This is a genomic window from Gordonia effusa NBRC 100432 (assembly GCF_000241305.1).
In the GTDB taxonomy this organism is placed as follows: domain Bacteria; phylum Actinomycetota; class Actinomycetes; order Mycobacteriales; family Mycobacteriaceae; genus Gordonia; species Gordonia effusa.
In genome coordinates this window covers 1-57671 of the sequence record NZ_BAEH01000096.1, presented here as the reverse complement: position 1 = coordinate 57671, position 57671 = coordinate 1, and the positions used below count along the sequence as shown (strand labels likewise).

The following is a 57671-nucleotide window of genomic DNA, read 5'->3' as shown; positions in this document are numbered from 1 at the left end:
CGGGTTCGCATCGGCCACCAGATCGTCGAACCGGTAGTTGGCGATCTTCGCGATCTCGATCAGCGCGAAGGCCCGTTCGCTCGACGTCGAGTTGTCGATTCGGCTCCAGCCATTGCGTAGCACGCGCTCATACCGTTCGGCTTCGCGAGCACATACGACCAGCGGGAAGCCGAACTTCTCCCGATACGCGGTCGCCAACTCCACCACTCGCTGCAACTCCTCGTCGTCGAGATGTTGCAGACTCTTGTGATCGACGGCAGTCATATCGCCGATCTCGTCCTCGGCGCCAAGATCCGGGAAAGCCGTGATCAGCTCCAGCTGTTCGGCATCGCTACCAGTGAGCATCGCCTCCTGAAAGGCGCTGCGCAGGTCGTGTGCATCGGCGAATGGGCGTTGCTCATAGGCACGGTCGGCGACCCAGGTTACCGACTGCACGACATCCCCGAAGGTTGTCCGAAACTGTTGCAGCGTCATCTTATTCACCTCATCGAGGCGGATATCACCGCCACCGGCAACCGCAACACCTCGTCCGCCGAGATGAAAGAACAAGATATTCAACAGAATCGCGGTGATGGCAGCCATCGTGATTCCGGTACTGAATGGGATCTGCAAGATACCCGGCACAGCCTGATCCACCCCCGGCTGCCCAGGTACCGAAACCCGTTGCCCGTTCTCCAAAACCGTTGTCGGAGCGGAGGATTGCTCATGCTCGACATACAGCCCCATCGCCAGCGACGTGCTGGCGATGATGAGATTGCGATGATCGGTGAAGTCGACCTTGGTGAGCGTCTGGATACCGACGATGGCTACGGTCGCGAAGAGGGTAAGTGCCGCTCCTCCGAGCACCGGTGCCGGAATGGATTCGACGATCTTCGCTGTCTTGGGCATGATGCCGAGAACCATCATGATCACTCCGGCCGCCGCGACCACCCACCTGCTCTTCACGCCGGTAAGGCGGACCAGGCCGACATTCTCCGAAAAGGCAGTGTAGGGAAAGGAATTGAACATGCCGCCGATGGCAGTGGCCAGTCCGTCGGCGCGGACCGTCGCGGCGATGTCACTCGCTTTGATCCGCTTGCCGACAATCTCGCCGGTCGCGAAGACCGATCCGGTGGATTCGACTGCGGTTACGAGGAATACGACGATCAGCGAGACGATCGCGACTATGTCGAATCGCGGCATACCAAAGGCGAAGGGGACGGTGAAGCCGAACCAGCTGGCCTCGCCGACGCTGCCGAAGGAGGCATCGCCGGCGATCCAGGCGATCGCGGTACCCGCGATGAGACCGAGTAGCACCGCGATCGTGGCCCAGAAACCTCGGAAGAAGCGTTGCATCAACACGATTGCTAAGAGCGTGCCGACCGCGTACAGCAACCACCGTGGGTTCCCCGGATCATGAAGTCCCTCATGGGGATTAGTCACAGCATCGCCCGCGCCGATTGGCAATAGTGCGACACCGATGATGGTGATCACCGAACCGGTAACCACGGCCGGGAAGAAGCGGATCAGCTTGGCGAAGAAGGGGGCGATGAGAAAGCCGAAAACGCCGGCCGCGATAACCGCGCCGTACACGGTGAGCAAGCCGACCCGACCGCCGCCATGTTCGTTGGCGATCTTGATAACCGGCGCCAGCGTCGCGAACGTGACACCCTGCAATAGGGGCAGGCGTACACCGATTTTCCAGATACCAACTGCCTGCAGCATCGATGCGATACCGCAGGTGAACAGATCTGCGGTGATCAGCATCGTCAACGCCTCGGAATCGAGGTCGATGGCTCGTGCGATCAACAGGGGCACCAACACGGCACCGGCATAGAACGCGATCACGTGTTGGGCACCCAGGGTGATCAGCTGCCCCGGCGGCGGCACCTGATCGACCGGATGCACCCGTTTGCGCTTAGTGGTCGCGGCGATAGGTCTCGCGTCTGCGGTCATGGCAGTTTCCTTCCTCACCGGGGCCGGAATCTCACAGCGGTAGATGCGGCCGTGTGAGAACACCCGTGGGAAGAATTTAGATTGCTGCTATTTCGGGCAAGTTTCGCGTGTGTCAACCACGTTTCAGTCTCGGCGAAGGCACGTCACAGTCGACTCCAGTCGCGAAGTGTGCGCATTCCACGTGGTCGATATCGTCGCGCTCCGCCAAGTAGGAGGCAGCGCCGACATCGCCGGAGAGCCGCTCTAGCATGGCATCGAAATGCGCCGCCCCCAGATAGACCGGGTGTCCCGGGCGGCCGTCGAATGTCGCCCGCGCCAAGATGTCCCGACCCGCCTGTGCGACATCGAGAACCCGTGCCACGACGCGATGATCGACGTCGGGCAGGTCGACGAGATGGACCAGGACACCGTCGACGTCGGGGCCGCGCACCGCGCTGAGCACAGCGCGCAACGTGGCGCCGATGCCTTCCGACCAGTCCTCGACGAAGTGTGCGGTAGCCGGCTCGGGAACATCCACTACTGCCGCACCGAGCGCGACGACCACATCGTCACAGCCGCCGGCGTCGAGGGCGGCTACCGCATTTGAGAGCCATTGGCCTTGTTCCGCAAGCACTTTCGGCATTCCGTATCGGCGGCCGGCACCCGCGGCGAGGAGGATGCCGACGACAGTCATCGGGCAATTGTCGCAGGCACGGACTGAAATCGCCCTTCGGACAGCAAAATGCCCCGACCCATAACGGGTCGGGGCATTTCATCTCAGCTTGTCAGCCGGTTAGATCACCAGCTCGACTTCTGCACACCCGGCAGCTCGCCTGCGTGTGCCATCTCGCGCAGGCACACACGGCATAGGCCGAACTTGCGGTAGACCGAGTGCGGACGTCCGCACTTGTTGCAGCGCGTGTACGCACGCACGGCGAACTTCGGCTTCTTGTTGGCCTTATTGACCAGAGCCTTCTTTGCCATATCAGTTGTCCTTCGCGTTCGCGTCTTTGAACGGGAAGCCCAGTGCGCGAAGCAGCGCACGGCCTTCGTCGTCGGTGGAGGCCGACGTGACAACGGTGATGTCCATACCGCGCGGTCGGTCGATGTTGTCGATGTTGATCTCGTGGAACATCGACTGCTCGTTGAGACCGAAGGTGTAGTTACCGTTGCCGTCGAACTGACGGTCGCTCAGGCCGCGGAAGTCGCGGATACGCGGGAGGGCGATCGACACGAGACGGTCGAGGAACTCCCACATGCGGTCGCCGCGCAGCGTGACGCGCGCACCGATCGGCATGCCCTCGCGCAGCTTGAACTGCGCGATGGACTTGCGGGCCCGACGGATCTCGGGCTTCTGGCCGGTGATCAGGGCGAGGTCGGCGACCGCACCGTTGATCAGCTTGGCGTCACGGGCGGCGTCGCCGACACCCATGTTCACTACGACCTTGACGACGCCCGGGATCTGCATGACGTTGTCGTAGTTGAACTCCTTGTTGAGGGAGTCTTTGATCTCCGCGCGGTAGCGCTGCTTCAGCCGGGGCTGAACCTTTTCAGTGGTGCTCATGTCAGATGTCCTTCCCGTTCTTGCGGGAAATGCGCACGCGCTTGCCGGTTTCCTCGTCGGTCCGGTAGCCCACGCGGGTGGGGTTGCCATCGGAGTCGACGACCATCACGTTGGACACGTGGATCGAGGCTTCCTGCGTGACAATGCCGCCCGACGCCGCGCCGCGCTCGTTGGCTGAGTTCGGGGTGTGCTTCTTGATGCGGTTGACGCCCTCGACGAGGACACGCTCGGTCTTCGGGAAGGCCTGGATGACCTTGCCCTTAGCGCCTTTGTCCTTGCCCGAGACGACGATAACCGTGTCGCCCTTGTGCACCTTCATGTCAGAGCACCTCCGGAGCCAGCGAGACGATCTTCATGAAGCGCTTCTCGCGAAGCTCACGACCGACGGGTCCGAAGATACGGGTTCCGCGCGGGTCGCTCTCGTTCTTGAGGAGGACCGCTGCGTTCTCGTCGAAGCGGATGTACGAGCCATCGGGACGACGACGCTCTTTAGAAGTGCGCACGATGACCGCCTTGACGACCTCGCCCTTCTTGACGTTGCCGCCGGGGATGGCGTCCTTGATGGTGGCGACGATGACGTCGCCGATGCCTGCATAGCGCCGTGCGGAGCCTCCGAGCACGCGGATGCACAAGATTTCCTTGGCACCGGTGTTGTCGGCAACTCGCAGGCGGGATTCCTGCTGAATCACTGATTCTCCTTGAACCGATGTGTATATGCCCGCCGGATTTCCGACCCGACGTGCACGGTCTGCTGCCACCGAAACACGCGCCTGCCTGGGGTTTTGCTTCCCAGTGGGTTCGCGAGCCGATTCGCGACGCAAGCTACGTCGCAGGCAACCGCTCTAGTGTAGGCGAAACCGCAGGTCGGAACCAAATCCGCGCCCCCGGCCTATGCCTCCCCGCCCCCGGACTCCCCTCCTTCCCAAAATTCTGGATAGTGCCCGGACGCCAAGGGCAATCTGCCCCCGACGACGTCGTAGTGTCCAGAATTTTCGAGGCCAATGCGCGCGCACCGTCCACAAGCGCGCCTCCGCGATCGCAGTTATCCCCAACTCCGAAAGTCGCGGGATCCAAATCGCCCTGACGTGCGTCAAAGATCCATGGACGAGCTGGCCCCCGGCGTGTTTCGCGCGAAAGAGTTCAAGAGAAGATTCCACGCAACCTACGAGGAAATCTTCGACGCCGCCGTGTCCGGCTCGATCGACCGCCTGCGTCACGGTTGGTACGCGACACCCAATTCCGATGCCGCCGTGGTCTCGGCTGTCCGCGCCGGAGGCGTTCTGAGTTGCGTCTCGGCACTCAAACATCACGGAGTTTGGGTCGCCCCCGGATACGACGACGTGCATGTCCGAAAGAGCAGATATGCCGAAGAGGTCGGCATCCGATGCTGTCATGCCTTCGGCCGGGTTCCGCCCACACCACACGCCGTCGATTCACTTGCCGTCGCATTCGCCTGCGCTGCACGCTGCATGACCGAAGAACATTGGATCGCCGCCGTCGACAGCGCGCTCAATCTGGGCATGACCTCCGTCAGTCGACTCGAGGCGGCATGGCAGAACACTCCCGTGTGGGTTTCGACAATGCTGGCAAAGTGCGATGGCCGGTCTCAGTCCGGGACCGAGTCCATCGCGCGACTTCGCTTGCGTGCCTTGAATTTTCGCGTCCAGACGCAAGTGTCGATCCCGACGGTCGGGAAGGTGGATCTACTCGTCGGACGCCTCATTATCGAGTGCGATTCGGAGGGCCACCACGGCCCTCGAGACCAACGGCGCAATGACTATCGACGCGACCGCAAAGCGCTGATCGGACGTTGGCTCTGCATCCGCGTCGACTACCAGGACATCCTCTACAACTGGCCGACAATCCTCGCCGACATCCGAATGATCACGAGTACAGACTTGCACCGACGACGGCGAGTCTGAGCATCACAAAATTCGGGACATTGCCCGACGTCCGAGGGCAACTTGCCCTTGGTCGCCGACGATTGTCCAGAATTTTGGGAAGTGCCGGGAGCCGGCCTCGGGCTGCGCCGGGCAGACCGACCCTGGCCGACCTTTCCAAAATTCTGGACATAACCCGGGCGCCAGGGGCAAACTGCCCTTCCCTACGCAGCTATATCCAGAATTTTGGGACCGGCGCTACTTCTGCGCGGGCAGCACGTGCTCGCCGGTCTTGTCACACGACAATGCCAGCGATGAGATGTACTGCTTCTCCCCGTTCGGACCCGGCACGGCCGACGCGATCATGTCCGGCCGCTCAAACTCGATGCCGGTCACGCAGCACATCAGCTTGGCGTCGCTCGGGTTGCCGTACTCGTCGTACATCGGCAGGTCGATGCCGTCGTCGACGCGCCGCAGGTAGTACTTACCCTTGGTCGCGATCGCGATAATCGGCGGGAGCAACACCCCGAGCGCCGCCGCGACCAGCGGCGAATACGGCTTGATCGCCTCCCCGAATACACCGAAGAACACGCCGATCGACGCCCCGGCCGCGACGATCACCGACACAAAACCAACCGGATTGACGTTATACAGCATGCCTCGACGGAATTCCGGAGCCAACGGCGAAAGCTTCAGCAGATACTTGTTGACGACGATGTCGGTCGCCACTACAACAATCCACGCGATACCGCAGTTCGCATAGAAATTGAGCAGACTGTTAAGGAAGCTAAACATATTGGCTTCCATCAGGATCACCGCGATAGCAACATTGACGATCACGAACACCAGGCGGCCCGGGTAAGTCTTCGTCACGCGAGTAAACGAATTGGTCCACGCCAATGAACCAGAGTAGGCGTTGGTGACATTGATCTTGATCTGCGAGATAACAACGAGAATCACCGCCAAGGTGAGCGCCAGCCAATGCGGCATTATGTCTTCGTAGATGGCCAAGAATTGATGAACCGGCTGATTGGCGGTACCGAATCCGTCGGTGACATTTGCGATCAAATAGACCGCGAGAAATAGTCCGACGACCTGTTTAATCGCACCGAATAGCACCCACCCGGGACCAGCGAGCAAGACCGCGGTCCACCACCGGCGCTTATTCTCCGGCGTCTTCGGCGGCATGAACCGCAAATAGTCGATTTGCTCGGCGATCTGCGCGATCAGCGACAGACACACACCGGCCGCCAGCATCACACCAGCGAAGCTCACGCCTTTGCCCAACGGGTTGCCGTCGGCGTCGACACCACTGAACGACAGGAAGGTCTCGACCGAATCCGGGTGTGCGATAAGGAGATAGAGGAATGGGCCGACCATCATGATCAGCCACAGCGGCGTCGTCCACACCTGCAGTTTGGCGAGCGCCTTCATGCCGAAGATGACCAGAGGGATGACCAGCACCGACGACACCAAGTAGCCGACTGGCAGCGGAATCCCCAGACCAAGTTCGAGGCCCTGCGCCATGATCGCTCCCTCAAGAGCGAAGAAGATGAAGGTGAACGACGCGAAGATAAGGTTGGTCAGCACCGAACCGTAATAGCCAAACCCGCTACCGCGAGTAATCAGATCCAGGTCGAGATTGTAGCGCGCGGCATAATAAGACAGCGGGTAACCGGTAATGACCACCACGACCGCGAAAAACAGGATCCCCCATAGGGCGTTCCCAGTTCCGTTCGCGATACCGATATTCGCACCGATCGCGAAATCGGCGAGATAGGCGATGCCGCCGAGCGCCGACGTCGCCACAACGGCGGGACCCCATTTGCGGTAACTGCGCGGCGCGAACCGCAATGTGTAATCTTCAAGAGTCTCTTTCAGAGCGTCCCGTTCGCCGACATTCACGGCGGCACGGGGCGTAACGGCATCAAGCTGTTCAGTCATCCGGTTCTCCAATTTCCGCACGGTGAAACACCGCAACGAGAAGAACCTATGAATGTGATGTTGTGGCCGTGCGTCCGAAATGTTTCAGGCAGGAAACATCAGACAGCGGAAGGCGATTCTCGACGAGTCTTCACGAACACAACGGCCCAGGTCGCCAGCAGCAATCCGGTGAGCCACAGGCCCAAGTCGTCGATGTCGAGCGCGCCCAGCCAAGCCACCGGGCCGCCCCAGCCAAACGCGGTCGTGGCGACTTCGGCAAGTTCAACGCCGCCGATCACCACGGCTACGACGACCGACAGGCCGGTCATCGCAATGGAATAGGTCTGTGCCCGCGACCGCCGGCGCAACGCATCCGGACCATCCGGTGACCACGCGTAGGCGCGGCGCATGACCGCGCCCTGAGTGGTATCGAGCAGCGACATTCCGGCGGCGAAAAGCACCGGCAGCGTCAACACAGCCCACCAGGGCACATGACTCAGACTGGCCGCGCCGGCCAGTGCCAGCAGGCCGATCTCGGTCGCGGTGTCGAAACCGAACCCGAATAGCAGGCCGACCACATACATCCGCCACGGACGGTCGACGACGCGATCGAACGACCCCAGCAACCGCCACATCATGCCGCCCGACGCCGCCGCCGCCGAGTCAGAATCAGCCCGCCTGCGCACGACCAGCGACCGCACATTGACCGCCGCGATGACGAGTAGGAACACGCCCGACACCGTCGGACCCCACATCCCGGTGGCGACCATCCACGACGAACCGTCGTCGCGTAATGCCGAACCGGCCGCGCTGATTCCGACAGTCAGTACGACGCACAGAGCGAACACGATCGTCGAATGCCCAAGGGAGAACCAGAATCCAATCGCCGATGTCGGCCGCCCACGATCGACGAAACGTCTGGTGGTGTTATCAATCGCGGCGATGTGATCGGCGTCGAACGCATGCCGCATCCCCAGCGCGTACGCGGTTAAACCGACACCCAGCGTTGCCAATCCACCAGCCGTATCACCAAGATTCACCCCCGACGGCACGACCAGCAGCAGTAACCCGCCCCAACCGATGAGATGTAAGAGGGTGATCGTGATGACGGCAATGACCGATCCTCGGTCCAAGCCAGTCGCCTTCGCGCGCACTTCAGCGAACATCGACTTCCTCCACACTCTCTTCGCTAGCGGATGCGGCATCACGCCAACATTCCCACACGTGATCCAACTCGCTCAGGTGCGCCTGCATCCCCAAGTATCGCGCGAGTGCTCCCGGCTGTTCCAATAGCAGATCCACGTCCGATACCGGTGGCCGGAAGCCGACGGCCAAAACTGTGTCCAGAACGCGTTGCGAGCCAAGGATTCCCGGCTCTGCGCGCCGTGGATCGCGCTCAACGGATTCGACGATGACCGGCACATCATCGCGAAAGACGTCGGTCCGCAGACTCAACCGGCCGCCGCGCTCTCCATCCCGTCCGAGCACGGTGGTCTCGCGAAGAAGCGCCCGCGCGCCGTCGGCTAGATCCATCCGCATCGTCCGAATGACATTCGCGCCCGTGGCCACCACCAGCGGAAGGCCGTGCCAGCACAGCAAACCGCCGACGCCGACACGGATCCGCACCGTCCACGACGACGGAACTCCTTGCGCGTCATAGGCGACCGTGCCGCCGATGTCAGTCAAGTCCAGCCGACACCCCGGCCCGACGACGATCTCGATTTCCACTCGGTCACCACCGAGAAGCAGGGCACCGCCGGCGACCAATGCGACCGATGCCTCCGCCGCGGTGCGCGAAATTAACCGCGGCACAAGTAATCCGGCTGCCATCTCCACCGATGCGGCTTGCGCACCGGCTCGAATAGCCACTCGGGTCAACGGCATCAGTGTGAATGCGAATGATCGCCGTGTGTGTGGATGTAGCCGCCATCCTCATCCGCGTGAAAATGGGGCGCCATCGGTCCCGGGTCGATGGCGGTATGGTCGCCAGATTGATATGCCGCGAGCACCGCGAGAACCCACGCCTTCAACGCCGCCACCGATGCCTCGTCGGTACGCGACAACGCCAGCACCGGGCCGCCCTCGCGCGCCGACGTCGCGTCGGCGACCATCAGTTCGACGTCGACACCGACATAGGGAGCCAGGTCAGTCTTGTTTACTACCAACAGATCTGCTCGTGCGATACCCGGCCCACCTTTGCGCGCCACATCGCCGCCACCGGCAACATCGAGTACGAAAATCTGTGCGTCGACCAGCGCCGGTGAGAAGGTTGCCGTCAGATTATCGCCGCCGGACTCGATAATCACGACGTCGAGCGGCGCGAAGTCACGTTCCAGGTCCTCGGCGGCAAGGAGATTCGCGGTTACGTCGTCGCGAATCGCGGTATGCGGGCACGCGCCCGTCTCGACCGCGCGAATCCGCTCGGGGTTCAGTACGCCGGCCGACCGCAGGAATTTCGCATCTTCGTCGGTGTAGATATCATTGGTGATGACACCCAGTCGTAACTCATCGGCGAGCACCCGGCAGACGGTGGCGATCAGCGACGATTTGCCGGTGCCGACCGGTCCGGCGACTCCCAGGCGCAAGGCCCGCAACGGGGCCGATCCGGCGGAATCGGCTGGGTTAGAGTGATTTTCAGGCACGGAATAACCTTTGACTCAGGAGGGCATGAGCTTGCGCCCATCCCTCGGCTTGCGGGGCACCGGCTGCTGGTATCGCGGCCGGATCGACGAGGGCGGCAATATCCTCCACGGCGTCGTCGAGCACCGTACAGACATGCACGACCCAGCCGGTCACTTCGGCCGGGTCCCGAGGTTCAAGTTTCAATAAAGCCGCTGCCGCACTTGCGGTTTCGTCGTAGATGGCCAATCGCACCAGATCCCGTGGATCCATCCCCGACTCGGCCGCGATAACTCCGAGCACGATCGCTCTCGGCGCCGGCCTCGGCCACGAAGCGAGTTCGGCCAGCAGCGTCGACGACGGCCACAGATGGCCGGCGAGCCGCAGATAGCCTCGGCCCAGATGCCGCGCGGCGTCACGCAGCACATTCGAGGGTGTCCGCGCCGACCAGGCATGCACCACCGATTCCAGCCCAACCGGCTCGACCAGTGCCAAATGCCTTGCGACGACGGCAGTTCCGGCTTCGACAACGCCGGTTGACCGCGCTCGAGCGAGCAGGAAGTCGGGTACGTCACGAACCGGCAGCCCGGCTCGCAGCGCAGGTTCGAGACCGGCCGAATGCGCATGCCCTCCCGACGGCAACCGCGCATCGGCAAGCAGCATTGCGACGGTCGCCGAAGGCAATGGAAACGACAGTTCGGTCACAGCAACCCTCAGAACATCGAATAGAGTTGCGCCAGTGGTAGATCCGACGCGGGCGCCGGGACGACCGGTTCACCGTCGATGGCGATTTCGAAAGTGTCCGGGGCAATATCGATACGCGGCAACGCGTTATTGTTCTTCAAATCCGCCTTGCCGACGTCGCGGGTCGGCCGCACCGCGGCGAGTCGACGTCGAAGTCCGAGCCGGTGCGCCAGGCCATCGTCGAGCGCAGCGGGAGCTACGAACGAAATGGACAGGTCGGCACCAATAGCGTCGCCGAATGCCGGCCGCATCAGAATCGGTTGCGGCGTAGGGATCGACGCGTTGGGATCACCGAGCGCCGCCCAGACCAGGCCACCGCCTTTGATTACCACCGACGGTCGTACGCCGAAGAATTTCGGGTCCCACAGCACCAAGTCGGCGAGTTTGCCTATCTCAACCGAGCCGACCTCATGGTCGATGCCGTGTGCGATAGCCGGATTGATCGTGTACTTCGCGACATAACGCCTGGCCCGTTCGTTGTCGGCGGGCAGCGCGGAACCGAGCGGTCCGCGTCGCGCCTTCATTACATGCGCGACCTGCCAGGTGCGGGTGATCACCTCACCGATCCGCCCCATCGCCTGGGCATCGGACGATGTGATCGACAGGGCGCCGAGGTCGTGCAGGACGTCTTCTGCCGCAATTGTTGTCGCGCGGATTCGAGACTCGGCGAACGCGAGGTCCTCGGGTACCGCGGGGTTCAGGTGGTGGCAGACCATCAGCATGTCGAGATGTTCGGCGACGGTATTGACGGTATGCGGCAGGGTCGGGTTGGTAGATCCCGGAATGATATGCGGCAGACCGGCGATGGAGAGGATATCGGGAGCATGACCGCCGCCGGCCCCCTCCACATGGAAGGCGTGGATCGACCGGCCACCAATCGCGTCGATAGTCGATTCGACAAACCCCGCCTCGTTGAGGGAATCCGAGTGCAGTGCGACCTGAAGGCCCCACTCGCCGGCCGCGGTCAGTGCGGCGTCGATGGCGGCGGGTGTCGAGCCCCAGTCCTCATGGACTTTGTATCCCGCCGCACCGCCGAGAGCCTGTTCGGCCAAGCCTTCGACGGAGACGGTGTTGCCCTTGCCGAGCAGTAATACGTTGAGCGGCAACGAGTCCAGTGCGCGGTGCATCGTGGATAAATGCCACGCGCCGGGGGTAACCGTAGTGGCTTTCGATCCCTCCGATGGGCCGGTGCCGCCGCCGCCGATGGTGGTGATGCCGGTCGCCAATGCCTCGTGGCATTGGGACGGCGAGATCAGATGCACGTGCGAGTCGATCGCACCGGCGGTGAGGATCTTGCCTTCGCCGGCAATAACATCGGTTGACGGTCCGATGACCAGCGCCGGGTCGACGCCATCGGAAATATCGGGGTTACCGGCGCGGCCGAGCCCGACGATCCGTCCATCGCGAATCCCGACATCGACTCGCTCAATTCCCCACCAGTCCAGCACAACGACATTGGTGATCACCGTGTCGAGCGCGCCGTCGGCGCGAGACAGAGTCGACTGCGCCATCGATTCGCGGATCGATTTACCCCCGCCGAATATCGCTTCCTCGCCGCCCACGGTGCGGTCGGCCTCGATCTCGATCCAGAGATCGGTATCCCCGAGGCGCACTTGATCACCCGCGGTGGGGCCATAGATCGCGGCATAGCGCTCCCGGCTGATCGACACCATCAGCGATCCCCTTCGTCGAGTGCGGCGCGCGCCCCATTGCCGCGCTGCAGGCCCGGCACCCTCCGTGCGCCGGCCAAGGCCACCGCATCGAGTTGCCGAGACGCGCCCGGCTCGAATCTCTGTGACGTTCCCGACGGTATGTCGAGACGGAAGCCGTGCGCGGCCTGTCGGTCAAAACTCAACGCGCCGTTGGCGTCTGGCAGATGCAGGTGTGATCCAACCTGCACCGGCCGGTCCCCGGCGTTGACAAAGACCAGCGTTATCCGTTGCGCCGCAGTACGATCCGCGTTGAGTTCGATAGTTCCCGGGCGGACCCGAATAGCTCCCGGCCCGGTCGTCGATCCCGCAGCCATTACGCCTCCTCGATCGGATGATGCAGTGTCACCAGCTTGCGACCGTCGGGAAAAGTCGCCTCGATCTGAATATCGGCGATCATCTCGGCGACGCCGGGCATTACTTGCTCACGACGCAGCACAGCGCGTCCGGACTCCATGAGTTCGGCGACGCCCCGACCTTCGCGGGCCCGCTCAATCACCCACGTCGACAACAATGCGACCGCTTCGGGATAGTTGAGCAGTACCCCGCGTTCCAATCGATCCCGCGCCACCATGCCGGCCACCGAGAGCAACAGTTTTTCGGTGTCCCCCGGAGTCAGATGCATCGAGAGTCCATTCACGCGGAGCACCGCCGGGCGCGGTACGGATGCCGATGAGTTTGCCACCGATTAGCTCACCGCCACACCACCACCGGGCCGTCAGGCGACGTTTAGGCCGGTCACCGACCGACGGCTAACACGATCGGTACCGACGCGAAACATCGTGGTAACGCCATCAACCGGCGAACGGTCGTCGAGCATCATCGCGACGACCTGCGCGGACTGTCGGTCCCACCGCATACACTCAGCTGGAGATCACCGATCGAAAGGCCCACCCGCGTGAAATCGCTCCACCGCTTGTTCGCGTTCCCCGCCGTCGTCGTCGCGGTCCTCACCGTCGCGGGTCTGAGCGCCGCGCCGGCACCGGCGGCGCCGAAGAGTTCGATCGTCACCGTCGATCACGACAACGCGCGACAGGACACCGCATTGGTGTATTCGGCTGCGATGCGCCGCTCGGTGGCGGTAACCATCCTCAAGCCGCGCAACACCTCGAAACCCGCCCCGACGCTTTACTTGCTCAATGGCGCGGGCGGCGGCGAAGATTCCGCGACGTGGGGAGCGCGCACCAACTATACGAAGTTCTTCGCGGACAAGAATGTCTACGTCGTGACACCGATCGGCGGCGCATTCTCCTATTACACCGACTGGCAGCGACGCGATCCGGTACTCGGCGTCAACAAGTGGCAAACCTTCCTCACCAAAGAGCTTCCGCCACTCATTAATTCGCACTACAAGACCAACGGTGTCAACGCGATCGCCGGCATTTCGATGGCGGGCACGTCGGTATTCAACCTCGCTATCGCGGCGCCGAAACTCTATCGTTCGGTAGCCGCGTTCAGTGGCTGCGCACGCACCAGTGACCCTGTCGGCCAGGCGTATATCCGGATGGTCGTGGAAAGTCGCGGCGGTGGCACCATCACCAATATGTGGGGGCCATTGAATGGTCCGGGATGGCGCGCCAACGATCCCTATCTGAACGCGGCCCGACTGCGCGGGCTGAAGATCTACATGACGACGGGTACCGGATTGCCGGGCAGCCATGAGCGATTGACTGACAAGGCGATTGGCGGTGACACGTCGGCGTTGGCTAATCAGGTAGTCCTGGGTGGTCTCATCGAAGCGGGAATCGACCAGTGCACGTCGCAGATGGCCACACGTCTGGCGCAATTACGTATCCCTGCGCGGGTCACCAAGCGGGCCACCGGAACTCATTCCTGGAGCTATTGGGAAGAAGATCTGCACCGCACGTGGCCCTACCTGGCGCGGGATCTCCACGTTCGATAGGTGACCAGTACCTACTCGCGCTCTAACGACGGGGCGGTCGACGCGTAGATTGTGCATTCGCCACATCGAGTCAGCAAGTCGTGCTCGCAGCCAATCACATGTTCCAAGAACCGTTCGGCATCCTCAAGCTTCGCTCGCTGTTCCTTGATTCGCCGTAGGTGGTGTTCGATCGTTGTGGTCCTGTCCACCTCACCGCGGTGCAGCACCCGGCGAATATCCGACAGGCTCATGCCGACCTCCTGACATGCCCGCAGAACCTGCAATCGGCGCAGATGTTCATCCGTGTAGTCCCGATGACCCGACGCCAAGCGGTCGGGTACTACGACGTTCATCTCGTCCCAATGCCTGAGCGCGTGTATCGGTACCCCCAGGCGCTCGGCCGCCTGTCCAACTCTCATACGCCCATTGTGCCCTTGACCTCAGGTCGACCTGAGGTTCTAGGGTGGCGCCATGCAGCTAGCCGAATCACGATTGCCGACGCCGCGCTACGTCGAGTTCAGCGGTACAAATGTGGCCACATACGTACTCGAACCCGAACGATCGATGGGCGACGTCGTCTTCTGTCACGGCACGCCGTGGTCGGCGCAGGTGTGGGCCGACGTCGCGTACCGACTGGGGTCCAACTACCGAGTGTTCTTGTGGGATATGCCCGGATATGGTCACTCGATCGGACCGGCCGACACTCCGCTTGACCTCCCGACCCAGATGTCGAGGTTCAGCGAGTTGCTCGCTCACTGGGAGCTGGAGAGACCGCATGTCGTCGCGCACGACATCGGTGGAGCGGTGGCGCTGGGCGCACACCTGTTGCACGACAACGACTTTGCCGCGCTATTTCTCTGGGATGTCGTGACTCTCGCCCCCTGGGGTTCGCCCTTCTTCCGCCTCGTCGCCGATCACTCCGAGGTATTCGCCCAACTACCCGGTCCGCTGCACGCGGCCCTGGTGCAGGAATACATCTCCGCAGCAGCGCACCATCGACTCGACAGTGAATGGCTCGACCGCCTATGCCAACCGTGGCTCGGCGAATCGGGGCAGAGAGCGTTCTACCGTCAGATCGCTTCATTACGACCCGAGCACACAGAGCCCGTCGCCGACCGTCTGCCGCGAACGCGCTGTGGGGTCGAAATCGGCTGGGGCACCGACGATCCGTGGCTTCCCTTCGCCCAGGCAACCCGACTGCGCGATCAACTCCCCGGCGACCAGTCTGTCGTTCGCATCGAGGGCGCCGGTCACCTCACTCCAATCGAAACACCTATCCACGTGGGCGACGAGCTCGAAGAATGGCTCACCCGAACCGGCATAGCTCTCACCACGGACAATCGCGAGCATTCACCGAAAAACTAGAACTCGTTCTTGTTTTGGCTTAGGCTCGCCGCATGCACCTCTCGGGAAAGTCCGTTCTGATCACTGGCGGCGGTAGTGGCATCGGCGCCGGCATCGCAGCCGACTTGGCCGCGCACGGCGCGACAATCACCATCGCCGGACGCCGCGCCGACCGGCTAGCCGACGTCGCCGCGGCGATCAACCAGGCTCACCCCGGCGCCGCGTTGCCGCACGCCACCGATGTCACCGACGAAGCACAGGTCGCCGAATTGATCACTGCCGCAGTCGAACACGGCGGCGGGAAACTCGACGGCATCGTCTCCTGCGCGGGCGGCAGCGAGACCATCGGCCCGATCACCCAGATCGACTCCGACGCCTGGAAACGCACCGTCGACCTGAATATCAACGGCACCATGTTCACCGTCAAACACGGTGCCCGCGCCCTCGTCGCGGGTGGCGGCGGCGCAATCGTCGCGATCTCGTCGATTGCCGCGAGCAATACTCACCGCTGGTTCGGCGCCTATGGCGTCACCAAATCCGGCGTCGACCACCTGGTCGCGCTCGCCGCCGACGAACTCGGTCCATCAAATGTGCGCGTGAATGGAATTCGGCCCGGCCTCACACGTACCGAATTGGTCGCCGCCATCACCGAAAGCCCTGAACTGTCACAGAATTACGCCGACAACACTCCCCTGCCGCGCATTGGCGAGGTCGCCGACATCGCGAATCTGACCCGCTTCTTACTCGGCGACGAATCAAGCTGGATCACTGGCCAGGTCATCAACGTCGACGGCGGACAGATGTTGCGTAGCGGCCCCGATTTCTCCTCGATGCTCGCACCACTCTTCGGCGACGACGGCCTGCGTGGCGTGGTCGCGCAAGCGAATACCTAGGAGCTCTGGGCACCGATGTCTACCGCACCCATCGCCCACCAGATCGCCGGCACCACTGTCACGATGCCGGTTCACATTCGCGATGCCCGCTGCTTTGTGGCTGCCTTCACCGCCGACGTCGGGGCCGTCACCACCGCGATCGCCCACACCGGGCTGAGTCCACTGCGCATCAGGCCGGGTGTAACCGGCGAGGGCCGCACGTTATGCATGCTTGTCTTCGTCGACTACATCGACGGTGATCTGGGCCCCTACAACGAATTCGGTGTCTGCTTTCTGGTCAACCCACCCGATGGCGGCCCAGCGAGCGGATCGTTCTCGTCTCTCAAGTCACTTGTCGCCGGCGACGCCCGTGCGCTGGTCCACCATTTGCCGGTTGACGGAGAGTTCACGCTGGCCGCTGGCCGCGGTATCTGGGGTTTCCCCAAAACACTCGCCGACTTCACCGTCAACCACGATGCCGCGACCAAACGGGGCACGGTGCACTCCGATGGGCAGCTCGTCGTCGACCTGAGTGTCCGTCGAGGTATTTCGATGCCGGCGTCATCCGCGTCGGATAACGTTGTGCTGCATGCCTATTCACATTTGGATGGCATCACGCGTGCAACCGATTGGCGGCTCACCGAAACTACCGGAACGCGCACGCGGGTAGGCGGCGCGAAACTCACGTTGGGCAGCGGACCGATCGCCGACGAACTGCGTGCTCTGAAACTCTCGCGTCACGCGTTGATGGCGTCGTCGGTCGACCACATCTCAATGACATTCGAGGAACCGGAAGTGGTTACCAGTCTTCGATCGACGTAAAGCCATCTTGAAGTGCACGGATGAGCAAGTGCGCTTTGGTGGGGGCGGGCCGGCCGACCTCCGCGTATTTGTCACGTATCCGCGACACATGGGTGCTCACCGTCGCAGACGAGATGAATAGCGCCTTGGCGGCATCGCGTTTGGACTCGGTGACCAGCCAGGCCAGCAGCACCTCGATCTCGCGTGCGGACAACGCGGGCCGCGGAATCCGCCGCACCACGACGATGTCTTCGATAGCGAGGACATCTGTGCGCGCCCGTCCAGATAGCGGTAGCGCGACGACATTTGACGTCGTATTCGATGCGGCATGCTCAACGCTGACAGTCACGGACCGCTCCTACATTTCAACCTTGAGATAGCCACACAGTAGGGACCATCGAAGGTAATTCTGACGATTTCCGTTGAGACTAGTAGTCCCAACCTCGGACAGCACATCATGAGTCGCACAATATGTTTCGCGATGATTACAAACGATCCGCCACTCCCCTTAAGCTGGCCATATGAGTAATCTCGAATCAGCCCCCACCGAGATGATCTGCTCGCCAACCGCCCCGGATACCGATCACGCCGGTCTGCGCGTTCACGTGCTGACCTCGCGTGACGTTCCGCTCGGCGGTCCACGTGCGATGACGGTTCACCGAACCATCCCCCAGCGGGATCGATCCCTTATCGGCGGCTGGTGTTTCGCAGACCACTACGGCCCACAAGACGTATCGACCGGTTCGGTTCCCGGAATCGACGTTCCGCCGCACCCTCATATCGGTTTACAAACCGTGAGCTGGTTATTCAGCGGCGAAATCGAACATCGCGATACCAACGGTGTGCACGCGATGGTGCGCCCGGGCGAGCTGAATCTGATGACCGCCGGGCGGGGCATCGCGCACACCGAGGTATCGACGCCGGAAACCACTGTGCTGCACGGTGTCCAGCTGTGGGTTGCGCTGCCCGCCGACGCCGCGGAGGTCGACCGCGACTTCGCCCACTATGTGCCGCCCGCCGTCAACGTCGACGGTGCGGTCGTCCGGGTGTTCCTCGGCGAACTCCTCGGCTCGACATCGCCGGTCGCCACCTTCAGCCCGCTCCTGGGCGCTGAACTTGTCGTCGATGCCGGCGCGACGATCGACCTCGACGTGGATTCGACCTATGAACACGGAATCCTGGTCGACTCCGGCACCCTGCGGATCGTCAATGCGGCCGAACCGCTCGACGTCGCGCGGACCGAGATGGCCTATATCGGCGTGGGCGCCAAGGTAATTCGACTGACCAATACCAGCGCGCAGCCGGGACGACTGATCGTGCTCGGCGGGGAACCACTCGGTGAGGACATCATCATGTGGTGGAATTTCGTCGGCCGCACACATGAGGAAATCGTCGCCGCGCGGGACGCCTGGATGGCTCATTCGGACCGTTTTGGGCAGGTACGTGGATACGAAGGCGATATCCAGCATCTTCCCGCCCCGGCCCTGCCTGGAACGCGGCTGCGAACACGCGACAACAAGCCGGGGCAGGCGTGATGACTTCACTGATCCATGACTGAATCCGCACTCTCCGGCCGCTGGGCTACCCAGCCGCTCACCACCGACCGGTTCGACGACTTCGCCGACGTCGTCAATAGGACTCGACGAAAGACGCACTGCTGGTGCACGACTCACCGCCTTTCCGCTGGTGAGATAGAAGGGTGCGGGGGCCGTGAGGCCGCAATGCGAACACTCGCGGCGTCGCCCCAGCCGCCGGGCGTCCTCACTTACCTCGACGACGCTCCGGTCGGCTGGTGCAACATCGGTCCGCGGACGCAGATCACCCGACTGACGAGGTCCACTCTGATCCCCGCGATCGACGACCTGCCGGTATGGTCAATCGTCTGCACAATCGTCCGGGCCGGCTACCGCAAACGCGGTGTGACACAACGACTTATCCTCGGAGCCGTCGACTACGCGGCGTCCCGCGGGGCGCCGGCGGTCGAGGTATATCCCGTTGATCCACCAGCACGAATGGACCTGACAATGGCATTTGTCGGGGTCAAGCGCATGTACGACGTCGCGGGCTTCGAGGTGGTTGGTTCGACGAACGCGGTGGCCGGCGGGCTGCCGCGGCTGATCATGCGCAAATACCTTCACGCTGAAGGTGTGAACTCGCGGGTCAATGTCACAAATGTCCCGTAGGATAAGCCACCATGACGCGACGAATACTGACAATTTTCTGTGGCCTGGCGATGGTACTGGGGGCGTCAACCCTTGTCACGGCCCCACAAGCCCAAGCCGCTGGCTGCCCAAACGTAGAGGTGATCTCGGCCCGCGGCACCCTTGAACCGGGTGCGCCGATGGGCCTGACCGGGCTCGCCTTCGCCGCTGCGGTCCGGAGCACGCTACCGGGCAAGTCAGTGCGTGAGTACGGCGTGCCCTACCCGGCGAGTGGCAACTTCGCCAACCGCCTGGCATTCGCTCACGAGGTGCTGAACGGAATCAAGGTCACGCAGAACCGGATCAAGTACCTCGCAGCGACCTGCCCACGCACACGCATCGTGCTCAGCGGCTACTCGCAGGGAGCAGTCGTGATTGGCTATGCTCTCAATCCCGGTATCTCTGTCCCGGCACAGTATGAGAGGTACCGCCGGTATGCCCCGGCACGACTGCCGGCGTCGGTCGCCAAGCACGTGGCTTCGGTCGTGCTGTTCGCACCTCCGTCGGCCCGCTTCATCCGTGGTGCGGGAGCTCCGCCGGTCCAGATAGATCGGCTCTACGCCCGCAAGACCGTCCGCTACTGCATCCCGGGCGACACCATCTGCAACGGCGCTCCGCTTGGACGGCCAAACGCCCTGCACGTTCTGTACACGGTCAACGGCGACGCATTGGCCGGAGCGCGATTCACCGCCGCGCACCTATAGCGCCGCCGAGCAATCTCGCGAAGTTGTCGATCCCGGTCGCCTCGGCATTGTTCGAGGCGACCGGCTCGACCACCGACCGTGGCGTCAACACGCCATCTGCGGCATCGGCCCCCACTGAACGGGCCAATTCGTTTGCCGCACGGCCAATTCGATCACTGAGCATAGCCGTGTCGCCGGTGTTGCCCGACCAGTCCTGCGATGCCGCGTACACACCGGTCGGCATCACGACGGCGCGCAGGTAAGCGAATAGCGGTCGCAGCGCGTAGTCGAGCACCATCGAATGTCGGGCGCTGCCGCCGGTAGCGGCGATGAGAACCGGCTTGCCGGCCATCGGCTCGACCTCGACGAGGTCGAAGAACGACTTGAAGAGCCCACTGTAAGACGCATTGAACACCGGCGTGGCAACGATGAGCGCATCGGCACGATGGACGGCGTCAAGGGCGGACCGCAGGTCGCCGACACCGAAACCCGACGTCGTGGAATTGGCGATCTCAACGGCCAACTCACGCAGATCGAGCACCGTGGTGTCGACCCGAAGCCCTTGACCCGCAACGCCTTCGACAAACTCGGCAGCCAGTCGATCGGCCAGCATCCTCGTCGACGAGGGATCGGAAAGCCCGGCGTTGACGACGACCAACCGCCGCTGTGACTCATGGGTCATGCCCGCACCTGACCTTTCTCACTCTCGCGCGCGGCGACGAGCGACGCGTGCGTCGGAGCGTCGGGTACCTCCGCCGCCCGCCCGTCGGCGAATCCCCTGCGCAATTCGGGCAGTACCGCTCCCAGCTCGTCGAGCTGTTCGAGGACGGTCTTAAGTGGCAGCCCCGCGTGATCGACAAGGAATAGCTGCCGCTGGTAGTCGCCGAAGGTATCGCGGAAACTCAGGGTCTTGTCGACGAATTCCTGCGGGCTGCCGACGGTCAGCGGCGTCTGGGAGGTGAACTGCTCCAGCGTGGGGCCGTGACCGTACACCGGTGCGTTGTCGAAGTAGGGGCGGAATTCACGCACCGCGTCCTGACTGTTCTTACGGATGAAGAACTGTCCACCGAGACCGACAATGGCTTGGTTCGCCGCACCGTGCCCGTAATGCTCGTAACGTTCGCGGTAGAAGTCGATCAGCCGCTGGAAATGCTCCTTCGGCCAGAAGATGTGGTTCGCGAAGAAGCCGTCGCCGTAGTAGGCCGCCTGTTCGGCGATCTCCGGCGACCGGATCGATCCGTGCCACACGAAGGGCGGCACATCGTCGAGCGGCCGAGGGGTCGAGGTGAACGACGTCAGCGGAGTACGGAATTTCCCCTCCCAGTCAACAACATCCTCAGTCCAGAGCCGTCGCAGCAAAGCGTAGTTCTCGATGGCGAGCGGAATTCCCTGTCGGATGTCCTTGCCGAACCAGGGATAGACGGGCCCGGTGTTGCCACGCCCCATCATCAGATCCACCCGACCGTCGGCCAAATGCTGAAGTGTCGCATAGTCTTCGGCGATCTTGACCGGATCATTGGTGGTGATCAGCGTTGTCGACGTCGACAGGAGCAGGTTCTCGGTCTGCGCCGCGATATAGGCGAGTGTCGTCGTCGGCGATGACGGGATGAATGGCGGGTTGTGATGCTCACCCGTCGCGAAGACGTCGAGACCCACTTCTTCGGCCTTCTTGGCGATAGCCACCGTCGCCTTGATGCGCTCATGCTCGGTCGGCGTGGCGCCAGTGGTGGGGTCAGTCGTGACGTCGCCGACGGTGAAGATGCCGAACTGCATATCTCACTCCTTCTCGATTTACTCAAATCTGAGCTACACACGGATCAACCGGACCGCAGTCCGAATAATTCCCGACATAGCCGACGCGACTGCCGCGCATCGAGACATGGATCACGCGGCCTGGCCGCCAGGCGCCCAGGCTGCGGGTTTAGGCTGTGCTTACTAACCGATTGAGGAGTTGGAAGTATGAACCTTCGTAAGACTGCCGCCGCAGCCGCCATCGTCGGGGCCGCCGTATTCGGTGTCGCCGCCTGTAGCAATAGCGAGGAGGCCAGCGACGCCACCGGCACCACACCCAGTGTGATCACCGACTCGAGCACCACGTCCGCAGCAGCGTCCGAACTCTCTGCCGCCGACGCCCAGGCCACCCTCCGCAAGGCGATCGACCCGAAGACTTCTTCGGCCGACCTCGACGCCGTGGTCGACACCACCAACTCCGGCACCAAGGCCGCGCTGCAGCTATTCGCCAAGGGCGCATCGATGGGCGGCTACACCCCCGAGATCTTCACTGTTAAATCGGTCGCCGCCGACGGTGCGGATAAGGCAGTCGCGACCGTATCAGTCGCGAGCCCGCACGCACCGCAGCCAGTCGACATCAAACTGACCTACGTCAAGACCGCCGATGGCGCGTGGAAGCTCTCCGCCGACGCGGTAGCCCAGCTGTCATCGATGGCTGGTGGACACGGCCACTGATTCTTTGCCCCACCGCTGAGATATGTCCCGAGGATGCGGCAGACGCTATATAGACGTCTGACCAGTCCTCGGGACATATCTTTGCGGTAAGTCGAGACATTCCATCTGCGTCACAGTGAGCGCTCGGACCGTCCGGATCCGCAGGCCGAGCGACTCCGGTTGGCCGTCGAGTGGGAAGACTCGCGTCTGCCGATCCCATTCGAACTCGGCGCGGACGTTGCCAATCTCCCGCCAAATACCTTGCGTATCAAGCACTTCGACATCCCACTGGGCCACCCCGGCCGACAGTGGTGTGATCGTATAGTGGCTCACTCGGGTCGCTCTATCAAAGCACCAGCCCAGCACCTCACCTGCCGCGAGGTCGGCGCCCGGCGTCGACGAATCGTCGTCAAACGCCCGCATATCCCCTATTGCGCATCGAGCGTCTCCTGAGATCAGATCAATTGGTACAGAAGGAAATTCACCGCTACAGGTAATCGACTGTGGCGTCGATGCGGCAGCCCACATAGACGGACTCGGACCGAGGTCGAATTCGATACGCGCCCCCCTTGACAATCGAGCGCGGTCAATGACAATCTGCGACCACGGTTCGCCGTCGATGCGGACAGCCTGAATGTACACATTGTCGCCGCCGGCATCTGGAGCAAGAATCTCGATTATCGATCCGTTCTCCAGGCGCCATGACATCCGGCGGAAACTGGGCGCGCACAGCACATACTGGCCGGCACCAACGGTCAGCGGATACAGACCCGACGCCGCGAACAGATACCAGGCAGACATCTCACCGTTGTCCTCATCACCCGGATACCCTTGGCCCACTTCCGATCCCAGAAACAATCGCCGGACGGCTTCGGAAACTATTCGCTGCGTCTTCGCATGAGCGAATGATCCGGGACGAGACGCGAACGCGTACATGAACGGGATATGGTGCGCCGGTTGGTTGGATAGCGCGAGCATCCCCATCCGCGTGTCTCGGGCTTCGCGCATCTCGTGAATGACCACGGGATAGCCTCCTCGGAATTCCTCGCGGCCGGTCTCTTGCTCGACGTAGAAGGCGTCGAGTTTAGCTTCCAACGCATCTTGGCCGCCATGCAACGCGGCCAGCCCGGCACCATCGTGGGGCGCGGTGAAAGCTGTTCCCCAGGCGTTGGTCTCGGTGTAGTCGGTGCCCCACATTCGCGGGTCGAACCGCCCACCACGCCATGCACCGTCGGCTTCTCGGCCACGGAAGAAGCCAGCCTCGGTGTCGAACATCAGAGCGTACCGACCCGCTCGCGCGGTGAACCACGTTGTGTTGGTGACGAATTCGGCATGGCGAGGATGATCCGGATACTGCTCTGCCAGATACTCGGAGAATGCCGCGATCGCCGCATCGTTGATGGCGGCATCGACCGTCCAGCTCATGCCCTCGTGGGTCTGGGTATCAGCGAAGCCGGTGAACAACGATCGATTCAGACCCTTACGTCCCACGCGCGGGTCGTCCGACGGCGTCGTGGCATTGCGTAGGCAAGAGTCGTAGGCGTCGAGGATATCGAACCCCGCGTCGGCTAATCCGGCCAGCGCCGCATCGGCGAAAACCGCGTCACTGCACGTGCCGGTCATGATGTCGGCCGGTCCCGGTGCCGACCATCGACTCACCCATCCGCCCGCACGATAGTGTTCGACGAAACCATTCAGCAGGCGCGCGGTCTCGTTGGGCGCCAACAGGGTTCGCAGCGGCCAGCTGGCGCGGTAGGAATCCCAGAAGCCGTCTGTCACGCTCAGCCGACCGTTGACGATGACTCGCCCCGTCCGGGTGGGACGATCTGGCTCGGCGGGATCGCCGAACGGACTCGCATAACACCAGTCGGGTTGGTTCGCGCTGCCACGATTCTCGGCAGCGGTCGTAGGATACAGATTCAGGCGGTAGAGCGACGAGTACAGCGTCGTCAGTTGGTCCGCGGAGGCGCCCGCGACGTCGAGTACCGACAGGGCGTCGAGCCAGCGCTGCCGCGCGCGCCGCATCACGGCGTCGAATCCCCCTCCCGCACGGTCGAATTCGAGATTCCGCCGCGCCTGATCGACGCTAATAAAAGATGTGCCGACCGCGTATGTCACCGGACCGCGTGACGTATCGACGGCAATCGAGCCGAGTACCGCGGCGCGCTCACTGCCCGGATAGGTATGTGTATCAAGGATTTTCGCATCCACTTCGACGTAGACGTACATACGCGGTACCCGGACCAGGCCGCCGGGACCGTCGACGTAACCGGTGATCGCATTGTCCGACAAATTGAGTGCGCCGTCGTCATCGAGTTGATCGAAGATCAACGAACCTGTGCCGCTCTGATCGCCACCCTCCCGCGAGTCCGGATAGGTAGCCCGCAGCCACACCGAATGCGTACCAGCGGTCAACTCCGCGAACAGCGAACGCCCATCGCCAACCTCGAGCGTCACCGCGTACAGATGCGGTCTGTCGTATTCGACGTCATGGTCGAAAGCGAGCGCACGCGCGGCACGATCGGGGTTGGGTCGCGCCAACACGCTCGGAAAGAACTGGAAGACACCGCGATCCCCCATCCACGGCGACGGGATATGCGACGTGGCGAAGGACTGCAGATAGGGCCGGACCGATTCGCCGTCGACGCGGGACGCCTCATGATACGAGTACGGCCAGCCGCGATTGCCGCCGTCGGTCATCGGCAGACCGAACACGAACGGGTGTGGCCCGGCCGCCACCAGAGGTGCGCAGTTCCCGCGCGAGAAGCGGTCGGACGATTGCGTACCGCGAGTGGTGCGGACATGGTCGAGTACGTCATCGATCGGGGCGGTCGCGGATTCGACGCGGACTGCGTCGAGATGGCCGAGGAGACGGCGTCGGTCCGCCGAGCCATCGACGCGGTCGGAGATCAGAACCACCAACTCGACGTGATCGACCGTGGACCCGGCGAATCTATTCAGCGGGAATGACTTTCGGGTCCACTGATCGACCGAGATCGTCTTGGAATCGTATTGCGCGCGAGGATCGCACGGCACGCCGTGATGATCGGCGACATCGGCATCTGAAAGGCGCGATCCGTCGAGGAACACAATGTCGAGACATACTGCCGTTGCCGCATAGGAATCGCGGACGTCCGGTTCGGCAGCATCGAAGATTGGATGCAGGACATAAGACACGACGGTATCGGGCGCGATGGTGACACCTTCGAGTCCGGTGCGCTCGACGATGAGGCCGACGAGGTCGCCCGCGTCACCGACGACGTCGTACCGCCACGGGTACGCCGACATGAGACCTACCCCCGGCTTGGCGTTGACCGGATGCGCTGGTCCTTCAGCGCGCGCAAGTGTCGCTCGGATGCTGTTCACGTCTTCAGACCTAGCACATGAAGTCACACCACACCGCCTCGATAAGATGGGCGTCGCAAGATGAGGGGGCAGGACGAGAGGGGCAGCAATGCCTGAGAACGTTTACCGCTACGTGGCTCTGGGTGACTCATTCACCGAGGGCGTTGGTTATGACGACCCTACGCGGCCCAACGGGGTCCGAGGCTGGGCCGATCGAGTAGCCGAAGAACTCGGCAAAACCCGCGACGTCGAGTACTCCAATCTAGCCATCCGCGGGTGGCTCCTCGACCAGATCGTGGATAGCCAGTTGGAGCGGGCCATAGAGCTAAAGCCCGATCTAATCACCATTTCCGCTGGCGGCAACGATATGCTGCGGCCCGGGTTCGACGTCGACGCGGTCATCGGCAGATATGACGCACTGTTGGGGCGGTTGGCGACTACCGGAGCACAGATCGTGGTGTTCACCATGGTCGACGGATCATCTTTCCCGGTACTGGGTCATTTACGTTCCCGAGCACTCGCGTTCAACGCCGCGATCCGCGACATGGTGCGTCGGCATGATGCGACGCTCGCCGACTTCTTCGCGTTCACCGGCTTCGACGACCTGCGCATGTGGTCGTGGGACCGGCTGCACCTCAATACCTCCGGCCATACGCTGATGGCAGCTAATGTGCTCGACGTACTTAACGTCGAACACTCGGCGCCGCGGCCGAGCTTGGGTCCGCGACCATCCAAGTCGGTCATCGCCCGCAGAATCGATGACGCGGTGTGGACCCGCAAATTCCTCGTGCCGTGGATTGGACGCCGCCTGAACGGGACGTCGTCGGGAGACGGGCTGAGTCCGCGATACCCCGACTATGTGCGACTGGACGAGTTGGTCTGAGACCTCGCAGGATTATCCAGTTTGGACGGCGAGTGTGACGGCTGGACGAGGCTGCCAGATGTCAGTCGCCGGTTGAGATCCGAGCCGCACCATCTGGCGATCCTCCTGGCGGTGTGGCCGCCACAGCGCAATGCCGTCCATGTCTGGTTTTCCGGTTCTCGCCAGTGAGACCAGTGCCTGTTGTTCGAGCGCCGCCACACGACGGTCGTTCTCGGTTGGCGTCGCGGCGGCATCGGGTTCGATGTGGTCACGATCGTGCAAGAGCATTCCGATGTCGGTACCGTGCATCGCTCCGACATCCTGGAGTGGAAACGATTCCGCTGTGTAGTCAAACATCTCGAACCACGCCAAACCTCCGCCTTCCTCATGCGCGGCTAACAGTTTCGCTGAATCCGCAAAGAAGGTCACGTCTGAAAGCAGGTCGACGTCCGGGTCGCGGCCGGGCGCGGTCTGTCGTCGATACGTCTCGGCGAGAGCGGCGAACTCCGTCGAGGTTGCCGATTGTGTTGCCACCGCGTCGCTGGCGCCACCTTCTTTGAGGACGTTCCACATCGCCGCCTCGTCGGCGGTGTTCGACACGAGTAGCGGAATATCCCGCGCCGCGCCGGCCGCGATGGCTTCCAGCGGTGGCTGCGGAATCAAGTCACCATCAATGACCGCCGAGTACCGAACGGCCTCGGTCTCACCAAGTTTCTTGTGCGCGTAGCGCAGACGCACGTTGGACATCGTCAGGAGATCGTCAACGGTTACCGAAGGACCGAGGACGTCGAGAAGACGTCTAGTCAGTTCGGTAGCCGTTTCGGGATCGACGGGATGCGTTGCGCCGCCACTGTAAATGGCGGCCTTATGTAGCAGTCCACGCGACGATGGGATGCCCAGGAGAGTGCCGATGTTATAGCCCCCACCCGATTCGCCAAACACTGTGACATTGGTGGGATCGCCGCCAAATCTCTTGATGTTGTCCTGGATCCATTCCAGAAGCAGAAGCTGGTCTCGGACAATCTGATTTCCAGTGTCTGCGTATTGAGAGTCGAAGCCGCCAAGGTAGAGGTGGCCCCAGATTCCAAGGCGGTAGTTGGCCGTCACGATGACGCAATCATGCTGTGCCGCATAGACTCTCGGGTTTCCGTATGGTGAACTACCGGAGCCGAGCATATGACCGCTCGGATGAAACCAGACAAGAACGGGTCGATTGTGATCATCGGCGTTCGGCGACCACACGTTGAGTCGTAGACAATCCTCTGATTCGCGGGCGTCGGGATCCACGATTCGCAGCATCATGGGCTCGTCTGTCATCGGCAACTGCCAACAGATGTCGCCGAAGGCCGCCGCGGGCCGCACGCCATCCCACGGCGCTGGCGGTACGGCGGGCCTGAACCGCCTCGAGCCGCCGGTACTTTCGCCATACGGGATACCTCGCCACACAGGAATTCCCATATCCTCGGTTCCTTGAACGCGCCCAGACGTCGTGGTCACGATGTGCTCGGTCATCAGTAAATGCCCTCAATCACTTTCTGCCCATCGAATTGCTCCACGGGTTTGACGGCTGACACCGAATCGCCAAGTGCGCCTACAGGTCCCGGAACTCGAATCGCGGTGTCCCGCTCAAGATTGTTGGGCAGGAACACCCCTTTGGTCACCGTATGCATCAGTACCTGGCCACGCTGTCCATAGTCGACCGGCTCACCTGTTACCGAATCCACGACGCGCATCGTCATATATGGCTCGGCGGGATCGAATATCGTGTCATCGTCTTCGCCGACATTCGGGCGCGGCTCGGTACCGCCAACGGCGATGGAACTGGCGTAAAAGCCAGTGAATTCGATCCCCGGAAAATGGACCTGCTCGAATTCAAACCGTTCGTCGACGGTCATATGTGCTCCACCCCAGCTGATGCTCTTGACGGTGGCCCGCACGAGGTCGGCGAGGTCGCTACGCTTCACGAGCGCGCGCAACATCGGCGGCGTGGTCAACAGGCGTTCGATGTTCTGACTGCGCAGGATGAAACCCGCCTGGTCAAGAATGTGATCCACGTAGGCCTGCGCATGTTCCACATCACCATCGGCGACCAGCTTCTTTACCCACCGCGGATCCATGTCAACCGAAAAGAACAACGCGCCGTAGTGCTCAGCCGCGATTCGCTGAAGCACACCGGCGGCGTGTGGGCCGCTCGGGAACATCGACAACGTGGAGAGATCGCCGGCAAACGCGCCATCCTGGCGATTGAGCATCTTCTGAACCCAGTCTTCCATGAAGATGATCCGCTTCGGCGCACCTGTGGTGCCGCCGGATTCAAAGATGCGCGGCGCCGGGTACGACGGCCCGTACCCGCGTGGAATCAGGTCGCGCACGTCCACCGTTCGCAGCTCATCAAGGACGTAAGGAAAACGGGATAGATCGTCATAACTGGTTATGTCACGCACCGGATCGAAATCGAACTCACGTGCGCGCCGGAGCCAGAACGGTGACCCCGTGTCCTCCCCGAAATGCCACGTCAACGCCACCTTCAGATATTCGATCTTATCCTCAGGTTCGCTCATCGGGTCGAGCACTGACCAATCGGATCCCAGCGATGTCGACATGAATTCCTCCCAATACTTCCTCAGCAAAGATCTAGTAGTTAGCAATACTACATAAAAGCGGGGAGTTGTCCACGGTTAAATCGGTCGACCGCACGTTTGGTGAAAGTTGGCATTGACCGCGTCCGCCTTGGGGCTAGCTACCATCGGGTGAGCCGCTGAGCGAGTAAAGGAAGTGTGATGTCCAGACCGCGCAAAGATGCGCTTCGTAATCGTCGACTCTTGGTTGTGGCCGCGAAGGAAGTGATTGACGAGGACGGCCTGAACGCCTCACTTGATGACATCGCTCGGCGCGCGCGGCTGGGTAACGCAACTCTGTACCGCCACTTCCCATCGCGAGATGCGTTGTACGAGGCAGTATTTGAGGACTTACACGAGTGCGTGACTAATATCGACGGTCGCGTGGCGCAGGCGCAGTCAAGTTGGGACGGCTTTGTCGGCTACCTCGTGGAACTGGTTCGAGAATTCGCTCAAAGCCGCGGTGCGTTGGAGATACTCACCGAGGGAGATCGGCATTCGGATGCGTTCGATGCGCTGCGCTCCCACATCAATAGCACTGTTCAGATGTGGACGGCCCGAGCGCAACAGGCGGGTGCCATGCGCCACGACGTCACACACAATGACGTACTCGTATTTCTAATCGGCATTGGACGCTTGGCAGTGGCCGCGGAACTGGACGGCCACTCACACCTATGGGAACGACAACTACGTCTGATGTGCGATGGCCTGCGAGAAACAAGCCCATCACCCGAACTGCCGGGGCCAACTGTCACCGATCGCGAGCGCGATAGCCTAATGGAGAATCTGAAGCGCCGCCGGTAATCGATCCGCCCCTGATCCGTGGCGGCACCGACGGAGAATTACGGCGAAGATTGAGAAGAAATGACGGCTAGCCAACCGCGTGTAGGCGACCGGACGAACCGCCCTCGATATCGCGGCCGAGCCACATCACCATGTCGCGGATGGCGTCGCCGATCTGCGGCGCCGACAACTTCGCCACATTCGGCATCGCGTTGAGGAGGCCGGCAACAAGCGCGGAACCTGAACTCAGACCATGTGCTGTAACAACGTCCGAATAGTCACCGATAACACTGTCGAGGCGTCCGAAGCTGACGGCATCGCCGCTATGTCGCACAGCCGTGAGGCTAGGCGCGATCTCAGCGCGATGCTGAATGTGCTCGAGCACTTCGTTCATTGCTACCTCCGGCGACGGTTTGCGACCTTGCCTAGTTGGGTACTCCCACCGAATGACCGTGGATGTTGGGGATAGTTTGCCATGCGCTGGACTTTCTCGCGAAGGCAAATGTCTGATATCGGCGACCAAATATAGATTTGTGAGCAAAATCACGTCAGTCAGCTTGTGACTGGACACTATCAATGTTAAACGTGTGACTGCCGTGCCAGAAGCGCCTGACATAACTCGATGCCTGGTTGTAACGGAATCGATGCGGCACAACCAGGCATCGTCGACCCCAGCGTCAGGCGCCGGAGCCGTTCCGCGAGGCGGCGTCAGCCTCCATAGCGTCGATCAGGCTCTTCGGGCGAAGGTCGGTCCAGTTCTCCTCGACATATTTCAGGCACGCCTCGCGGCTGTCCTCGCCAAAGACTTTGGTCCAGCCGGCAGGGATGTCGGCGAAGGTCGGCCACAGTGAATGCTGGTTCTCGTCATTCACCAACACGAAGAAGCGGCCGTTTTCGTCGTCGAATGGGTTCGTCATATCTCAGTTCTCCTTCTGCTCAGTACTTAAGGTTAGTGCTCACGGGAACGCTTCACGATGTTGGGTTGGGCTATCCTAACTTCCGACCTTTCAAGGGCTTCCTGTACGCGTGGGCCGATAACCGCGAGCGACCGTGCGTCGGCCATCCCAAGATGATGGGTGTCGACGTCGACATTCTCGATCGCTCCTGTCACATAGAGTCGCCAGCCGCTGGCGATGATCCGCGGGTCCGCCTTATCTCTCGTGGCGGTGAACACCTGGATGGACCCGGCGAACAGGCCGGGCCGGAATCCGACGGAGATGTCGGGTGCCGCCGCGAAGCTCTCCATAATCGAGTCGACCACATTGTCCGCCAACAGCCCCATCCCCGCGATCTGACCGCGGATGATGCTCGCGACGTCCTCCGGAGTCACCGCGCTGACGGTTTCGTCCAGATCGAACAAATCTCGCCAACCACCTAGAACATCGGTCACATCGCTTGCCGGCGTTACATCAATGTCAATCGGATCCGGTTGCCCGGCGTCGATGCTGGGTTCATTGACGAGGTCGCCCTCGGGCAGCGAGTCCATGATGCCGAGATAGGCGACATGCTCACCCTGGCTCTGTAGCAACGTCGCCATCGCGTGCGCGATGACGCCGCCGACCGACCAGCCGAGAAGATGATAGGGCCCGTGCGGTTGCACGCGGCGAATCTCCTCGACGTAACGGGCGGCCAAGGTATGGGCGTCTGTCACCGTGGGCTCGTCGTTGACCACATGCGGATCCTGCAGCCCGTACAGTGGCCGGTCGCCGATATACGGCGCGAACCCGCCATAGAACCACGCCAGTCCACCTGCCGGGTGGACACAGTACAGCGGCGGCAACGAACCATCACCGCGCAAAGTAATCAAGACGTCGTCGGTGAGCCCGGTCCCCTCCTCCACTCGCTTGGCGAGCTGGCGAACCGTCGGATCGCTGAATAGCCAACGCAATTCGAATGGGAGACCGCGATCGTGCGCCCCCGATACGACCCGGGTCGCCGACAATGAGTTGCCACCCAGATCGAAGAACGAGTCAACGACGCTGACCCGCTCGACGCCGAGCACCTCGGCGAACACGGCGGCAATGGCCTCCTCGACGCCACTCTCGGGCGCGACATACTCGGCGCCGGACTGCTCGAAATCGGGCAGCGGCAACGCCTTTCGATCCAATTTTCCGTTTGCCGTCAATGGCAGGCGTTCGACGATAACAATCTGATCCGGCACCATATAGCCCGGCACAATCTGGCCGACTGCAGACCGCAGCCGCTGGGTATCGGGTATCTCCGCGCCGTCGGTGACAACGTAGCCGATCAATTGCTCTCCGCGGCCGGCCAATTCGACAACGCGCGCCGCAGCCCCGATCACGCCGGGCGAGGTCAGCAACGCCGCTTCGATCTCACCGAACTCGATCCGGAAGCCGCGTAACTGAACCTGCGCATCGCCGCGTCCCAGATACTCGATATCGCCGCCGACTCGACGTGCCAGGTCACCGGTGCGATACATCCGTGCCCCCGACCGATCGTAGGGGTTCGCGACGAACCGCGCGGCGGATAGGCCCGCACGATTGAGATAGCTCTGCGCCAATTGCCCTCCGGCGACATACATTTCGCCAATCATGCCCTCGGGGACCGGCCTCAGCCGCCCATCCAGGATATGGATCCCCAACGACGCCAGCGGCCGTCCGATGAAACTCGGATCGTCGGCCGAAACCGAATCGGCGGCCAGGGCCCGGAAACTCACGTGCACGGTGGTCTCGGTGATGCCATACATATTCACCAGTTGTGCTGGATCGTCCGGATTGTCGTCGAACCAGCGGCGAACCTGCTCGAAACTGAGCTCTTCGCCGCCAAATACGATGTACCGCAACGACAATGGCATGTCGCCGCGGCCCACTCCACGACGTCGGGCCTGCGCGAATTGATAGAACGCCGACGGCGTTTGCGACAACACTGTTACGCGCTCGCGGACAAGCAATCCGACGAACGCATCCGGGTCGCGTGCCACGTCGCGGTCTACGATCACCAATCTGCCGCCGGACAGCAGCGGTCCCCATAGCTCCCATACGGAGAAGTCGAAGGCATACGAGTGGAACATCGTCCAGACGTCATCGGCCCGGAACTCGAAATCGTCTGCCGCCGTGTCCATCAGAGTCACCACATCACGGTGGGTGATCTCGACGCCCTTTGGCCGACCGGTCGATCCCGACGTATAAATCACATAGGCGCGCGCATCGGCGGGCACCCGGACCGGAACGTGATTCGCACCAGATTCGGCGAGATCTGTGACGTCGGCGACGGCGGTGCCCTCCGGAAGTCGATCCCAAAGCTCAAGTCCCGCACTGGAATCATCGGCCACCACCACTGTGGGCGCCGCGTCGGACACAATGAATGCCAGCCGCTCCACCGGGTTGGTGGTGTCTAACGGCAGATACGCGGCTCCGGCCTTCAGTACGCCGAGAATGGTCGCGACCAGATCGACTGACCGAGCCGTCGCCACACCAACCAAATCGCCGGGCCGCACGCCACGCGCCACCAACCCGGCCGCGATCACCGACGACCGATCGTCCAGATCTACATAGCCAAGTGACGTGTTCATCGCCGACACCGCGACCGCGCCGTCATGCGCCGCAACGGAATAGGCGAACAAATCTACGAGCGATCTATTCGCGTTGGCCGTATTGGTCACCGGCGCGGTCAGCGACCGTTGATACTCGTCAACGTCGACCAGCAGCGCGTCGCCGACGGGACGTGCGCTGTCGGCGGTCAATTCGCCGAGCAGTTGGACGAACCGTCGCCCGAACGTCGCCACCGTCGCAGCATCGAACAGATCGGTCGCGTAGGTAATCGACCCACGGGTCGGTTGCCCGGCGATCGACGCTGCCAGCCCCACCAACAGGTCTACCTTGGCCGGAATCTCCTCGATGCCGACCGGCGCGATCCTCAGACCGCCGACATCGACGGCGGCCGATGCGGTCGCGAACTCCGGCAACACCTCCGAGTCAAGGGTCAGCCATACTTGCGATAGTGGAGCGAATGCCTCCGACCGCACCGGACTGGTCGCCTCAACGACGGATTCGAATGGAACGTCGGCGTTGGCCATCGCTTCCAAGTCGGTCGCCCGCACCCGGCCGACCAGATCCGTGAAACTCTCCGCCAGGTCAATCTCGTTGCGCAACACCAACGTGTTGACGAACATGCCGACCAACGGATCGAGCACGGCTTGTCCACGTCCGGCGACGGGTGTGCCGACCGCGATGTCGGTGGTGCCCGACATCCGGGCGAGCAGCACCGACAACGCGGCGTGTACCACCATGAAACCGGAAGCTCCGAGTTCGGCCGCGGTATCGGCGATCCGGACCGCGACCTCGGCGGGTATCTCGAACTCCACCGCGGCGCCGCGATGGCTCGCGACCGCCGGCCGAGGCCGATCGGTGGGCAACTCCAGCACGTCGGGTAGCCCGGCCAGCTGATCGGTCCAATAGGAAAGTTGTTTTCCCACAACCGAATCCGCATCATCGCGACTTCCCAGGACATCGCGCTGCCAGATCGCGTAGTCGGAAAACTGCACCGGAAGGGGAACGAATGACGGCTCGCTACCGCCGCGCCGTGCCGCGTATGCCAATGCCATATCGGTGATCAGGGGGCCCCGTGACTCACCGTCGACGGCGATGTGATGGGCGACGACGGCCAACACGGCTTCATCCGAATTGACTTGCCAGAGCCGGAATCTGATCGGCCATCGGCGCGTAACGTCGAAGCCTTCGGTCACTGCCCGCTCGATCTCGCTCTGGCTACTGACGACTGCCCAGTCGATTTCTCCGGCAACTGTCTGAGCCGACGACGCCGACTGGAACGGCACGCCACCGTCAGCGGGGAACGTGGTGCGCAACACCTCGTGCCGGACGAGAAGATCTATCGCAGCGGCACGCAGGGCGTCTACGTCGAGGGCACCGCTCAGTCGCATGACCGATGGCACGTTGTAGGTCGGCGATTCGGGATCGAATTGGTTGATGAACCACATCCGTTGCTGCGCAAAGGAAAGCGGAATGCGCTCGGGACGTTCGCTGACCGCGGTGACCGGCGGCAGCGCCACACCGCGCTCGTCGGCCGCGGCAGCCAACTGACGAACAGTCGCCGCTTCGAAGACGTCCCGTACCGAAAGGTCAGCGTTCAGCGCGGTGCTCACCCGCGCCGCGACGCGTATCGCCGACAACGAGTTACCACCAAGCTCGAAGAACGATTCGGTGACACTGACCTGCTCGACGCCGAGGACGTCGGAAATGATCTCCGCGACGGTCTGTTCGGTGACGGTTGCCGGTGCGACGTACTCGCCTGCGACGAATTCCGGTTCCGGTAATGCCCGGCGGTCGAGTTTGCCTGTGCTGCCCAGCGGAACGTCACTGAGAACCGACCACATCGTCGGGCGCATATAGTCGGGCAGGCGGGCGGCGATCGACTTTTTCACGGCGTCGAGATCGACGGCGGTATGTCCCGCTTCGGAACCGGCCAGATACGCGACCAAATGCTGCCCGCCATCAGGTGCCGTGACCACCGTCGCGGCGGCATGTACGACACCCGGCGCGGTGGCCAGTGCGGCCTCTACCTCGCCGAGTTCGATCCGCTGTCCGCGCAGTTTCACTTGGAAATCCGTGCGGCCCAGGTACTCGACCTCACCACTAGTGTTCCACCGCACCAGATCTCCGGTGCGGTACAGCCGAGCGCCCGGAGTTCCGAACGGGTCGGCGACAAATCGGTCCGCCGTCAGGGACGGCGCCCCGGCATATCCACGCGCCAGCTGGACACCGCCGAGATACAGCTCCCCTGGCACACCGGGCGGCACTTTACGCAGCTTCGCATCCAGAACGTAGGTCGCGGTATTCCATACCGGGCGACCGATCGTCACAACGTCGGCGACCCGCGTCACATCCGAATACGAGACCTCGACGGCGGCCTCGGTTGGGCCGAAGAGATTGTGAATGCCCACCTTCGGCAATACCGCGTGCACCTGGTGGACGGTCGCGGCGGGCAACGCCTCACCGGAGGCGAAGACCCATTTCAGCGATGACAGTGCGGCGATCCGCTGGGCGTCGACCACGTCGACGAAGACCGAAAGCATCGACGGCACAAAGTGAACCGATGTCGCCGATGTACGCGCCAGCAAATCGACCAGATAGTTGGGATCGGTATGTCCGCCCGGTGCCGCGATCACCACGGTGGCTCCGGCGAGCAGCGGAGCGAACATTTCCGGTACTGACACATCGAAGGTGTACGGCGTCTTGAGCACGATCCGATCCGTTGGGCCCCAAGGATATTCGGCCAGACCCCAGCGCAACCGGTTACTCACCGACCGGTGGCTCACCGTTACGCCTTTGGGCCGTCCGGTCGAGCCGGAGGTGAATAAGGTGTAGGCCGCGTTGTCCGGGTGCACTGGCGCGATTCGATCGCGGTCGGTGATCGGCGGCGTGGCCAGATCAATAGCACTCGATGCGTCAACCGCAATCGTTCTAACGGAGGAACCGCGCAATGCGGACGGCGTAGGCAGTCCGCCGTGGACAAGTACCAGGCCCGCACGAGCGGTCGCCAACATGTACTCGACTCGATCGGCCGGCGCTTCGGTATCCACCGGCACATACTGCCCACCGGCGGCGATGACACCGTGTACCGCGACCATCAACTCGACCGACCGCGGAATACACACCGCCACAGCGCTATCCGGGCCGACACCGGCGGCGATCAAGGTCCGGCCGAGGGCGGCCACCCGCGCGCCGAACTCACGGTAAGTGACATTCCGGTCGGCGAACCACAGGGCGGAAGCACCCGGTGTCGCCGCACACCGCTGCGCCACCGCGTCGCCGAGGGTCTGTACCGGCGTATCGGCCGGCATGCCAACCGACCACGAATCGATGACGTCCCGATCAGCACCGTCCAGCAACGAGATATCAGCGGTCAAAACCTGCGGATCGGCGGTTGCGGCCAACAGAATCTGTTCGAGGCTTCGCTCGAATACGGCGATCCGCTCAGCACTGAAAGCTGTTGCCAGATAAGTGATCTTGATTTCCAGTCCGTCGGGAACGGGAGCTGCGATCAACGTCAATGGGTAATGGGTTGCGTCCGTGGCTATCACGTCGGTGACCGCGAGTCCACCGGTCAACGCGGCGTCGACACTCGAGAGCGACTCGGTATTCATCGGATACGACTCGTATACCGTGAGCGTATCGAAGAGCACCGAATTGCCGGTCTGCGCGATAAGTTCCGGCAGCGTGATGTGCTGGTGATCGAGTACCGCGATCTTGTCGGCGCGCATCTTGTCCAACACATCGCCGATGCTGCGCCCGGGATCGACGTCGACGACGGTCGGCAGCGTATTGATGAACAGACCGGCCATCGTCTCGACACCGTCGAGGTCGGCGGGGCGGCCGGACACCGTCTCGCCGAAGGCAACCACCTGATTGCCGGTCAGTCGGGACAGTAGAACGGCCCAGGCGAACTGCAACACGCTAGACGGCGTGATGTCACGACTGCGGGCAAGTTGCTCGATGCGGTGCGTGAGATCCGGCGACAGGCGTCGAATGTGATTCTGCGGCAAGTCATCGGCGGTGACGCTGGCACCGGCGGCGACCAGGGTAGCGCCATCCGATGGCGCGAGGACCGCCTCCCACGCGGCCAGTCCGTCGGCCCGGTCGATACGGCTGACCCACGCGAGATAGTCGCCGAAGTCCGCTGACGCGTGCTGCCCGGTATGAGTCGCACCGGTCGCGTACAGCGCGAGCAAGTCCGCGAGTACCAACGGTCCCGACCATCCGTCGAGCAAAATATGGTGGTTCGTGATGATCAAACTCGCGGTGTCACCATGTCGCACGAGAACGAACCGCACAAGCGGCGGCACAGCCATATCGAACGGCGTTCGTTCTTCGGCACGGGCAATCGCCGCGACCCGCTCGGCATCGAATTCATCGATCTCCACCACCGACCACGGGAGTTCCACGACGTCGGGCACCACCGCGACGACCGCGCCGCTGCCGGTACGGATATAAGCTGATCGGAGCACGCGGTGAGCTGCCAACAGCCCCTGCGCCGCTGATCGTAGGCGTTCGATATCCAGCTCGCCGCCCAGGCGCAGAATCGCCTGTGTCACATAGGCATCGACTTCATCCGAGCCGGCCGCCGTTATCTCCGCCTGGAAATACAGCCCCTGCTGCAACGGTGCCAGCGGCCAGATGACCGCGCCCGGATACGATTTCGCCACCGCGTCGAGGTCGTCCTGAGTGACCGCCGCCCCCGGCACATCGGACGGGCTCGGACCCGGATCGCCTACGCGTGCGCCATAGTCCACGATCTCGCGTAGTTCCTCATGCCAGCGCCGCGCGATATCGGTGACGTCGTCATCGGTCAATACGCCTGGCGCGTAGGAAAAGTCGGCGGCTAAGACTCGTCCCTCCGGGCTCGCGACGGCAGCGGCGTTGATGCTCAGCGCATTGGGCGCGATCATGGCGCCACGATGAGAACCCGGTAACGCCGGCGCGTCCGGCACCGGCAAGAGTGCGTCGACGAGCCCTTCGGTCTCCGGCGCTCCACCACCGGTATTACCGAGGTAGTTGAATCCGATCTCGGGCAGCGTCCGTGCACTCACGGCGCCGTCAGCGTTATAGCGCAGAATCCCGAATCCGATGCCGTGGTCGGGCGTCGCGAGACGTTCTTCCTTGGCCGCCTTGACAGTTCGAACCGCATCCCCCGACGGATCGATCGACACCGGGGCGATGGTGGTGAACCAGCCGACCGTTCGCGAAAGGTCGGCCGCTCGTCGGGTATCTCGTTCGCCGCGCGCGGCGATCTGTTCTTCGCGGCCATGTCCTTCGAGCAAAATCGACACCGGACCGTCGCGGTCGAGACCGCGGTCGTCCTGCCAACCGCGGACCGCGCGTGCGAGAGCCGCGAGCAGAGCGTCATTGACATTGCCGCTGAAAGCCTCGGGAACCGAGGTCAATAATGCTTCCGAGGTCGCAGAATCGACGAGATGCGACACCGTCCGCGTCGTATGCTGGCGGTCGCGGACGCGATCGAATGCTGTGCCGAACGTCGGGGCCGTCGGAAGCCTCCGTAGCCAAAAACTGGTCTCGGCCGCGCGGGCCTCTACTGAATCCACGAGTAACTGCGCCCAGCGACGCATCGAAGTACCCTCGGGCCGAAGTGAAATCTGTTGTCCGGCAGTATGTTGGGACCACGCGGTCGCCAGATCCTCAATCAGGATCGGCCACGACACCGCATCCACGCTCAAGTGATGGGCGACGAGGACCACTCGTCCTTCTCCGCCCGAGCCGTCATGGACCACCACCGCGTGCATTACCCGGCCAGCGGTCGGGTCGAGCTCCCGCAATGCGGACCGGTGAGCGTCGGCGAGCACATCGAACGGATTCGGGGTTACCGTCTCAGTCACCGCGGCATCGGCATCAAATGCCCCGCCGGCGGTCATCGTCCAGCCTGAATCCGTCGGCCGCAAGCTGGCGCTGGTCATCGGATGGCTGGCGACAACGGCCGCGAGAACAGCCTTGACGTCTCCGGCGGTACCACCGGCCGGCAATCGCAGCACGGTTGACTGCGAGAAGTCAGCGAAATCAGCGGCCGAGTCCGCGTGTTCGATCATCCACGAAGTGATCGGCGTCAACACCAGTTCGCCGGTCGGCCCGCCAGCCAGCTCTTCCAGCGGAACCAACGCGGCAGCGGTTCCGACCGATCGTGCCATCGCACGAATTGTCTTGTGCTCGAATATTTCTCGCGGCGACAAGGTAAGTCCGACCGACTTCGCCGCGGATGCGAGCTGGATCGACATGATGGAGTCGCCACCCATCGCGAAGAAGGACTCGGTCACGCTCACGCGGTCCCGGCCGAGCAGTGCCGAGACTATCCCGGCCAGTTTGCGCTCTGGCTCGGAGTCCGGCGCGACATAGGATGCCTCGGAGGAAAAGCTCACCTCCGGCAGGGCCCGCCGGTCAAGTTTTCCCGCGGGTGTCAGCGGAATCGCGTCGATCAGCACCGTCTTAGACGGCACCATATGCGCCGCGAGACGTTGCGCCACAGCACTTTCCACCGCGTGAATGTCGACATCGCCGCCACCGACCAGATAGGCGACCAACCGAGTACGGCCCGATTCCTCATCGGACACGCCGATCACAACAGCCTGCGCCACAGCAGGCTGATCGGCCAGCACCGACTCGATCTCACCCAATTCGACACGCTGGCCATTGATTTTCACCTGATGATCGGCGCGGCCGGCGAACTCCAGATCACCGGACTCGGCAAGGCGCACCATGTCGCCGGTCGCGTACATCCGCTCTCCCGGCGCACCGAATGGATCGGCGACGAAACGCGATGCGGTCAGACCCGCCCGGCCGAGGTAGCCGCGCGCCAATCCCGGTGCGGACAAATAGAGTTCGCCAACCACACCGGCCGGCACCGGACGCAACCGTTGGTTGAGCACGCGTGCCGTGAAGCCGCCGATCGCGCGGCCGATGGTCACCGGCTTGCCCGGCGTCATTCGAGAGCGGGTCGCCCACACCGTCGTCTCGGATGGACCGTAGAAATTGAAGATCCGCCTGCCACGAGCGCTGAAACGCTCCACGAGTTCGGGCGGGCACGCTTCGCCGGCCGTTGCCAGATTTCGCACGGTCTCCGCGTGGTCGGGGTCGACCGACGCCAACACCGACGGGGTGATGACCATGTCGGTCACTTCGCCCTCCGACAACACCGCGCCGAGCGCGTCGCCGGCATACGCGGCATGCGGAGCGACGACAAGCGTGTGTCCGGCGGCGATAGCCCAGATCATTTCGAAGAATGCCGCGTCGAAACTCGGTGACGCCACGTGGAGCACGCGAGTATCCGGGTCGTCGTCGCGCGCACCGGTCACCTTCGCGTGTGCGGCAACGAGATCGGCGATACCGGTGTTACTGACTCCGACAGCCTTCGGTCGTCCGGTGGACCCCGAGGTGTAGATCAGATAGGCGAGGCTGTCGAGCCGCACCGAACCATTGCGTTCGGTCGGGGCGATCGGCGTCGCGGTTCCCGCCGCCAGCTCACCCAGATCGACCCATTCGCATTCGCCGGCCGGGAATCGATCGCGTAACGCGTCGACGGTGATGCCCAACCGCACCGACGAATCGGAGAGCATGTACGCGATGCGTTCGGCGGGATACGCGGGATCAATTGGTAGATACGCGGCACCCGATTTGATGACACCCCAGACGGCGACAACCGATTCCACCGAGCGCTCGAGTCCCACCGCGATGACATCGTCGGGCGCGGCGCCGCGCGACAGCAATGATCGCGCAACCGCATTGGTCCGCTCCTCGAATTCGCGGTAGCTGAGTTCGACATCGGCGCAAATGATCGCCGGATGAGTCGGGTCCAGATCACGTTGCGCGAGAAGAGAAACCAGCGTGCCGTCCTCGGCCGAACCGGCGGCGAGCGCGGTAACCGCGTGGTGCGTGACCGGCTCGCGTACCGGCACCACCGTCGCGGCGGACTCGCCGACGATATCGATGTCGCCGACGGCCATCTGCGGATCGGCGATCATGGCCGCCAGCACTCGTTGGTGGACCGCGGCGAATCGCGCAATCGTCGGTTCGTCGAATAGCGCTGTGGCGTAGACATATTCGACACTCGTACCGGCCGCGCTTTCGACGACGGTCACCGTGAGATCGACTTTCGCCTCGACATCGGGAGCCGGGCCCGATTCGGCTTCCCCCGACTCCGCGCCGGCGAAATGTGTCAGCGCGATCTGGAAGAGGGGCGTATGCGAGGTTGATCGCTCGGGTGCCAGTTGCTCCACGAGTTGCTCGAAAAGGACATCAGAATTGGCGAATGCATCCACGTCGGTGGCGCGCACCCCGTCGATCAGCTCGGCGACGGTCATTCCCGGGTCGACATGACTACGCAACACAAGCGTATTGACGAACATGCCGACGAGACGTTCGAGCGCGCTGTCGGTGCGTCCGGCGATCGGAGTGCCAATCACCACGTCGTCGGTCGCGGCGAGACTCGCGACGGTAATCGCCAGGGACGCATGCCAAATCATGAAATGGGTGACACCGGACGAACTCGCGAGATCAGTGACACCGTCAACGATCTGCGCCGGAATCGTTGTCGGCAAGCTTGCGCCAGCCGTATCGAGCACCGCTGGCCGAGGGCGGTCGGCCGGCAGATCGGTGACAGCCGGAATACCGGCGAGGGCGCGGCTCCAGTGCGCGAGTTGCCGCCCCAGCGCCGACTCCCGATCATCGGCGCTACCCAAAACCTGTGCCTGCCACAGTGCATAATCCGCGTACTGCACGGGCAGCGGAGCGAGCGGCGGTGCCGTCGGATCGGTGCGACGCAAGTAGGCAGCGAACATATCGTCGACGAAGACCCTGGTGGACTCACCGTCGAAGGCAATGTGGTGCACGGTGACGAGTACTTCGGTTCTGGCGTCATCGATTCGACTGGCACGCGCCCGGATCGGCAGGCTGGTAGTAACGTCGAACCCTTGTCCCGCACTGAGTTCGAGTTCGGCGGCGGTATCCACCACGGCCCAATCCACCAAACCACGGGCCTCGCTCGCGGGCACGATCCGCTGGTACGGCTTGCCATCGACTGTCGGGTAGACGGTGCGCAGGACTTCGTGCCGCTCGATTACGTCGCCGAGGGCGGCCACCAACGCATCCAGGTCGACGTCGCCGGGCAGATTCATCGGCATCGGGATGTTGTAGAGGGCCGACGACGTATCGAACTGATTGATGAACCACATACGCTGCTGCGCCGCGGACAATGGGATGTACTCCGGACGCGGCATAGGCGTCAGCCGAACTCCGCGGCGGCTGCCGGCCTCGATTCGGCCAGCCAGCCCGCGTACGGTCGGCGTCTCAAAGAGATCGCGTACCGACACCTCGGCATCGAGGATATCGGCGGCTCGCGCTGCCAGGCGCATCGCCGACAACGAGTTGCCGCCGATGTCAAAGAATCCCGCGGTGACCGAAATCTGTTCGGCACCAAGTACTTCTGCGAACGCAATGGCCAGTTCGGCTTCGGTCGTCGACTCCGGCCCAACATAGTCATCGCTGGTAAACACCGGATCGGGTAGCGCCCGGCGATCCAGTTTGCCAGCCGAATTCAGTTTCACGTCGTCGAAAGCCACCCAGACCGACGGCACCATATACACCGGCAGCGATTCGGTCGCCGCGACCCGTACCGCGTCCACATCGACGGAGGCCGGGCTCACATAACCCACCAGATGCTGCCCGCCCGCGGGATCGGATGCCACGGTAGCGGCTGCGTGCACCACGCCGGGGGCCGCCGACAGCACCGCTTCGATCTCGCCCAATTCGATCCGCTGGCCGCGTAGTTTCACCTGGAAGTCGGTACGCCCCAGGTACTCGATCTCGCCGGAAGCAGTGCGCCGCACCAGATCTCCGGTCCGGTACAGCCGGGACCCGGGCATTCCGAACGGGTCGGCCACAAACCGATCGGCGGTAAGAGCCGGGGCCGCCGCGTACCCGCGTGCCACCTGCACACCGCCCAGATACAGCTCTCCCGGCACGCCAACCGGAACCATCTGTAACCGTGCGTCGAGCACATGTGTCGTGGTATTCCAGACCGGCGTGCCGATGGTGACCGGCTCGGATACCTCGGTCACATCCGACCACGAGACCTCGACCGCCGCTTCCGTTGGGCCGAAAAGGTTGTGAATACCCACATTTGGCAGAAGCGCGTGGGTCTTGTGCACGACGGCCGGTGGCAGTGCCTCTCCCGAGGCGAACACCCATCTAAGGCTCGTCAGTGCGGAGATCTGCTCGGGCGCGAGAACATCGACGAACACGGACAGCATCGAAGGGACAAAATGCACCGATGTCGCCGAGGTGGCGGCGATCAACTCGGCGATATACGCGGGTTCGGCATGACCACCGGGGCGTGCGATCACCACCGTCGCTCCGACGAGCAAGGGAGCGAACAGTTCGGGGACCGAGACGTCAAAGGTATAGGGGGTCTTCAGGATCACTCGATCGTCGGGCCCCCAACCGAATTCCGCCAAACCCCAACGCAATCGGTTGTATACCGACGCCCTGGACACGGTGACCCCCTTGGGCACCCCCGTCGATCCCGAGGTAAACAGGGTATAGGCGGCGTTGTCGGGGCGGATCGGTGCCAGTAGTTCGGACTCGTCGATCGGCACGACCGAACTGGCAACCGGCACAGTAGAATCCACCCGTATGGTCGGGATACCCACCTGATCGGCCGCGGCAGCGACCGACGGCACCTCGGCATCGACCGCTACCGCGAGCAGCGCCGCACCCGAGCGACGCAACATAAACTCGGCCCGCTCGGCCGGCGCTTCGGTATCGATCGGCACGTATTGGCCGCCGGCCGCGAGGATGGCGTGAATGGCGACCAGCATTTCCACCGAACGCGGTAGACATACGGCGACCGCGACATCCGGCCCCACGCCCGCGGCGATGAGTTCGCGGCCGAGCGTGGCCACCCGCGCATCAAATTCCGCGTAGGTCACACTGCGTTCGTCGTAGCGCAGCGCGTTCGCCGCCGGAATCCGCGCGGTGGACGGCGCGGTCAAACCTGTTGCGGGTGAACCAGTCACATCAACGACGTCACCCTGGGCGACGCGCGCGAGAGCACGGCTCTCGTCGGTATCGCCGATCGGGATCTCTCCGATCAGCGCTTCCGGCGCCGCTGTCACCTCGCCCAACACTCGAGTCAGTCGGTCGAGGAACAGCCGCATCGAGTCTGGCGCGAACAGAGCCGTCGCGTAGACGAGGGACATATTCCACGGGCCATCCGGACTGGTCATCACAGTGAGGGTGAGATCGAGTTGCGAAGTCACCTCCGGTGGTTGCATCGGGGCAACGGTCAGCTCACCGAGCGCCGCTGCGCCACTACTGGCCGACGCTGCCGGGTCGAAGGACAGCATCACCTGAGCGAGCGGCGAGAACGCTTCGGAGCGAATCGGATTCAGTGCCTCGACGACGGTCTCGAATGGAACATCGGCATGTGCGTACGCATCCAGGTCGACCGTTCGCACCTGGTCGAGCAAATCGGCGAATGATCCCGTGCCATCGACTGCGGTGCGTAGCACCAAAGTATTGACGAACATGCCGACGACAGCTTCGAGTTCACGTTGGCCTCGCCCGGCGATCGGGGTCGCTATCGCGATATCGTCGGTCGCCGACAGCCGCGCCAACAACAGGGCGAACGCGGCGTGCAGCACCATGAACGTGGTGACTCCGCGCTGTGCGGCCAACTCGGTGATCCGGTCGGCCACTATCCGGTCGATCTCGACCGATACCACTCCCCCCGCATAGTCAGCCGCCCTCGGGCGCGGATGATCAGTCGGTAGGGAAAGCGCGTCGGGCAACCCGTCCAGGTGGCTGCTCCAGTAGGAAAGTTGTTTACCGACAACAGACTCGGCGTCGTTCGGCGAGCCAAGGACCTCATGCTGCCAGATCGCGAAATCAGCGAACTGTACCGTCAACGGCTCCCAGGCGGGAGCTTGCCGGGCGCTGCGCGCGATATACGCCGCGACGACATCGCGCACCAGCGGTGTCATCGACTCACCGTCCGCGCCGATGTGGTGTGCGACGACGGCGAGTACGTGCTCGTCGTCGGAGACTCGGACCAGCCGCGCCCGCAACGGCCATTGGGTCGATACATCAAATCCCGCCACGACGGCGCGCTCGAGGGCATCGGTAGAGTCAACAATTGCCCAATCGAGCCGAGAGGCGACGTCGGCCGAATCGCAAACCTGTTGCCGGGGAACACCATCGACGGTCGGATAGACGGTGCGCAATACCTCGTGCCGTACCACGACGTCGACGACCGCAGCCTGCAACGCGTCCACATCCAGTCGGCCGGTCAGCCGCAGCACCGCCGGGATATTGTAGGCCGACGATTCCGGATCGAACTGGTTGATGAACCAGATCCGTTGCTGCGCAAAGGATAGCGGCACCAAGTCGGGACGCGGGTCAATCCGCGTCACCGGTGCCAGCGCGGTGCCGGTGATCTCCCCGACCCGCTCGGCCAACGCGCGAACGGTCGGCGCATCGAAGAGGTCGCGAACCGTAACGTCGGCGTCGATTGCGTCGGACAGCCGAGCCACCACCCGCGTTGCCGACAATGAGTTGCCACCGAGATCGAAGAAGGATTCGACGACGCTGATCGGTTCGGTGCCGAGCACCTCGGCGAACACCGCGGCGACCGTCGCCTCCAATTCGGTTCCGGCCGCGACGAAGTCGGCTACCAGGGAGCCGATCTCAGGTTCGGGCAACGCTTTTCGATTGACCTTGCCGGCGGTCGACAACGGCATCTCGTCGAGTGTCACCCACTGGCTGGGCCGCATGTACTCCGGCAACGCGTCGGCGACGGCGTTGGCCACCTGAGCGAGGTCGACGCCAGCGGGGCTGACGTAGCCGACCAGGAATTCGCCGGTCGACGTCCGCGCGACAGTCGCCGCGGCATGCACCACACCGGGCGCTGAGGCGAGCACCGATTCGATCTCGCCGAGTTCGATGCGTTGACCGCGCAGTTTGACCTGAAAGTCGGTGCGGCCCAGGTACTCGATTGCCCCGGACGTGTTCCAGCGAACGAGGTCGCCGGTCCGGTACAGCCGTGCACCGGGCAGGCCCAGCGGATCGGCGACGAAACGTTCCGCCGACAATCCCGGCTGGGCCGCGTAACCGCGCGCGACCTGCGCGCCGCCCAGGTACAGTTCGCCCGGCACTCCGGCCGGAACCACCTGCAGCCGCGAATCAAGAACGTAGGCAGTCGTATTGGCGACCGGCCTGCCGATAGGTACCAGCGTCTCGCCCGGCCGGACCTGATGCCGGGTTACCTCGACGGCGGCCTCGGTTGGGCCGTAGAGGTTGTGCAGCTCGATCCGCGCAAGCCGCGAGACCACCCGTTGCGCAATGGCGGACGGTAATGCTTCACCGGAGGTAAACATGATCCGCAGGGAGGTGAGATCGCTGATCCGGTCACCGAGTACATCGAGGAAGACCGAGAGCATCGACGGCACGAAGTGAGTCACCGTGACGCCGCGGCTGCCGATGATGTCGGCCAGATACCGCGGGTCACCGTGACGCCCGTGTTCGGCGATGACCAGGGTCGCGCCAGTGAGCAAGGGCCAGAACAGCTCTGGGATCGACACGTCGAAGGTATACGGCGTTTTCTGCAACACCACATCACCTGGCCCGATCGGCAACGCGTCCTGCATCCACGCGATCCGGTTGCGGATCGAGTTATGCGACACCGTCACTCCCTTTGGGCGGCCGGTCGACCCCGAGGTGAACAACGTATAGGCGGCATGGTCGGGTCGCAGCGGAGCCGGCGTCGGGGCGTCGCCGGCCGCACGTATGTCCAGTGGCAGATCACCGCTGGCGTCGACTATTCGTACCGGCACGCCGCTCTCGCCCGCCACCTCCGCGACCTCACCCGCCGCAGTCTCGGCGGAGACGAGCAATACACCAGCGTCGGCGATGGCGAGCATGTAACGAACCCGCTCGGCCGGCGCATCGGTATCGATCGGCACATACTGTCCGCCGGCCGCAACGATCGCATGGATAGCCACCAGCATCTCCACCGAACGCGGAATACACACTGCCACCGCGACTTCCGGACCGACACCGCTGCCGATCAACTCTTCGGTGACGGCGGCCACGCGCGCATCGAACTCGCCATAGGACACTTCGCGGTCGGCGAAGATGAGTGCGGTCGCCGCGGGGTCTGGTACCACCGCGTCGCGCGTCACCGATCCATCGGACACTTGATCACTCACCTCGACTATCGCTCACAGTAGTGCCACTTCCTGGCCCCTCGGCGGACTCGGACGACAGCGGCTCGCGGAGCAGGCCGCCGAACTTCGGTTCGGATGTGCCGACCGACCATTCGAGCACCTCGTGCCGCTCGGCCTCATCAATCATCGGGGCATCGGCGACCGGTGCGTCCGGCGAGGCGGTCAGCGCTCCGAGTAGCCGAACCAAACGTGTCACGATCTGCTGAGCCGAGTCTTCGTCGAAGAGATCGGTCGCGTAGACCAGCGACCCCGTCCACACTTGGCCGTCGGCAGCGGTGGCGATCGTGAAGGTCAGATCAACTTGTGCCGGGTCCAGCAACGGTTCCATCGGCGCAACCGATAGGTCGCCGCCAATCGGCACCGGTTCGTGAGCAGCGGGCTGGGCCAGGTTCAGCATTACCTGCGCGAGCGGCGAAAATGACTGCGAACGAACGGGATTGAGCTGCTCGACGAGAGACTCAAAGGGCAAGTCGGCGTTGGCGAACGCATCGAGATCGGTTACGCGGACCTGCTCGAGTACTGCCGCGAAACTCATGGCCGGGTCGATTTCGGCGCGCAGCACCAGGGTGTTGACGAACATTCCGATCAGCGGATCGAGAGCCTGCTGACCACGTCCGGCGATCGGGGTGGCGATCGCAATATCGTCGGTAGCCGACAGGCGGGCCAGCAACACGGCGAGTGCGCCATGGAGGACCATGAACGACGTAACGCCGTGCCGCCGTGCTAGTTCGGCGGTCGCGGTGGCCACCTGCGCCGGGATCTCGAACCCGACTCGGGCGCCTTGGTAGGACGCCACCGGCGGCCGCGGCCGGTCGGCCGGCAGTTCCAGCACGTCGGGCAGCGAGGCCAAAGCCGTTGTCCAGTAGTCCATCTGGCGCCCGACGACCGACGACGGGTCGTCAGGTGAGCCGAGTTCGGCCTGCTGCCATAGTGCGTAGTCGGCGAACTGGATCTCCAGCGGCGGGTACTCCGGAGCATGACCCGCAGACCTCGCCGTATAGGCGGTGACCATATCGGCCACGAGCGGAGTCATTGATTCGCCGTCACCGGCGATGTGATGCAGTACGACGAGCAGGAGGTGTTCGTCGTCGGACACGCGTCGCAGCCGCACCCGGAATCCGGTTTCGGTCGCAACATCGAATCCGGTTGTGGCGGCCGATGCGAGATCGTCGTCGGAGACGACTTCGGCCCAATCAGACTGTGCGCCTACCGAACCCACCTCATGTACCAACTGTGCGGGCGCGCCGTCGACCATCGGGAACGTCGTCCGGAGCGTTTCGTGACGCGCGACCACGTCATCGACGGCCATCCTCAGCGCGTCGACGTCGAGGAGACCCGTCAACCGCAAACCGGCAGGGATGTTGTAGGTCGGCAACGAGGTGTCGAACTGGTTGATGAACCACATCCGCTGCTGCGAGAACGACAGCGGCACAACGGCGGGACGGGGTATAACGGCGGTGACCGGCGGCAGCCCCTGCACACCTATATCTACCGACGCGGCCAGCGCCCGCACCGACGGCTTCGCGAATAAGTCACGTACCGAGAGTTCGGTGTTCAGCACATCCGATACCCGAGCCGCGACGCGCGTCGCGGACAGTGAATTACCACCGATATCGAAGAAGGACTCGATCACGCTCACCCGCTCGACGCCGAGCACATCAGCGACAATCGCCGCGATCACCTCTTCCACGTGACCGACGGGTTCGACGAACTCCGATTCGGTGAATACCGGTGCTGGCAATTCTTGGCGGCTCACCTTGCCCGAATTGTTCAGCGGCATCGCGTCCATCACGACCCACGCCGACGGCCGCATATACTCTGGCAGCGCGGCAGCCAGCGTCGCATTCACCTCGTCCATATCGATCGAGGCGGCAGGCGCTATCCACGCCACCAACGAATCACCGGTCGGCGACTTCACCACGGTAGTCGCGACGTGCACCACGCCGGGCACCGAGGCGATCACCGACTCGATCTCACCGAGTTCCACGCGCTGACCGCGCAATTTCACCTGAAAGTCAGTGCGACCCAGGTATTCCAGTTCCCCCTTGGTATTCCAGCGCACCAAGTCGCCGGTGCGGTACATACGAGCGCCGGCATCGCCATAGGGGTCGGCGACGTACCGATCGGCGGACAGATCCGGCCGGCCCGCATAACCGCGGCCAACCTGTACACCACCTATGTACAGCTCGCCCGGGAAACCTGCCGGAACCGGCCGCAGCCGGGAATCAAGCACTGCGACTTCACCGTTGGACACCACGGTTCCGATCGGCACGGTGTGATCGTCGGGTGTGACACTTTCCGCGTCATACCCGGAGATCTCGACCGACGCTTCGGTCGGTCCGTACAGATTCTCCAACTGCACCTGAGGCAGCCACTGCCGAACGGTGGTCGCCATCGCGGGTGGCAATGCCTCACCGGTGGTTGAGATGATCCGCATACTGGTCAGGGCCGAGACTCGCTCTTGGCCAAGAACATCGAGGAATACCGACATCATCGACGGCACGAAATGCGCCGTGGTGCCACCGGTCCGCGCGATTTCGTCGGCGAGATACAGCGGATCCAAATGACCGCCGGCTTTGAGAATGACGATGCGGCCACCGACCATGATCGGCGCGAAGAGTTCGGCCAGCGAGACGTCAAAGGTATACGGAGACTTGAGCACTACTCGATCCGTGGCATCGATCGGCATGGCGCCGATACCCCACCACAGTCGATTCAGAATGCCTCGGTGCGGGGTCGTCACACCTTTCGGGCGTCCGGTCGAGCCCGACGTAAACAGGGTGTACATCGGGTTATCCAGACGCAGCGGAGCGAGTCGGTCGGCATCGGTGACCTGCGGGGTGTCCAGATCCACGTCAACCGAACAGTCGATGTCTAACACCGGCAGATCGCGTTCACCCGCCACCCGGATCACCTGGGCGACCTCATCTCGGTCGCTTACCAACAGCATTGCCGCACCGGAGATTTCGAGCATGTAGGCGGCGCGATCGTCCGGAGAGTCGGTATGCACCGGAACGTACTGCCCGCCGGCGGCTACCACCGCGTGAATCGCCACCACCATCTCGACAGAACGCGGAATGCACAGTGCCACCGGAACTTCCGGTCCGACTCCGTAATCGATGAGAGTGCGGGCCAGCGTCCAAACCCGTGCCGAGAATTCTCGGTAGGTCACCTCCCGCTCGCCGTACACGAGAGCGATCGCCTCGCCATCGCGCAGTGTCTGGCCGGCCAGCAATTCGTCGACGGTTTGCGGTGCGACTTCGACTACCGGCCCGCGCGACCAGCCGTCGACGAGCGCGCGGTCGGCCGGAACCAGGAGGGAGATATCGGCGGTCAACGACTGCGGCTGCCCGACCACGGTGTCCAGGATCGCGCCAACCGCGTGGACGAACGTCGCCGCTTGTTCGTCGGCGAATGCGGCCGGCAAATACTTCAGAGTGATCGCCAGGCGATCACCCGCGGGTGCCGTGCTCAAATACAGCGGGAAATGGGTCGCATCGCGTGAGTCGACACCACGTACCGTCATCTCCCCTGGTCCGCTCGCCGCGGCACCGGTAAGCGAATCCGTATCGACCGGATAGGACTCGTGTACGAAGAGCGTGTCGAACAGTGCAGGGACACCCGCGTCGACCATGATCTCCGAGAGGCCGACGTGCTGATGATCGAGTACAGATACCTTGTCCGACTGCAGCTTTGCCAGCACTTCGGCGATTGTCGCCGCCGGGTCCACGTCGACTACCACGGGCAGCGTGTTGATGAACAGGCCGACAATGGAACCGGCACCATCGAGGTCGGCCGGCCGGCCGGACACCGCTTCGCCGAAAGTCACCACGCGATTGCCGGTCAACCGCGAAAGCACTACCGCCCAGGCGAATTGCAGGACATTCGACAGGGTGACGCCATGCGTGCGAGCGACCTGCTCGATGGCGGCGGTCGTCTCGGCATCGAGGAAGACGGTGTGGTCCCGAGGCAACGACTGTGCGGTGGCCTCCAGACCATTCGACACCAGCGTCGGCCCCTCGAGCGGGGCGACGATCTCACGCCAGGCGCGCAATCCCGCGCCTCGATCGGCGCGAGCCAGACGAAGAACATGGTCGCCGAAGTCAGTCGACCCCCGGTGCTGGGTAGCGGTATACGCCTCACCTGTCGCGTAGAGCGCCAAGAGATCGGCCAACACCAGTGGTCCGGACCAGCCGTCGAACAGGATGTGATGGTTGGTAACCACCAGGTGCGCACCGTCATCATGCCGGACGAGGACCAGCCGCAGCAGCGGCGGCGCGGACATGTCGAACGGCAAAACCCGTTGCTGATCGGCGATCTCCTCCACTCGTGCGGAAACCTCGTGCGGCTCAACACCTCTCATATCGTCGACGACCATCGGCGTAGTGAGCGCGGGTGGCACGATCGCTACCACCGCGCCGCTATCGGTACGGACGAAACCCGAACGGAGCGCCTGGTGCCGTGCGAGGAGTGCGTCGGCGGCATCGGCCATCCGCTTGGGATCGATGTCGCCGGCCAGATCCACGACAGCCTGCGTGACATACACATCGACCGAATCGGAGCTGGCCGTCCCGGCTTGCCCGGCCGGAACCATCTCGGCCTGGAAGTACAACCCTCGCTGCAACGGCGACAGCGGAAGGACCAGAGCGCCCGGAGCGGCGACTGCTAGCTGATCCAGATCAGGTTGGGTAATCCCAGTACCCGGCACATCCGTCGGTGACAGGCCGACGGCGGCACCGTCAGCGATCTCCGCTGCCAGCGCCGCGAGTTCACGTTCCCAGCGCACCGCGAGGTCGTCGACCGAATCGGCCGTCACAACCCTTGATACATAGGTGAATTCGGCAGACAAGAAGCGCTGACCGGCCGCCACATCGGTGGTGACGTTGATACTCAGCGTGTTCGGCACGAGCATCGCGCCAGACACGGTCGGTGGCAGCGAGGGTGCATCGAGCGCCGGCAACAGTGCTTGGTCGCGTAGTCCCTCGACATCGTCGCCGACACTCGCAGCACGAGCGCCGAAGAAGTTGAATCCGATACTGGGCAACCGACGTTCACGTAGAGCGGGGTCGTTGGCGAGGTAGCGGAGGATACCGAATCCGGCCCCCGCACTCGGCCGGCCCAGACGTTCTTCCTTCGCCGCCTTGACCGTAGCGATTCGACTGCCGGACGTGTCGATGACCATCGGCGAAATCGTCGTGAACCAGCCGACCGTACGCGAGAGATCAGCAGCTAAGTCGTCATCTCCGGCGATGATTCGCTCGTCGCGGCCATGACTCTCCACTTGAATATAGATGTCGGCTTCGTCGTCAATTTCGTTGTCGCGCTGCCACGATCGGATCGCCCGGGTCAGTGCGGCGAGTAGCACATCATCGGCGCTACCCCCGAATGCTTCGGGCAATTCCGTGAGAACGTCCTCGGTAACCGCGGCATCCATCCGGAAAACGCGAACCTCGGTCTCACCGAGTCGGTCCGCAGCCGAGCCGGCGTCTTCGATTGGCAACGCGCTCAACGGCGTTGGCCGCTCGGGTAGACGAGCGAGCCAATAGCTCACCTCGTCTGCCCGCGCATCGACCTGGGCATCGACGGCTGACAACCAGGCTCGCGCCGAGGTCGCCTCGGGGCGGAGTTCGATAGGGTCGCCAGCTGAGGACTGCGTCCATGCGGTTGCGATGTCCTCGATCAGGATCGGCCACGACACAATGTCGACGCCGAGGTGGTGCACGGCCAGGACGACCCGCTTGGCACCATCGGCATCCGCGACGAGCACGGCGGCGACCAGTTGTCCCGCAGCGGGATTCATCCGCGCCAGCGCGGAAGCATGCGCGTCGCGCAGATCGTCGGCGAACTCGTCTTCGCCGATGAGGGCACCGGACATCACAGCGGTGACCGACTGACGCGGCGCGAATTCGTTGCCGGCCCGCATGCGCGGAGCACCGTCTTCGATCTCCAGTGACGCGGTCAGCATCGGGTGCACCGCGACGACCGCACCGATGATGTCGCGCAGGACCGACAGGGTCAGCGCTTCGGGCGCCGCGAACACCATCGACTGCGAGAAATCGGCGTAATCGGTTGGTGCGGTGGAATGTTCGATCATCCACGCCGCAATCGGGGATACCGCGATATCGCCGCGCGGACCGTCGACCGGCTCGGGCACCAGGGTCCGGTTTTCCCCCACGGCGGCGGCCTGCGCCATTTCACGGACCGTTCGGTGCTCGAAGATCTGTCGCGGGGTCAACGTGATACCGGCTGCTTTGGCAGCAGATGCCAACTGAATCGACATGATCGAGTCGCCGCCGAGGGTGAAGAACGACTCCGTGACACTGACCTCGTCGCGGCCGAGCAGGGTGGCGACAATGCGCTCGAGTTGGTGTTCGGCCGCAGTGGCGGCCGAGACAACGTCGACCTGCGCGGGCGCGTCGGCAGTCGGCAATGCCGCCCGGTCCAGTTTGCCGGCCGGTGTCAGCGGTAACTCGTCGATAACGACGAATTGTGCGGGCACCATATGACCGGCAAGCCGTTGGCGCGCACCGGCGGTAACCTCGGCGACATCGACGTGTGCACCCACGAGATAGCCAACCAGCCGGGTCCGGTCCCCATCGGAAACACCGAGGACCACGGCCTGCTCCACACCGGCCTGATCGGCGAGCACGCTTTCGATTTCGCCAAGTTCGACGCGCTGTCCGTTGATCTTCACCTGATGATCGGCCCGGCCCGCGAATTCCAGATCGCCGGATGCGTTGTATCGCACCATATCTCCGGTCGCATACAACCGAGAGCCGTTAGCGCTGAACGGATTGGCGACAAATGTCGTCGCGGTCAACCCCGCTCTGTGCAGATACCCGCGAGCCAACCCGTCGGCGGCGAGATACAACTCGCCGACCACTCCCTGCGGAACCTCGTGTAGCCGGGCATCGAGTACATAGGTCTCGAAACCGCCGATGGCTCGACCGATTGTGACCGGGCTATTTAGCAGCATACGACTACGGGTCGCCCAGACCGTGGTCTCGGACGGGCCGTAGAAGTTGAACACCCGGCGACCGTGGGCCGCCCAGCGTTCTACTAGTTCGGGCGGGCAGGCTTCACCCGCGGTCGCCAGATTGCGAACCGACTTGACGACGGACGGATCGAGCGATGCGAGTACCGACGGCGTAATGACCATGTCGGTAACGCGTCCGGTGGTCAGGACGCGTTGCAGAGCGTCACCGGCGTAGTCATTCGCCGGTGCCACCACTAATGTGTGGCCCGCTCCGATCGCCCAAATCATTTCGAAGAACGACGCATCGAAGCTCGGTGAGGCCAGATGCAGGATCCGGGTGTCCGGCCCGTCCTCGCGGGTTCCCGATACTTGAGCGTGCGCCGCCATCAGGTCGGTGATGCCACGATTGGACACCGCGACCGCCTTCGGCCGGCCGGTCGAACCCGACGTGTAGATGAGGTACGCGAGGTTGTCCAGGGTGATCGAACCATTGCGCTCAGCCGGATCGATTTCGGCCGAATCACGATCCGTCGCTTCCAGATCCACGAGATCGAGCCAGGTGCATTCGGACTGCCCCAGCTGGTCCCGGATAGCTCCGACGGTGATACCCAACCGTACCGCCGAGTCGGCGATCATGTATTCGATGCGTTCGGCGGGATAGCCGGGATCGATCGGGACGTAGGCGGCACCGGATTTGATGACACCCCACACCGCGGTCACCGACTGGACCGACCGCTCCACGGCGACCGCGACGACGTCGTCGGGGCGCACTCCCCGGGCGATCAGTTCGCGCGCGACGATATTGGTGCGCTGCTCGAATTCGCTATACGACACGGTCTCGTCGCCGCAGATCAACGCGGGATGAGTCGGGTCGAGTCTGCGTTGGTGCAGATGGTGCACGAGCGTGCCCTGCGCGCTGACTGCTCGCGGCGCGCTCGCCGGCGACGACACCGGAATCGAAGCCCGCACCGAAGGCTCGGCAAGTGCTATGTCGCCGATCGGAATCGAAGGTTGGGTCACCAGCGCTTCGAGCACCCGGGACCAGACCGATGCGAAGCGCTTGACCGTCGACTCATCAAATAGCGCTGTGGCGTAGGAGAACTCCACGGAGGTGCGATCGGCGGACTCATGCACGCTGACCGCCAGGTCGACCTTCGCCTCGGCGGTACCCAAGTCGAGTATCGGTTCGACCGACACACCGAGGTCGGCTAGATCGATCGGACCTGAATCCAACGCACCGGTGGTGTGGGTCAACGCGATCTGGAACAGCGGCGCGTGCGCTGTCGAGCGTTGGGGCGCAAGAGCATCGACCAGCTGCTCGAAATGCACGTCAGCGTGGGCGAAGGCGTCGAGGTCGGTCGTGCGAATAGCCGAAAGTAGTTCGGCTCCTGTGCATCCGGGCGTCGCGGGCGTCCGAAGCACCAGAGTATTCACGAACATGCCCACCGCACGATCGAGCGCCGCATCGGCGCGACCGGCGATCGGCGCGCCGATCACCACGTCGTCGGTCGAAGCCAGCCGCGCGACCGTAATTGCCAGCGCGGTGTGGAACACCATGAAACCGGTGGCGCCATGTTCGGCGGCAAACGCCGGAATCTTCTCGGCCAGAACGGGATCGACGTCGACCCGCAGGCTCCCGGCCGCAGGATCGAGCACCGCGGGACGGGGCCGGTCCATGACCAGATCGGTGACATCGGGAAGTCCGTCGAGGGTATCGAGCCAATACCTGTGCTGTCGAGCGATCTCCGATTCTGGGTCATCCATCGACCCGAGCGCGGTGTTCTGCCACAACGCGTAGTCTGCGTATTGCACCGGCAACGGCGCGAACTGCGGCACGTCGGCGGTGGCGCGGGCGGCGTAGGCGGTCACCAGATCGGTAATGAGTACCTGCATCGATTCACCGTCGAAGGCGATGTGATGTGCCACGAGCACGATCTCTACCGCGTCGCCGTCCTCGTAGAAGGCCCCGCGGATCGGCAGCTGCGTGCTCACGTCGAACCCGCGTGCTGCCGTGTCGGCGAGGTCCGAACGTCGCGTCGCGCGGACCCAATCCAGCTGCGCGGCAACCGTATCGATATCGAGAATCTGCTGGTGAGGTCCGCCATCGTCGGACGGATAGACCGTTCGCAGGACCTCGTGCCGGGCAAGGACGTCAAGCAGCGCGGCAGCGAGTGAATCGACATCGATCCCGCCCCGCAGTCGCAACGGCAACGGAATATTGTAGGTGGCCGACTCCACGTCGAACTGGTTGATGAACCACATCCGACGTTGCGCGGCAGACAGCGGGATACGGTCCGGCCGTGGCTGCGGCGTCAGCCGCGCAACGGTGCGGCTGCCGCTCACGATACTGGCGCCGAGTCCACGAACGGTCGGAGTATCAAACAGATCTCGCACCGACACGTCAGCGTCGAGGCGATCGGCGAGACGCGCGACCACTCGGGTACCAGCCAGCGAGTTACCACCGAGATCGAAGAACGATGCCGTCGCACTGACCTCATCGATTCCGAGGATATCGCCGAAGACCTGGGCGATGACCCGCTCGGTTTCGGTTTCGGCACTGACGAATTCCTCACTCGCGGCGGCGGTTTCGGGCTCGGGCAACGCCTTCCGGTTGACCTTGCCCGCCGTACTCAACGGCATGGCGTCGAGCAGCATCCACCGCGTCGGACGCATGTATTCGGGTAATGCCTGTGCCACAGCCGAATCCAGCACGGCCACATCGATACTCGCCGGACTCACATAGCC

36 protein-coding genes and 1 pseudogene (1 of these 37 running past the window's edge) are annotated in these 57671 nt (G+C 63.2%); 11 read left to right on the top strand and 26 right to left on the bottom strand.

The features are described from left to right. From uraD to rplN, 6 genes are all read right to left on the bottom strand, one after another. Positions 1 to 1935, bottom strand: the 5' portion of a protein-coding gene (gene uraD / locus GOEFS_RS17080) for a 2-oxo-4-hydroxy-4-carboxy-5-ureidoimidazoline decarboxylase (RefSeq protein ID WP_007319194.1). The gene continues 42 nt to the left of window position 1, outside the view; 1935 of the gene's 1977 nt are visible here — the first part of the coding sequence; its start codon is at positions 1933 to 1935; its stop codon lies beyond the left edge, outside the window. A gap of 112 nt (positions 1936 to 2047) precedes the next feature. Further along, positions 2048 to 2608 carry a nucleotidyltransferase family protein gene (locus GOEFS_RS17075; protein ID WP_007319193.1) on the bottom strand — a complete coding sequence of 187 codons (561 nt, stop codon included), beginning with the start codon at positions 2606 to 2608 and terminating at the stop codon, positions 2048 to 2050. 104 nt (positions 2609 to 2712) lie between these two features. Next, positions 2713 to 2898, bottom strand: a complete 186-nt coding sequence (locus GOEFS_RS17070; protein ID WP_007319192.1) for a type Z 30S ribosomal protein S14 — start codon at positions 2896 to 2898, stop codon at positions 2713 to 2715. Between the two features lies 1 nt (position 2899). Beyond that, entirely contained in the window at positions 2900 to 3478 is a 579-nt protein-coding gene (rplE, locus tag GOEFS_RS17065) for a 50S ribosomal protein L5 (RefSeq protein WP_007319191.1), read from the bottom strand. Between the two features lies 1 nt (position 3479). Next, entirely contained in the window at positions 3480 to 3797 is a 318-nt protein-coding gene (rplX, locus tag GOEFS_RS17060) for a 50S ribosomal protein L24 (RefSeq protein ID WP_007319190.1), read from the bottom strand. A 1-nt stretch (position 3798) separates the two neighbouring features. Beyond that, positions 3799 to 4167 carry a 50S ribosomal protein L14 gene (rplN, locus tag GOEFS_RS17055; RefSeq protein WP_007319189.1) on the bottom strand — a complete coding sequence of 123 codons (369 nt, stop codon included), beginning with the start codon at positions 4165 to 4167 and terminating at the stop codon, positions 3799 to 3801. Positions 4168 to 4578: 411 nt separating this feature from the next. Between rplN and GOEFS_RS17050 the strand changes: the two genes are divergently transcribed. Next, entirely contained in the window at positions 4579 to 5400 is an 822-nt protein-coding gene (locus tag GOEFS_RS17050; RefSeq protein WP_007319188.1) for a hypothetical protein, read from the top strand. 216 nt (positions 5401 to 5616) lie between these two features. Here GOEFS_RS17050 and GOEFS_RS17045 read toward each other — a convergent pair whose 3' ends face one another. The 9 genes from GOEFS_RS17045 to GOEFS_RS23505 all read right to left on the bottom strand — a co-directional run bounded on the left by GOEFS_RS17045 (position 5617) and on the right by GOEFS_RS23505 (position 13212). Continuing rightward, a complete protein-coding gene (locus GOEFS_RS17045) occupies positions 5617 to 7302 on the bottom strand; it encodes a purine-cytosine permease family protein (protein WP_007319187.1) in 1686 nt (561 codons plus the stop codon). A gap of 98 nt (positions 7303 to 7400) precedes the next feature. Then, the gene (locus GOEFS_RS17040) at positions 7401 to 8447 is read right to left on the bottom strand and encodes a HoxN/HupN/NixA family nickel/cobalt transporter (RefSeq protein WP_007319186.1); all 1047 of its coding nucleotides are present in this window, start codon (positions 8445 to 8447) and stop codon (positions 7401 to 7403) included. Beyond that, positions 8437 to 9165, bottom strand: coding sequence for an urease accessory protein UreD (locus GOEFS_RS17035; protein ID WP_007319185.1), 729 nt, complete (start codon positions 9163 to 9165; stop codon positions 8437 to 8439). The genes GOEFS_RS17040 and GOEFS_RS17035 overlap by 11 nt, the downstream gene beginning before the upstream one ends. Continuing rightward, positions 9165 to 9923 carry an urease accessory protein UreG gene (gene ureG / locus GOEFS_RS17030; protein WP_007319184.1) on the bottom strand — a complete coding sequence of 253 codons (759 nt, stop codon included), beginning with the start codon at positions 9921 to 9923 and terminating at the stop codon, positions 9165 to 9167. Before ureG ends, GOEFS_RS17035 begins: the two co-directional genes overlap by 1 nt. Beyond that, the gene (locus GOEFS_RS17025) at positions 9916 to 10605 is read right to left on the bottom strand and encodes an urease accessory protein UreF (protein ID WP_007319183.1); all 690 of its coding nucleotides are present in this window, start codon (positions 10603 to 10605) and stop codon (positions 9916 to 9918) included. The genes ureG and GOEFS_RS17025 overlap by 8 nt, the downstream gene beginning before the upstream one ends. A gap of 8 nt (positions 10606 to 10613) precedes the next feature. Beyond that, on the bottom strand, positions 10614 to 12317 hold the full coding sequence (locus GOEFS_RS17020) for an urease subunit alpha (RefSeq protein ID WP_007319182.1): 1704 nt from the start codon (positions 12315 to 12317) through the stop codon (positions 10614 to 10616). Continuing rightward, the gene (ureB, locus tag GOEFS_RS17015) at positions 12317 to 12670 is read right to left on the bottom strand and encodes an urease subunit beta (protein WP_007319181.1); all 354 of its coding nucleotides are present in this window, start codon (positions 12668 to 12670) and stop codon (positions 12317 to 12319) included. The genes GOEFS_RS17020 and ureB overlap by 1 nt, the downstream gene beginning before the upstream one ends. Further along, positions 12670 to 12978, bottom strand: a complete 309-nt coding sequence (locus GOEFS_RS17010; RefSeq protein ID WP_007319180.1) for an urease subunit gamma — start codon at positions 12976 to 12978, stop codon at positions 12670 to 12672. The genes ureB and GOEFS_RS17010 overlap by 1 nt, the downstream gene beginning before the upstream one ends. Positions 12979 to 13071: 93 nt before the next feature. Then, positions 13072 to 13212 carry a hypothetical protein gene (locus tag GOEFS_RS23505; RefSeq protein ID WP_170323189.1) on the bottom strand — a complete coding sequence of 47 codons (141 nt, stop codon included), beginning with the start codon at positions 13210 to 13212 and terminating at the stop codon, positions 13072 to 13074. Between the two features lie 39 nt (positions 13213 to 13251). On the opposite strand from GOEFS_RS23505, the gene GOEFS_RS17005 reads away from it, so the two are divergent. After that, positions 13252 to 14256, top strand: coding sequence for an alpha/beta hydrolase (locus GOEFS_RS17005; RefSeq protein ID WP_007319179.1), 1005 nt, complete (start codon positions 13252 to 13254; stop codon positions 14254 to 14256). Positions 14257 to 14267: 11 nt separating this feature from the next. Here the strand turns inward: GOEFS_RS17005 and GOEFS_RS17000 are convergent, their stop codons facing one another. Then, entirely contained in the window at positions 14268 to 14654 is a 387-nt protein-coding gene (locus tag GOEFS_RS17000; RefSeq protein ID WP_040525361.1) for a MerR family transcriptional regulator, read from the bottom strand. Between the two features lie 52 nt (positions 14655 to 14706). Between GOEFS_RS17000 and GOEFS_RS16995 the strand changes: the two genes are divergently transcribed. Genes GOEFS_RS16995 through GOEFS_RS16985 form a run of 3 tightly spaced genes read left to right on the top strand, consistent with a single transcriptional unit; the run spans position 14707 to position 17273 of the window. Beyond that, positions 14707 to 15600, top strand: a complete 894-nt coding sequence (locus GOEFS_RS16995; RefSeq protein ID WP_007319177.1) for an alpha/beta fold hydrolase — start codon at positions 14707 to 14709, stop codon at positions 15598 to 15600. Positions 15601 to 15632: 32 nt separating this feature from the next. Then, entirely contained in the window at positions 15633 to 16472 is an 840-nt protein-coding gene (locus GOEFS_RS16990; RefSeq protein ID WP_007319176.1) for an SDR family oxidoreductase, read from the top strand. 15 nt (positions 16473 to 16487) lie between these two features. Next, positions 16488 to 17273: an acetoacetate decarboxylase family protein gene (locus tag GOEFS_RS16985; RefSeq protein WP_007319175.1), complete on the top strand. Its 786-nt coding sequence runs from the start codon at positions 16488 to 16490 to the stop codon at positions 17271 to 17273. Here GOEFS_RS16985 and GOEFS_RS16980 read toward each other — a convergent pair. After that, complete coding sequence (locus GOEFS_RS16980) at positions 17251 to 17601, bottom strand: LuxR C-terminal-related transcriptional regulator (protein ID WP_007319174.1); 351 nt, start codon at positions 17599 to 17601, stop codon at positions 17251 to 17253. The two genes, GOEFS_RS16985 and GOEFS_RS16980, sit on opposite strands and share 23 nt — an antisense overlap. Before the next feature lie 172 nt (positions 17602 to 17773). Between GOEFS_RS16980 and GOEFS_RS16975 the strand changes: the two genes are divergently transcribed. The 3 genes from GOEFS_RS16975 to GOEFS_RS16965 are packed head-to-tail and all read left to right on the top strand — an operon-like array spanning position 17774 to position 20157. Next, positions 17774 to 18787, top strand: a complete 1014-nt coding sequence (locus GOEFS_RS16975) for a pirin family protein (RefSeq protein WP_007319173.1) — start codon at positions 17774 to 17776, stop codon at positions 18785 to 18787. Between the two features lie 15 nt (positions 18788 to 18802). Then, positions 18803 to 19435, top strand: coding sequence for a GNAT family N-acetyltransferase (locus GOEFS_RS16970; protein WP_007319172.1), 633 nt, complete (start codon positions 18803 to 18805; stop codon positions 19433 to 19435). Between the two features lie 11 nt (positions 19436 to 19446). Further along, entirely contained in the window at positions 19447 to 20157 is a 711-nt protein-coding gene (locus tag GOEFS_RS16965; RefSeq protein WP_040525359.1) for a cutinase family protein, read from the top strand. On the opposite strand, the gene GOEFS_RS16960 is transcribed toward GOEFS_RS16965, so the two are convergent. Both GOEFS_RS16960 and GOEFS_RS16955 read right to left on the bottom strand, forming a co-directional pair. After that, positions 20138 to 20818 carry a CE1759 family FMN reductase gene (locus tag GOEFS_RS16960; protein WP_007319170.1) on the bottom strand — a complete coding sequence of 227 codons (681 nt, stop codon included), beginning with the start codon at positions 20816 to 20818 and terminating at the stop codon, positions 20138 to 20140. The genes GOEFS_RS16965 and GOEFS_RS16960 overlap by 20 nt on opposite strands. Further along, a complete protein-coding gene (locus tag GOEFS_RS16955; protein ID WP_007319169.1) occupies positions 20815 to 21909 on the bottom strand; it encodes an LLM class flavin-dependent oxidoreductase in 1095 nt (364 codons plus the stop codon). Before GOEFS_RS16955 ends, GOEFS_RS16960 begins: the two co-directional genes overlap by 4 nt. A 186-nt stretch (positions 21910 to 22095) precedes the next feature. Between GOEFS_RS16955 and GOEFS_RS16950 the strand changes: the two genes are divergently transcribed. Further along, complete coding sequence (locus GOEFS_RS16950) at positions 22096 to 22602, top strand: MTB12 C-terminal domain-containing protein (protein WP_007319168.1); 507 nt, start codon at positions 22096 to 22098, stop codon at positions 22600 to 22602. A gap of 45 nt (positions 22603 to 22647) precedes the next feature. On the opposite strand, the gene GOEFS_RS16945 is transcribed toward GOEFS_RS16950, so the two are convergent. Beyond that, positions 22648 to 25947, bottom strand: a complete 3300-nt coding sequence (locus GOEFS_RS16945) for a GH92 family glycosyl hydrolase (RefSeq protein WP_245549885.1) — start codon at positions 25945 to 25947, stop codon at positions 22648 to 22650. Between the two features lie 88 nt (positions 25948 to 26035). Between GOEFS_RS16945 and GOEFS_RS16940 the strand changes: the two genes are divergently transcribed. Beyond that, the gene (locus tag GOEFS_RS16940; RefSeq protein WP_007319166.1) at positions 26036 to 26809 is read left to right on the top strand and encodes an SGNH/GDSL hydrolase family protein; all 774 of its coding nucleotides are present in this window, start codon (positions 26036 to 26038) and stop codon (positions 26807 to 26809) included. 12 nt (positions 26810 to 26821) lie between these two features. Here GOEFS_RS16940 and GOEFS_RS16935 read toward each other — a convergent pair whose 3' ends face one another. After that, positions 26822 to 28300: a carboxylesterase/lipase family protein gene (locus tag GOEFS_RS16935; protein WP_050949944.1), complete on the bottom strand. Its 1479-nt coding sequence runs from the start codon at positions 28298 to 28300 to the stop codon at positions 26822 to 26824. Next, a complete protein-coding gene (locus GOEFS_RS16930) occupies positions 28300 to 29391 on the bottom strand; it encodes a phenylacetate--CoA ligase family protein (RefSeq protein WP_007319164.1) in 1092 nt (363 codons plus the stop codon). Before GOEFS_RS16930 ends, GOEFS_RS16935 begins: the two co-directional genes overlap by 1 nt. A gap of 177 nt (positions 29392 to 29568) precedes the next feature. On the opposite strand from GOEFS_RS16930, the gene GOEFS_RS16925 reads away from it, so the two are divergent. Continuing rightward, positions 29569 to 30210, top strand: a complete 642-nt coding sequence (locus tag GOEFS_RS16925; protein WP_007319163.1) for a TetR/AcrR family transcriptional regulator — start codon at positions 29569 to 29571, stop codon at positions 30208 to 30210. Positions 30211 to 30277: 67 nt separating this feature from the next. Here GOEFS_RS16925 and GOEFS_RS16920 read toward each other — a convergent pair whose 3' ends face one another. The 4 genes and pseudogenes from GOEFS_RS16920 to GOEFS_RS16905 form a co-directional block, all read right to left on the bottom strand. Next, positions 30278 to 30583: a hypothetical protein gene (locus tag GOEFS_RS16920; RefSeq protein ID WP_007319162.1), complete on the bottom strand. Its 306-nt coding sequence runs from the start codon at positions 30581 to 30583 to the stop codon at positions 30278 to 30280. A gap of 283 nt (positions 30584 to 30866) precedes the next feature. Beyond that, complete coding sequence (locus GOEFS_RS16915; RefSeq protein ID WP_007319161.1) at positions 30867 to 31106, bottom strand: MbtH family protein; 240 nt, start codon at positions 31104 to 31106, stop codon at positions 30867 to 30869. A 32-nt stretch (positions 31107 to 31138) separates the two neighbouring features. Further along, positions 31139 to 47932 carry a non-ribosomal peptide synthetase gene (locus GOEFS_RS16910; RefSeq protein WP_007319160.1) on the bottom strand — a complete coding sequence of 5598 codons (16794 nt, stop codon included), beginning with the start codon at positions 47930 to 47932 and terminating at the stop codon, positions 31139 to 31141. Then, positions 47925 to 57638: pseudogene (locus GOEFS_RS16905) on the bottom strand (amino acid adenylation domain-containing protein); the annotation flags it as partial. The pseudogene GOEFS_RS16905 and the gene GOEFS_RS16910, both read right to left, overlap by 8 nt. Positions 57639 to 57671 lie beyond the last annotated feature (33 nt).

Bases quoted from the DNA above. Each gene is read 5' to 3' on its own strand.
- GOEFS_RS17075 (WP_007319193.1), bottom strand. From the start codon at position 2,608: ATGACTGTCGTCGGCATCCTCCTCGCCGCGGGTGCCGGCCGCCGATAC.
- GOEFS_RS17070 (WP_007319192.1), bottom strand. From the start codon at position 2,898: ATGGCAAAGAAGGCTCTGGTCAATAAGGCCAACAAGAAGCCGAAGTTC.
- rplE (WP_007319191.1), bottom strand. From the start codon at position 3,478: ATGAGCACCACTGAAAAGGTTCAGCCCCGGCTGAAGCAGCGCTACCGC.
- rplX (WP_007319190.1), bottom strand. From the start codon at position 3,797: ATGAAGGTGCACAAGGGCGACACGGTTATCGTCGTCTCGGGCAAGGAC.
- GOEFS_RS17050 (WP_007319188.1), top strand. From the start codon at position 4,579: ATGGACGAGCTGGCCCCCGGCGTGTTTCGCGCGAAAGAGTTCAAGAGA.
- GOEFS_RS17045 (WP_007319187.1), bottom strand. From the start codon at position 7,302: ATGACTGAACAGCTTGATGCCGTTACGCCCCGTGCCGCCGTGAATGTC.
- GOEFS_RS17040 (WP_007319186.1), bottom strand. From the start codon at position 8,447: ATGTTCGCTGAAGTGCGCGCGAAGGCGACTGGCTTGGACCGAGGATCG.
- GOEFS_RS17035 (WP_007319185.1), bottom strand. From the start codon at position 9,165: ATGCCGTTGACCCGAGTGGCTATTCGAGCCGGTGCGCAAGCCGCATCG.
- GOEFS_RS17020 (WP_007319182.1), bottom strand. From the start codon at position 12,317: ATGGTGTCGATCAGCCGGGAGCGCTATGCCGCGATCTATGGCCCCACC.
- ureB (WP_007319181.1), bottom strand. From the start codon at position 12,670: ATGGCTGCGGGATCGACGACCGGGCCGGGAGCTATTCGGGTCCGCCCG.
- GOEFS_RS17010 (WP_007319180.1), bottom strand. From the start codon at position 12,978: ATGCATCTGACTCCGGGGGACACCGAAAAACTGTTGCTCTCGGTGGCC.
- GOEFS_RS23505 (WP_170323189.1), bottom strand. From the start codon at position 13,212: ATGCGGTGGGACCGACAGTCCGCGCAGGTCGTCGCGATGATGCTCGAC.
- GOEFS_RS17000 (WP_040525361.1), bottom strand. From the start codon at position 14,654: ATGAGAGTTGGACAGGCGGCCGAGCGCCTGGGGGTACCGATACACGCG.
- GOEFS_RS16995 (WP_007319177.1), top strand. From the start codon at position 14,707: ATGCAGCTAGCCGAATCACGATTGCCGACGCCGCGCTACGTCGAGTTC.
- GOEFS_RS16990 (WP_007319176.1), top strand. From the start codon at position 15,633: ATGCACCTCTCGGGAAAGTCCGTTCTGATCACTGGCGGCGGTAGTGGC.
- GOEFS_RS16985 (WP_007319175.1), top strand. From the start codon at position 16,488: ATGTCTACCGCACCCATCGCCCACCAGATCGCCGGCACCACTGTCACG.
- GOEFS_RS16975 (WP_007319173.1), top strand. From the start codon at position 17,774: ATGAGTAATCTCGAATCAGCCCCCACCGAGATGATCTGCTCGCCAACC.
- GOEFS_RS16970 (WP_007319172.1), top strand. From the start codon at position 18,803: ATGACTGAATCCGCACTCTCCGGCCGCTGGGCTACCCAGCCGCTCACC.
- GOEFS_RS16965 (WP_040525359.1), top strand. From the start codon at position 19,447: ATGACGCGACGAATACTGACAATTTTCTGTGGCCTGGCGATGGTACTG.
- GOEFS_RS16960 (WP_007319170.1), bottom strand. From the start codon at position 20,818: ATGACCCATGAGTCACAGCGGCGGTTGGTCGTCGTCAACGCCGGGCTT.
- GOEFS_RS16955 (WP_007319169.1), bottom strand. From the start codon at position 21,909: ATGCAGTTCGGCATCTTCACCGTCGGCGACGTCACGACTGACCCCACC.
- GOEFS_RS16950 (WP_007319168.1), top strand. From the start codon at position 22,096: ATGAACCTTCGTAAGACTGCCGCCGCAGCCGCCATCGTCGGGGCCGCC.
- GOEFS_RS16940 (WP_007319166.1), top strand. From the start codon at position 26,036: ATGCCTGAGAACGTTTACCGCTACGTGGCTCTGGGTGACTCATTCACC.
- GOEFS_RS16935 (WP_050949944.1), bottom strand. From the start codon at position 28,300: ATGACCGAGCACATCGTGACCACGACGTCTGGGCGCGTTCAAGGAACC.
- GOEFS_RS16930 (WP_007319164.1), bottom strand. From the start codon at position 29,391: ATGTCGACATCGCTGGGATCCGATTGGTCAGTGCTCGACCCGATGAGC.
- GOEFS_RS16925 (WP_007319163.1), top strand. From the start codon at position 29,569: ATGTCCAGACCGCGCAAAGATGCGCTTCGTAATCGTCGACTCTTGGTT.
- GOEFS_RS16920 (WP_007319162.1), bottom strand. From the start codon at position 30,583: ATGAACGAAGTGCTCGAGCACATTCAGCATCGCGCTGAGATCGCGCCT.
- GOEFS_RS16915 (WP_007319161.1), bottom strand. From the start codon at position 31,106: ATGACGAACCCATTCGACGACGAAAACGGCCGCTTCTTCGTGTTGGTG.